The 57,671-nt window shown below is 51.4% G+C and carries 55 protein-coding genes, 1 tRNA gene, 1 pseudogene and 2 riboswitches (1 of these 59 running past the window's edge); of the genes and pseudogenes, 23 read left to right on the top strand and 34 right to left on the bottom strand.

All coding sequences use genetic code 11. From position 1 onward, the window contains the following. Window positions 1-527: 527 nt before the first annotated feature. Window positions 528-1,040, bottom strand: a complete 513-nt coding sequence (locus DFP94_RS16495; RefSeq protein WP_114497573.1) for a hypothetical protein — start codon at window positions 1,038-1,040, stop codon at window positions 528-530. Window positions 1,041-1,062: 22 nt separating this feature from the next. Then, a complete protein-coding gene (locus DFP94_RS26310) occupies window positions 1,063-1,194 on the bottom strand; it encodes a hypothetical protein (RefSeq protein ID WP_281269501.1) in 132 nt (43 codons plus the stop codon). Window positions 1,195-1,336: 142 nt separating this feature from the next. On the opposite strand from DFP94_RS26310, the gene DFP94_RS16500 reads away from it, so the two are divergent. Beyond that, window positions 1,337-2,380: an IS630 family transposase gene (locus tag DFP94_RS16500; RefSeq protein WP_114497574.1), complete on the top strand. Its 1,044-nt coding sequence runs from the start codon at window positions 1,337-1,339 to the stop codon at window positions 2,378-2,380. A gap of 557 nt (window positions 2,381-2,937) precedes the next feature. Here DFP94_RS16500 and DFP94_RS16505 read toward each other — a convergent pair. From DFP94_RS16505 to DFP94_RS16550, 9 genes are all read right to left on the bottom strand, one after another. Beyond that, window positions 2,938-3,915 (bottom strand): hypothetical protein, encoded by a 978-nt coding sequence (locus tag DFP94_RS16505; protein WP_114497575.1) that lies wholly within the window; start codon window positions 3,913-3,915, stop codon window positions 2,938-2,940. Window positions 3,916-5,084: 1,169 nt separating this feature from the next. Beyond that, window positions 5,085-5,315 carry a tyrosine-type recombinase/integrase gene (locus tag DFP94_RS16515; protein WP_114497577.1) on the bottom strand — a complete coding sequence of 77 codons (231 nt, stop codon included), beginning with the start codon at window positions 5,313-5,315 and terminating at the stop codon, window positions 5,085-5,087. A 21-nt stretch (window positions 5,316-5,336) separates the two neighbouring features. After that, window positions 5,337-5,681, bottom strand: a complete 345-nt coding sequence (locus tag DFP94_RS16520; protein WP_114497578.1) for a hypothetical protein — start codon at window positions 5,679-5,681, stop codon at window positions 5,337-5,339. A gap of 141 nt (window positions 5,682-5,822) precedes the next feature. Next, window positions 5,823-5,895: transfer RNA gene (locus DFP94_RS16525), tRNA-Thr, on the bottom strand. 118 nt (window positions 5,896-6,013) lie between these two features. Further along, window positions 6,014-6,319, bottom strand: coding sequence for an MTH1187 family thiamine-binding protein (locus DFP94_RS16530; protein ID WP_114497579.1), 306 nt, complete (start codon window positions 6,317-6,319; stop codon window positions 6,014-6,016). A 163-nt stretch (window positions 6,320-6,482) separates the two neighbouring features. After that, window positions 6,483-7,280 carry a PHP domain-containing protein gene (locus DFP94_RS16535; protein ID WP_114497580.1) on the bottom strand — a complete coding sequence of 266 codons (798 nt, stop codon included), beginning with the start codon at window positions 7,278-7,280 and terminating at the stop codon, window positions 6,483-6,485. A gap of 15 nt (window positions 7,281-7,295) precedes the next feature. Then, window positions 7,296-8,120, bottom strand: a complete 825-nt coding sequence (locus DFP94_RS16540) for an energy-coupling factor transporter transmembrane component T family protein (RefSeq protein ID WP_114497581.1) — start codon at window positions 8,118-8,120, stop codon at window positions 7,296-7,298. Further along, window positions 8,104-9,948 carry an ABC transporter ATP-binding protein gene (locus DFP94_RS16545; RefSeq protein ID WP_114497582.1) on the bottom strand — a complete coding sequence of 615 codons (1,845 nt, stop codon included), beginning with the start codon at window positions 9,946-9,948 and terminating at the stop codon, window positions 8,104-8,106. The genes DFP94_RS16540 and DFP94_RS16545 overlap by 17 nt, the downstream gene beginning before the upstream one ends. Further along, entirely contained in the window at window positions 9,948-10,829 is an 882-nt protein-coding gene (locus tag DFP94_RS16550) for a DUF8171 family membrane protein (protein WP_245954899.1), read from the bottom strand. Before DFP94_RS16550 ends, DFP94_RS16545 begins: the two co-directional genes overlap by 1 nt. A 266-nt stretch (window positions 10,830-11,095) precedes the next feature. Here DFP94_RS16550 and DFP94_RS16555 point away from each other — a divergent pair, with 266 nt between their 5' ends. The 6 genes from DFP94_RS16555 to DFP94_RS16575 all read left to right on the top strand — a co-directional run bounded on the left by DFP94_RS16555 (window position 11,096) and on the right by DFP94_RS16575 (window position 18,949). Beyond that, window positions 11,096-11,926, top strand: coding sequence for a MurR/RpiR family transcriptional regulator (locus DFP94_RS16555; RefSeq protein ID WP_114497583.1), 831 nt, complete (start codon window positions 11,096-11,098; stop codon window positions 11,924-11,926). 177 nt (window positions 11,927-12,103) lie between these two features. Continuing rightward, a riboswitch (cobalamin riboswitch) is annotated at window positions 12,104-12,335 on the top strand. A gap of 30 nt (window positions 12,336-12,365) precedes the next feature. Next, on the top strand, window positions 12,366-12,494 hold the full coding sequence (locus tag DFP94_RS26315) for a hypothetical protein (RefSeq protein WP_281269502.1): 129 nt from the start codon (window positions 12,366-12,368) through the stop codon (window positions 12,492-12,494). Window positions 12,495-12,525: 31 nt separating this feature from the next. Beyond that, a complete protein-coding gene (locus DFP94_RS16560; RefSeq protein ID WP_425459264.1) occupies window positions 12,526-14,502 on the top strand; it encodes an anaerobic ribonucleoside triphosphate reductase in 1,977 nt (658 codons plus the stop codon). Beyond that, entirely contained in the window at window positions 14,499-15,020 is a 522-nt protein-coding gene (gene nrdG, locus DFP94_RS16565; RefSeq protein ID WP_114497585.1) for an anaerobic ribonucleoside-triphosphate reductase activating protein, read from the top strand. Before DFP94_RS16560 ends, nrdG begins: the two co-directional genes overlap by 4 nt. A gap of 217 nt (window positions 15,021-15,237) precedes the next feature. Continuing rightward, complete coding sequence (locus tag DFP94_RS16570; RefSeq protein WP_114497586.1) at window positions 15,238-17,571, top strand: ribonucleoside-diphosphate reductase subunit alpha; 2,334 nt, start codon at window positions 15,238-15,240, stop codon at window positions 17,569-17,571. Between the two features lie 346 nt (window positions 17,572-17,917). Then, a complete protein-coding gene (locus DFP94_RS16575) occupies window positions 17,918-18,949 on the top strand; it encodes a ribonucleotide-diphosphate reductase subunit beta (RefSeq protein ID WP_114497587.1) in 1,032 nt (343 codons plus the stop codon). A 64-nt stretch (window positions 18,950-19,013) separates the two neighbouring features. Here DFP94_RS16575 and DFP94_RS16580 read toward each other — a convergent pair whose 3' ends face one another. Both DFP94_RS16580 and DFP94_RS16585 read right to left on the bottom strand, forming a co-directional pair. Next, a complete protein-coding gene (locus DFP94_RS16580) occupies window positions 19,014-19,892 on the bottom strand; it encodes an AraC family transcriptional regulator (RefSeq protein WP_114497588.1) in 879 nt (292 codons plus the stop codon). A gap of 117 nt (window positions 19,893-20,009) precedes the next feature. Continuing rightward, entirely contained in the window at window positions 20,010-20,900 is an 891-nt protein-coding gene (locus tag DFP94_RS16585) for a LysR family transcriptional regulator (protein ID WP_114497589.1), read from the bottom strand. A 122-nt stretch (window positions 20,901-21,022) separates the two neighbouring features. Here DFP94_RS16585 and DFP94_RS16590 point away from each other — a divergent pair, with 122 nt between their 5' ends. After that, window positions 21,023-21,763 (top strand): SDR family NAD(P)-dependent oxidoreductase, encoded by a 741-nt coding sequence (locus tag DFP94_RS16590; protein WP_114497590.1) that lies wholly within the window; start codon window positions 21,023-21,025, stop codon window positions 21,761-21,763. 731 nt (window positions 21,764-22,494) lie between these two features. On the opposite strand, the gene DFP94_RS16595 is transcribed toward DFP94_RS16590, so the two are convergent. From DFP94_RS16595 to DFP94_RS16615, 5 genes are all read right to left on the bottom strand, one after another. Continuing rightward, entirely contained in the window at window positions 22,495-23,670 is a 1,176-nt protein-coding gene (locus tag DFP94_RS16595; RefSeq protein WP_114497591.1) for a DUF4272 domain-containing protein, read from the bottom strand. A gap of 47 nt (window positions 23,671-23,717) precedes the next feature. Continuing rightward, entirely contained in the window at window positions 23,718-24,080 is a 363-nt protein-coding gene (locus DFP94_RS16600; protein WP_114497592.1) for a class I SAM-dependent methyltransferase, read from the bottom strand. A gap of 263 nt (window positions 24,081-24,343) precedes the next feature. Continuing rightward, window positions 24,344-25,063, bottom strand: a complete 720-nt coding sequence (locus tag DFP94_RS16605) for an AAA family ATPase (RefSeq protein WP_114497745.1) — start codon at window positions 25,061-25,063, stop codon at window positions 24,344-24,346. 40 nt (window positions 25,064-25,103) lie between these two features. Continuing rightward, a complete protein-coding gene (locus DFP94_RS16610; protein WP_114497593.1) occupies window positions 25,104-26,957 on the bottom strand; it encodes an ABC transporter ATP-binding protein in 1,854 nt (617 codons plus the stop codon). After that, window positions 26,950-28,713, bottom strand: coding sequence for an ABC transporter ATP-binding protein (locus tag DFP94_RS16615; RefSeq protein ID WP_114497594.1), 1,764 nt, complete (start codon window positions 28,711-28,713; stop codon window positions 26,950-26,952). Before DFP94_RS16615 ends, DFP94_RS16610 begins: the two co-directional genes overlap by 8 nt. Window positions 28,714-28,978: 265 nt before the next feature. Here DFP94_RS16615 and DFP94_RS16620 point away from each other — a divergent pair, with 265 nt between their 5' ends. The 5 genes and pseudogenes from DFP94_RS16620 (at window position 28,979) to DFP94_RS16635 (ending at window position 32,434) form a co-directional block, all read left to right on the top strand. Then, the gene (locus DFP94_RS16620) at window positions 28,979-29,200 is read left to right on the top strand and encodes a heavy-metal-associated domain-containing protein (RefSeq protein WP_114497595.1); all 222 of its coding nucleotides are present in this window, start codon (window positions 28,979-28,981) and stop codon (window positions 29,198-29,200) included. Window positions 29,201-29,219: 19 nt separating this feature from the next. Continuing rightward, on the top strand, window positions 29,220-31,127 hold the full coding sequence (locus DFP94_RS16625; protein ID WP_114497596.1) for a heavy metal translocating P-type ATPase: 1,908 nt from the start codon (window positions 29,220-29,222) through the stop codon (window positions 31,125-31,127). A gap of 167 nt (window positions 31,128-31,294) precedes the next feature. Beyond that, a pseudogene (locus DFP94_RS26085) lies at window positions 31,295-31,474 on the top strand (cyclic nucleotide-binding domain-containing protein); the annotation flags it as partial. A 280-nt stretch (window positions 31,475-31,754) separates the two neighbouring features. Continuing rightward, window positions 31,755-31,844, top strand: coding sequence for a hypothetical protein (locus DFP94_RS26090; RefSeq protein ID WP_245954930.1), 90 nt, complete (start codon window positions 31,755-31,757; stop codon window positions 31,842-31,844). Window positions 31,845-31,954: 110 nt separating this feature from the next. Next, window positions 31,955-32,434 (top strand): DUF2798 domain-containing protein, encoded by a 480-nt coding sequence (locus tag DFP94_RS16635; RefSeq protein WP_114497597.1) that lies wholly within the window; start codon window positions 31,955-31,957, stop codon window positions 32,432-32,434. Between the two features lie 81 nt (window positions 32,435-32,515). On the opposite strand, the gene DFP94_RS16640 is transcribed toward DFP94_RS16635, so the two are convergent. Beyond that, window positions 32,516-33,106 carry a P-loop nucleotide/nucleoside kinase family protein gene (locus DFP94_RS16640; RefSeq protein ID WP_114497598.1) on the bottom strand — a complete coding sequence of 197 codons (591 nt, stop codon included), beginning with the start codon at window positions 33,104-33,106 and terminating at the stop codon, window positions 32,516-32,518. A gap of 147 nt (window positions 33,107-33,253) precedes the next feature. Continuing rightward, window positions 33,254-33,811 carry an NADPH-dependent FMN reductase gene (gene ssuE / locus DFP94_RS16645; protein WP_114497599.1) on the bottom strand — a complete coding sequence of 186 codons (558 nt, stop codon included), beginning with the start codon at window positions 33,809-33,811 and terminating at the stop codon, window positions 33,254-33,256. Window positions 33,812-34,024: 213 nt separating this feature from the next. On the opposite strand from ssuE, the gene DFP94_RS16650 reads away from it, so the two are divergent. Continuing rightward, window positions 34,025-34,924, top strand: a complete 900-nt coding sequence (locus DFP94_RS16650; protein ID WP_114497600.1) for an SDR family oxidoreductase — start codon at window positions 34,025-34,027, stop codon at window positions 34,922-34,924. A 751-nt stretch (window positions 34,925-35,675) separates the two neighbouring features. Here the strand turns inward: DFP94_RS16650 and DFP94_RS16655 are convergent. From DFP94_RS16655 to DFP94_RS16665, 3 genes are all read right to left on the bottom strand, one after another. Continuing rightward, window positions 35,676-37,340, bottom strand: coding sequence for an NAD(P)H-hydrate dehydratase (locus tag DFP94_RS16655; protein WP_114497601.1), 1,665 nt, complete (start codon window positions 37,338-37,340; stop codon window positions 35,676-35,678). Between the two features lie 187 nt (window positions 37,341-37,527). Continuing rightward, complete coding sequence (locus tag DFP94_RS16660) at window positions 37,528-38,166, bottom strand: NAD(P)-dependent oxidoreductase (protein ID WP_114497602.1); 639 nt, start codon at window positions 38,164-38,166, stop codon at window positions 37,528-37,530. A 187-nt stretch (window positions 38,167-38,353) separates the two neighbouring features. After that, window positions 38,354-39,061 carry a DUF421 domain-containing protein gene (locus DFP94_RS16665; protein ID WP_114497603.1) on the bottom strand — a complete coding sequence of 236 codons (708 nt, stop codon included), beginning with the start codon at window positions 39,059-39,061 and terminating at the stop codon, window positions 38,354-38,356. 225 nt (window positions 39,062-39,286) lie between these two features. Between DFP94_RS16665 and DFP94_RS16670 the strand changes: the two genes are divergently transcribed. Next, on the top strand, window positions 39,287-40,219 hold the full coding sequence (locus DFP94_RS16670) for a hypothetical protein (protein ID WP_114497604.1): 933 nt from the start codon (window positions 39,287-39,289) through the stop codon (window positions 40,217-40,219). Between the two features lie 108 nt (window positions 40,220-40,327). Here DFP94_RS16670 and DFP94_RS16675 read toward each other — a convergent pair whose 3' ends face one another. The 5 genes from DFP94_RS16675 to DFP94_RS16695 form a co-directional block, all read right to left on the bottom strand. Next, window positions 40,328-40,552 (bottom strand): YezD family protein, encoded by a 225-nt coding sequence (locus DFP94_RS16675; protein WP_114497605.1) that lies wholly within the window; start codon window positions 40,550-40,552, stop codon window positions 40,328-40,330. 59 nt (window positions 40,553-40,611) lie between these two features. Then, the gene (cysW, locus tag DFP94_RS16680; protein ID WP_114497606.1) at window positions 40,612-41,478 is read right to left on the bottom strand and encodes a sulfate ABC transporter permease subunit CysW; all 867 of its coding nucleotides are present in this window, start codon (window positions 41,476-41,478) and stop codon (window positions 40,612-40,614) included. Between the two features lie 66 nt (window positions 41,479-41,544). Further along, window positions 41,545-42,375: a sulfate ABC transporter permease subunit CysT gene (gene cysT / locus DFP94_RS16685; protein WP_114497607.1), complete on the bottom strand. Its 831-nt coding sequence runs from the start codon at window positions 42,373-42,375 to the stop codon at window positions 41,545-41,547. 80 nt (window positions 42,376-42,455) lie between these two features. Beyond that, window positions 42,456-43,511, bottom strand: coding sequence for a sulfate ABC transporter substrate-binding protein (locus DFP94_RS16690; RefSeq protein ID WP_114497608.1), 1,056 nt, complete (start codon window positions 43,509-43,511; stop codon window positions 42,456-42,458). 630 nt (window positions 43,512-44,141) lie between these two features. After that, window positions 44,142-45,656 (bottom strand): beta-propeller fold lactonase family protein, encoded by a 1,515-nt coding sequence (locus tag DFP94_RS16695; RefSeq protein ID WP_114497609.1) that lies wholly within the window; start codon window positions 45,654-45,656, stop codon window positions 44,142-44,144. Between the two features lie 137 nt (window positions 45,657-45,793). Here DFP94_RS16695 and DFP94_RS16700 point away from each other — a divergent pair, with 137 nt between their 5' ends. Next, window positions 45,794-46,297 carry a CcdC family protein gene (locus DFP94_RS16700; protein WP_114497610.1) on the top strand — a complete coding sequence of 168 codons (504 nt, stop codon included), beginning with the start codon at window positions 45,794-45,796 and terminating at the stop codon, window positions 46,295-46,297. On the opposite strand, the gene DFP94_RS16705 is transcribed toward DFP94_RS16700, so the two are convergent. The 3 genes from DFP94_RS16705 to DFP94_RS16715 all read right to left on the bottom strand — a co-directional run bounded on the left by DFP94_RS16705 (window position 46,272) and on the right by DFP94_RS16715 (window position 48,472). Beyond that, entirely contained in the window at window positions 46,272-47,753 is a 1,482-nt protein-coding gene (locus DFP94_RS16705; protein WP_181873186.1) for a sensor domain-containing diguanylate cyclase, read from the bottom strand. The two genes, DFP94_RS16700 and DFP94_RS16705, sit on opposite strands and share 26 nt — an antisense overlap. 211 nt (window positions 47,754-47,964) lie before the next feature. Beyond that, on the bottom strand, window positions 47,965-48,174 hold the full coding sequence (locus DFP94_RS16710) for a cold-shock protein (RefSeq protein WP_114497612.1): 210 nt from the start codon (window positions 48,172-48,174) through the stop codon (window positions 47,965-47,967). Between the two features lie 97 nt (window positions 48,175-48,271). Next, a complete protein-coding gene (locus tag DFP94_RS16715; RefSeq protein WP_009223993.1) occupies window positions 48,272-48,472 on the bottom strand; it encodes a cold-shock protein in 201 nt (66 codons plus the stop codon). Window positions 48,473-48,704: 232 nt separating this feature from the next. Beyond that, a riboswitch (TPP riboswitch) is annotated at window positions 48,705-48,816 on the top strand. A 154-nt stretch (window positions 48,817-48,970) separates the two neighbouring features. On the opposite strand from DFP94_RS16715, the gene DFP94_RS16720 reads away from it, so the two are divergent. Genes DFP94_RS16720 through DFP94_RS16735 form a run of 4 tightly spaced genes read left to right on the top strand, consistent with a single transcriptional unit; the run spans window position 48,971 to window position 51,942 of the window. After that, window positions 48,971-50,011, top strand: coding sequence for an ABC transporter substrate-binding protein (locus tag DFP94_RS16720; protein ID WP_245954903.1), 1,041 nt, complete (start codon window positions 48,971-48,973; stop codon window positions 50,009-50,011). Window positions 50,012-50,059: 48 nt separating this feature from the next. Beyond that, complete coding sequence (locus DFP94_RS16725) at window positions 50,060-50,353, top strand: MTH1187 family thiamine-binding protein (protein ID WP_114497614.1); 294 nt, start codon at window positions 50,060-50,062, stop codon at window positions 50,351-50,353. Continuing rightward, on the top strand, window positions 50,350-51,120 hold the full coding sequence (locus tag DFP94_RS16730; RefSeq protein WP_114497615.1) for an ABC transporter permease: 771 nt from the start codon (window positions 50,350-50,352) through the stop codon (window positions 51,118-51,120). The genes DFP94_RS16725 and DFP94_RS16730 overlap by 4 nt, the downstream gene beginning before the upstream one ends. Window positions 51,121-51,138: 18 nt before the next feature. Next, window positions 51,139-51,942 carry an ABC transporter ATP-binding protein gene (locus DFP94_RS16735; RefSeq protein ID WP_114497616.1) on the top strand — a complete coding sequence of 268 codons (804 nt, stop codon included), beginning with the start codon at window positions 51,139-51,141 and terminating at the stop codon, window positions 51,940-51,942. 52 nt (window positions 51,943-51,994) lie between these two features. Here DFP94_RS16735 and DFP94_RS16740 read toward each other — a convergent pair whose 3' ends face one another. Beyond that, complete coding sequence (locus DFP94_RS16740) at window positions 51,995-52,609, bottom strand: HD-GYP domain-containing protein (protein ID WP_245954920.1); 615 nt, start codon at window positions 52,607-52,609, stop codon at window positions 51,995-51,997. A 187-nt stretch (window positions 52,610-52,796) separates the two neighbouring features. On the opposite strand from DFP94_RS16740, the gene DFP94_RS16745 reads away from it, so the two are divergent. Both DFP94_RS16745 and DFP94_RS16750 read left to right on the top strand, forming a co-directional pair. Then, on the top strand, window positions 52,797-53,618 hold the full coding sequence (locus DFP94_RS16745; protein WP_114497617.1) for a TatD family hydrolase: 822 nt from the start codon (window positions 52,797-52,799) through the stop codon (window positions 53,616-53,618). A 575-nt stretch (window positions 53,619-54,193) separates the two neighbouring features. Further along, a complete protein-coding gene (locus DFP94_RS16750) occupies window positions 54,194-54,787 on the top strand; it encodes a DUF2087 domain-containing protein (RefSeq protein WP_114497618.1) in 594 nt (197 codons plus the stop codon). 229 nt (window positions 54,788-55,016) lie between these two features. On the opposite strand, the gene DFP94_RS16755 is transcribed toward DFP94_RS16750, so the two are convergent. Continuing rightward, window positions 55,017-55,775, bottom strand: a complete 759-nt coding sequence (locus tag DFP94_RS16755; protein WP_245954932.1) for a carbohydrate-binding protein — start codon at window positions 55,773-55,775, stop codon at window positions 55,017-55,019. A 262-nt stretch (window positions 55,776-56,037) separates the two neighbouring features. Between DFP94_RS16755 and DFP94_RS16760 the strand changes: the two genes are divergently transcribed. Continuing rightward, a complete protein-coding gene (locus tag DFP94_RS16760; RefSeq protein ID WP_147273863.1) occupies window positions 56,038-56,295 on the top strand; it encodes a hypothetical protein in 258 nt (85 codons plus the stop codon). An 18-nt stretch (window positions 56,296-56,313) separates the two neighbouring features. Here DFP94_RS16760 and DFP94_RS16765 read toward each other — a convergent pair whose 3' ends face one another. Beyond that, window positions 56,314-57,671, bottom strand: the 3' portion of a protein-coding gene (locus tag DFP94_RS16765) for an amidohydrolase (protein ID WP_245954921.1). It continues 199 nt past the right edge of the window; the window shows 1,358 of its 1,557 coding nt (coding positions 200-1,557); its start codon lies off the right edge, out of view; its stop codon occupies window positions 56,314-56,316.

The following is a 57,671-nucleotide window of genomic DNA, read 5'->3' on the forward strand; positions in this document are numbered from 1 at the left end:
TGGTCTTAGTGGTCAAACCCTAGGTCCCTCCACCCGCATAGCGGGTGGTTTTTTGTTTCGCACGCTTTCGCGTACTCAACTGACTAAAGTCAAAACCAAACAAGCCACCCTGATTTTGGGCGACTTGTCATTTGATCAATAATTCTCTCTATAACACAAAAACTTCTTGCTTCAAAATTATAATTTTTCAATTTTTAAAAAACGTCTTTACACCATCATACATAATTATTAAACCAATAACCACCGCAAGAGTCCTGGTGACCATTTCAGCACTCAAAAGACTTCCCATTACTTGATTAACATTATAATATGATCCAGTAATAAAAACTGGCGAGAACATAATTAATATTCCAATAATGATGCTCGTTATAAGAACTAGGATTTTACCACTACTATTCAAGTTACCGCCTCCATTTGCCTTTTTGTATATAAAGGTAACTGTAAATTACTCTTACTCTCTTAGTTCAAAAACAAGAATTACCATGAAGGATAAAAAAATCCCTCATGATAATTAGTATTCTACTCACTTAATACCAATCACAGTCATCTTCTTCATAAATAGTTGCGTACCAGTTACTCGAGTAGGAAACACCAAATGTAATTTCAAATGATTCACCAATATTTGCCTTTCCTCCACCCGAAATCGTCGTTGTCCCATTGTCATAAAAATCCCCACTAACAATGTAGTGAATTCTATTAGCGTGTTCTAAATTAGTGTAGACCGTTCCGGAGAATTGCTTAGCTGTACCTTGATAAACTCTGTTCATAGTAGTACTCAGGACCGTTAAAATACCATGAAAATAATCACCTTCAGTTGTCTCACAATAGAATTTTAGAGACGGCTTATAGTTACTCATGGCGTTTAGTTGAGCAGTAAAAGTTCTATATGTGGCTAATTTGGGACTAATTGTCGAACTTTTCGTTCTTCCAGAATTAAAGTTAGAAAGGAGAGTCTTTCTGGCTTGTTCTATAGAAATTCCACTATCATTAGCATAGGTAGAGACCAATTCATCAAAAGTCAAAACATCACTCATTTTCATTTTAGAAACTTCTTGTTGAATGTTATATAGAAGCTTTAACGTTATCAACCGGATTCCTTGATGCAACAAAAGTATCCGCTGCAACAAGGGGTATACACAATGCAAAAGACAGAATACCAGCAACAATAGTTGATGTAAATGTTTTCTTTTTCAAAACAAAACTACCTCCTTATGAAATATTTTCTAGTTAATTCTAACTCTAGCGTAGGTAATAATCAATGTAGATAGATTGAACTCATAAATTTAAGAACCGTCTTAATCGGGTAAAAGATAGTAAAGAACCGAAAGGGACGGGGATTAAAATGAATCATGAACATAAGATTGAACAACTGACAACGGCAATGAAAGACACAGAAAATACGCGCATGTACGAAAGATATTTAGCAGTCCGTTTGCATTTAGAAGGTCGGACGTTAACCGAAATTGCAGATATTTTAGGAAGATCCTTTCCTACAATTAGCGGGTACTGGAACGATTACTGCAAGCACGGACTTTCAGGCCTGGAATTTGGCGAATGTCCCGGAGGAATCCGAAAACTTTCCGACGAACAAGAAGAACGACTGAAAAAAGCGATTGCAAACCAAAGACCTGTAGATGTTGGATTCGAAGCAAAGTACACTTGGACCTTAAAAATCATCCGCGCTTGGATTCTTCGCGAATTTGGGGAAAAGTATACGCTAAAAGGAATCTCTAAAATGCTGAATCGGCTTGGTTTTAGTTATACGAAGGCCACGTATACCCTGGTACGTGCTAACAAAGAGGAGCGGAAACATTTCCGCGAAGTCACTTTGCCGGAGCTCAAAGAGGAGCTTAACCACGGGAAGATTAGCCACCTTTTATTTGAGGATGAATCCATGATCCGGGCGTATTTGGCTTTGCAGTATAACTGGTTTCCCAAAGGGCAGCAACGTAAAATTGCGACTTACGGCGAACATAAAGGGGCTAAACTGTTTGCGGCCATCGACTACGAAACAGGCCAAGTGACCCACAGAGAGGAAGAGAATTTTGATACAAAAGCCTTCCAGCGTTTTTTGGTAGATATTCTGCATGCGTATCCCAAAGGTAAACTCGTTATGATATTAGACAATGCCCGCGCTCATCATGCCGATGAAATCCAAAAGTTCCTACGGGAGCATTCAAGGCTCCAGCTTGTTTTTTTACCCAAGTACAGTCCTGAACTTAATCCCGTCGAGGGGTTATGGAAATGGCTGAAACAAGATGTCGTCAATAATGTCTTTTTTCACAAGTTTTACATCATTCGCTCTCATGTCGCGGCCTTCATGAAACGGGTCAATCAACACCCTCTTGAAGCGATCGATCGACTGCTGGTTCGAATATGAAGTTTTTCAGTTCAATCTATATAGCTTGAAATATATTATTCATTTTTCACGTTCTTAATCAGGCCATTCCTATTGCTGTCGTTTAAGTAATACGCTATTCTCTGTTACAATCGTAGAGCATAGCGTAACTTTAGAGATCCTTTCAGTCAATATTAATAATTTCAGCTCCTCCTCAATATCATCACAGATCAACATTTGAGGAGTCCCCTTCATATAATAACGAGTAAAGAAAAATTACTTCATGTCCTGTCCAAGAATCCCAAATCAACCATCGCATTTGTTTATCTGTAACTGATCATTAATAGTAGCTCAATGTAGCATATTACATTAATAGACCTGTCATCGCTTACCACGATTCATTGGTATTTTTAATGTGTTCCTAAAAAGCTATTAATTGATTTCAAATCTACTCTCCTAGCAACATAAGGAAAGCCGCTCCGCAATGGAGCGACTCGGGATTATTATTTGTTAACCGATTTAAAACAAAGTAACATTAGGAATGATAATTTTTTTGAGCATTCGTTCATAAAGCCGCCAATTAGGGTTAAACTTTTTTATTAGTAAGCCTTACCAATAGTAAAATAATTATCCCAATCCCATTTATCTCCTATTCCTCCAAAATCAACACCAATTGGACCAAAAGTTACCGAAATAGGTACAGGAGTCCAAGAATGTCCATACCCACTTACAAATATTCCCGAATTTCCATCTTCACTGACTGGAAGATTTACGTTAACCATTAAATACCCATAAGAATTATAAGTAGGAGCTTGCGTTGTACCTTCGACCCCATAAACAGATGAGTTAGAGATATTCATCCCTATATCGTTAGATGAATTTCCATATAGATAATGGTGGCCCGTTGATCCTGTTCTTGTGGCCATTGTTTCGTATGCAACTGCAACCTTATCATAATTCCAAGCAGTCGGGCCAGTACTCCAGTTGAAATTTGTTACAAAACTATATTTATATTCTTGGTTATTGCTAGTTTTTCCATTAAAAATTAGGGTACCGTATCCTGAAAATATTCCCTCAGAATGACCACCCATTTCCAATGTACCTATTAAATTTGAACCTAGACCTAATTTTACTGCATCTGCTGCTTTTACTTTATCCACTAATTCCTTAGTTTCATCCGTCACAATATAATCCATACCATCAAGCGAAGTATATATATGCTTATAATTTTTTTGTTCAAGCTGAACTTTAACGCCGCCCTCTGATATAATCTCATTTATAAGGGTTGACGGGAGTTTCTCTATCTCTTCTGTAGTGAATTTCATTTGTTTCAAAATCTCTTTTTTCTGTAATTCATTAAGACTCTTAGCATTTTCAATTCCTTTTACACGACCATCACTGAATTTTTCTATTGTTAACCCATTCCCAACTTTTAACTTCGATGTGGTGTTTTCTGGATTATTCACAGAATTAAGTTCATCTGCACTCACAACAGTAGAAAATAAAAGAATGAACATTAAAGACATCAATAAAATTTTTAAAACAGGATTTTTTTCATTTTTTTCCTCCCTAGTCATTTTTTTGAGATATCTCTCCCTAAATATACCATAAATGTTATAATATTATCAAGAGAAGGAGGGGAATCTGTTGAAAAATAGGAGAATATGGATTTTTAGAATGGTTTTAATTTTTCTTATAATTGGCCTTTTTTATCTCCAAAGTACGGGAAAAACTACAGAACTCGTCAAAATTATGGAAATTAATGAGAACAGCATGCTTGTTCATAATATGGGAGGGCGAGTAACCAGAGTCTATTTTGATACAAAATTAAATAATATACTTGATTCGGAGGATTCTTATTATCTAATTTCCTATAAATACAGTATCATCGAACGTCCAAAACTCATAAAAATAACATTCTTTAAATAATATACGAGATCAAAAAATGTAAAGCTCCGGTCATAATATCGCATTATGCAGTCGTGAGTGGGTACAACTTGCTTTGTCCTTACACTCCATACTTGCACGAAAAAAAGCCATCATGCCATGCACATCTTTTGGCAAAGTTATGTTCAGATTGTGGCCATAATAGAGTCAATAACTTCATTAGTAACGACTTCTAAATCTTCAATAATGAAAGTACTAAGTATCTGGATTCCCAAATGCAGTTTATCTGTATGCGGAGAATCCGGAATTCAACGAGTTGCCCATTCTCTCCGTTCCCTTGCAGATCTTCAGGCGAACTCTATTTTTTCTCGTATTGCGCCCGAAAAGAGACGGTTTTTTTTGGGGGGATGGAATCCCTCGAATACAGCGGTATTCAACCGTCTTCTTTCTTCCGGGTCCTCAATCAATTCTCAAGCTTTCCGGCTGGGACCGATTCGAAGACGAAAATCTCTCTCTGCTGAGAAAATGGTAGAAAATAACGCAAAAAGTAAAAACACGAAATTCTCATTTTAAAGAATACAAGAACGTTTGTTTGCATTATATGCAACAAATGCTCTTTATACAACACAGAAATAACTACCTGAATACAAAACTGGATTCGACAGAGATTCTGCGAAGTCCATTAGTGGATCGCCATACACCGCGACGAATACGTAATCCGTCTCAAAAAATGCTTGTGTCTCTTCGATTAACCGGTTTAATTCTCGGATGATCGCGGCCGACAATGGGACAATGCGGGTTTTCGGTTCTAGTTCATTTCGCCGGGCAACCGAATACACCTTGCCGCGAAATCCAAATGTTAAGTCCGCAGCCGCAACGCCTCATTTATGCGAAGACCGGTGTCCACGAGCAGCATCATCAGTGTTTTATTGCGGAAGCCGACATATGTGCTTGTATCCGGCGCGTCAAGAATGGCCACAAACTGCTCGTCCGTGATTAGCGTCTTATCCTCCGTATCCATCCGCGGCGGTTTAATTTTCTCCGTCGGGTCCTTATCAATAAAGTTTTCACCTTTCCAAAATCCGCACATCGTTTGCAGAGCCCGAAGCCGCTACTTAATCGTTGCCGGCGATAGCTTACTGTCGTCCTTCTTTCGGTATTTATCGTTTCCATAGCGCATATGGTCAAACGACATATACTCGACATACTCGCGGATGATGGACGCGGATAACGAAACAACCTCGGTTATTTCCGGATGTGCTCCGGCCAACCATTCGCGGAAATAGCGCCAGTAGCTTTTATAATCCGCGAGAGTCCGAGGCCGGACCTTCTCCGCCCTTTTCGCGCTATAAAAGACGTCGAACGCCAAGTCAAGCGTCACCGTCTTCGCCTCTTGCGTTGAGTGAGCGCGATTCATATCGATTCTTTTCTTACCTTTGCGTGGATCAATCGACATAACAAAAACCCCCTACTTTTTATCGTAGAGGGCCTCGTATGAGTACCGACGTATATCCGTTTCGCGTCCGGAATGCGTAGCCCTTGCGGCTGCCTTACCGTGACATTCAACGCTTGATATTGCGGAGTTTATGCGGAATGATGCTGATGAAGGGATTCGAACCCCCGACCTACGCATTACGAATGCGTTGCTCTACCAGCTGAGCTACATCAGCAGATTCACTTTTAAAGTGAAACAAAAATTATTATACTCCGTTTTGGAAATAATGCAAGGGCTAAACTTTGGAAAATCGGTCAGCAACCATCTACTGCGACCTTCTTCCGGATTTGCCGTTACAAGCCCAGCTTATCCTGCACCGACCGGAGCTTCTGCTCGGACGAGCCAACTTTGTCCCGGCGGTCATCGATTTTGATCGATGTGGATACCCGCTTGGCATCGGACTGAAACGGGGCCTCGTGGATCGCCCGGATCGCGGCAAAAATATCATCCAGCGGCCCTTCAATAATGGTACTCATCGAGGTGAGCGTATACTTGATTCCTTTTTGATGTTCAAGTACTCTCTGCAACTCGGCAACATAGGAACTGAGACTGGTGGAGCCTGTTCCGATGGGGATAACCGTTACTTCCGCAATCGCCATAATTAAGCGCCTCCCTGATCATATCTCATGTCTTGCCTTCACTTATTGTAACAAGATTCGCTCCGGAATCAAACCATAGAAACGAACCGTATGATCAGGGGCGTCATGGATGTACGCTGCGCTAGCGAGAGCCTGTTTCCGAATCGGTCTCTTTCCCAAGCCTTTAAGCCGACTGGTCTCCAAGCTCCTCCAAATCGTCGTCCACCGGAAGCAAGAGGCTCTTCTTCAGCAGTCCCTTGATGATGTTGGCGGACTTTACCTTGATATCCAAGGCTGGTGAAACTTCAATACAATAGGCCCCCTCACGAATCAATGCTTTCAGCTCACCCACGGTTTCAAAATTCCGGTCGAACTCATTCAGCACGCTTCCGTACTGCATGAACTGGTGCGTGTCGCTTCCGGCGACCACGGGGCGGCCGAGTCGTTTTGCGAACTCTCCGATTTTGGCGCGGTAAGCTTCGAGTCCCTGGGCATAAACGTCTTTGCCGTTCAGGTCAAAGGCATCCAGACGCTTCAACAACTCGTCGGACAAATGATGAAGCGGCGTCCCCTCCCGGAACGGATGCGCTCCGATCCTCAAGAACCCTCCCTCTTCGCTCCAGTCGAGCAAGGTACGGAAGTCGATGAACCGGCCTTTTTCCGTATGCGGTTCCAAACGGCTTCTAAGCTCAAGCACGTTTTCCCGCCGGCCGATGATCAGAATGTGTCCCGTCTCTTTAATGTCGACCTCGATGCCCGGAAACACCTTGATTCCCTCAGCCAGATAATAGCCGTTTTCATAAGGATAATTACGGTCCAGCATCTCGTAAATATCCTCATAGCGCAAAGTATTGAAATGCTCCGTCATCGCGATGGCGTCCAGGCCGTTCCCTCTCGCTTCAGCCATCATCTCCTTGAAATAAGCTGGACTGAATTCACTTTTCTTGGAAAGTTTCACATGGGTGTGCAGATCGATTTTCATAAGTGTTCTCCTTTATTAGAGGTTAAATTGTACGGCCAGAATATACAGTGCAGCCATATAGATCGCTGAGACGGCCAGGAATAAGGCGTCGCGGAGCGTGAATTTCATATACGACAACTTGATCCGTTTGACCCGGGGCGACTGGTAGGCATAAGAGAAACCTTTGGTCTCCAGGGCTTCCACTGTAGTGCGCGTTCTTTTGGCGATGCTTAATATTAATGGGTAAAAAGAGAGTACCGCGATCTTCAGGAAATAAATGATGCTCCGCAAATAAAGAAAGCCATGGCGTTGTGGTGCCACCCCGCGCAGCCGGAACGACAGGAAAATGTGATGGTACTCCTCCAGCAAGCTGGGAAGCATCCGGTAACCGTAAGCAATGCCGAATGAAACCTGCTTCGGCACCCCGATGCTAAGCAGACCGTCGCTCAGCTTCTCGGGGTCCATCGAACAGAACACGGTAATGCTGGCCAGCGAAATGACGGACAATTTCAGCGTCAGCTTCAGCAGCGGCAGGATGGTTTCCCCGCCTCCCCCGAACAGCCAGGATACGATCAGCAGATACCCGGCCTGGCTCAACAGCCCGAGGCACAGGATTCCAATAATAAGCGGACTCACCCGTGACATCATCGTTGTTAAGCCCATGAGGAAAAACAAGCCGAATAACAAAATCACGTCATGGATGAACCACGGGGCAATCCCGAAATACAAATACCACAGGAACAGGGTCCGCGGGTCCAGCTTGGCGAGAAAAGTATCGCCGTTGCCGTAGGCCGTATTGAGCAATTCAATTTTAACGCCCTCGACCGATACCCGGTCCATAAGCTTACGTACATACTCCATGAACCAGCGCCTCCCTTCTTCCGGCAGCCTTCCAGCGCTGCGCGAATTCATCCACCGTGTAGCAAAGCTGCGGCATTCCCAGGGACCGGCTCAGCTCCAAAATTTGCGGCGCGGTCAGCCCGGCCAGATCCAGCAGATCGGCATCGGCGAACACCGACTCCCGGGTGCCGTTTCTAATCATCCGTCCCTGATGCATGACAATGACGCGGTTAGCCCACTCCGCAACGAGCTGCATATCATGGGTTGCTACGATCACCGTTTCCACGTGGCGGTTCAATTGCTGCAGCAAGCGCGTAATATCCTTGCGGGTGGCAATATCGAGATTGGCCGTCGGCTCATCCAGCAAAATAACCAACGGATTCATGGCTACCCCGATCGCCAGCGAGGCGCGACGCTGCTGCCCGCCGCTAAGCAGACGTCCGTCGCGGTGCTGAAGCTCCGTTAGCCCGAAGCTGTCCAGAATGTCATCCACCTTCTGTTCGTAGCCGATCACGCGGCGGGCCTTCAGGAAGAACTCCACATCCTTGCGAATCGAATCTTCAATGAACATTTCTTCGGGATTTTGATAAATGTAAGTCACCATATCCGCCAGTTGCTCCGGCGGCGTTCGCAGCGTGTCTACGCCTTTCACCCGGACGTGACCAGCCTCAGGCTTCGTCACCCCGGTGATCAGCTTCAGGAAGGAAGACTTTCCGGCGCCATTATTCCCTACCAGGGCAACCAGGTCGCCCGGGTTGAACGTTACGCTGACATCGTCCAGCACAACCTTTCGTTCCCTCGTGACCGTTCGGTAGGAGAAACGGGCATGCTTGACCTCGATGATTGGATTCACGGCGTTTGAGGAGTTTGAGGCGTTGACTGCGCCGCCAAGCCCCGCCGCCGAATCGTCCGCCCCCATAGAACCAAGGGGATCAACAACAACATTCTCTTCACGCTGCTCCCCCTGCAAACGGCCAAAATACTTCACCGCTTCCTCCAAGGTAACCGGGTACCGGTGCGACTCTACCCCTGCTTCTTCCCCAGTCCCTCCGACGCCAAAGTCGTAACCGGACTCGGCAACTTTTGCAGCGGCCTGCGTGACCTGGGGCGGGTAAATATGACTCACCTCCAGTTGGTTCAGCTCTCGCAGCGCTTCCTTTACCGGCCTGGACCAGAGAACCCGTCCCGCATCCATAAGCACTACCGTCTTGCAATATTCGGCGATAAACTCGGTATGATGTTCGATCACGATAATGGTTTTTCTATGGCACTCGTTCAAATTCCGCAGCAGATCGTAAATCTTCCCGGCATGGCTTGGGTCTAGCTGAGCCACCGGCTCATCGATAATCAGGATATCGGGATCCAGCGAGATTGCACCGGCCAAGGCGAGCTGATGCTTCTGTCCGCCGCTGAGCTGCCAGATGAACTCCTTCGGATCGCACTGCAGATCAACCAGCCGTAGAGCCCGGCGCCCGCGCTCCATGTAATCCTCGAAGCCATAGTTCAGCGGGGCGAACCCGGCATCATCCAATACCGTCGGACGGATCAGTTGATTTTCGAAGTCCTGGTATACGTAACCAACATGGCGTGACAGCTGCGCAACGTTATGCTTCAGCGTATCGAGTCCGTTCACTTGAACGCTGCCTTCGTAATCGCCGACATAATAGTGCGGTATCAATCCATTCAGCGTTTTGCACAGCGTGGATTTGCCGCTGCCGTTCCCTCCGATTACGGCGACGAAATCACCGCGCTTGATCTCCAGGGAAACTCCGTTCAACACCGATTGCTCGGCACCCGGATATGTAAATGTGACCCCTTCCATGACAACGATATTGTTTTCATCACGCATTAAGCCTGACCGCTCCTATCCATTTGCTGTGGTGTTCTTTTGCCTTTGCGGATCAGCAGCAGAATCGTAATCAACGCCACGATGGCAGCCGCACCGATACTAACCCAGATGAACCACCCGCCTATGCTCTCCAGGAAATCCGCATCCCAGTCGATCAGCGCCATATCCGACTCCGCCAGAAACTCTGCGCCGAACGCTGCAAAAGCCAAAACTATGGAAATAACGATCAATCGCGGAGCGATGATTTCACCCAATGAATATTTCATCCGGTTATCGCGCGGTTTCATGCCGAGCAACGGCTCGATCTTGCCGTACAAACGAGGGACCAGATACAAGGTCGGCAACAAAGCGAACAAAATACCGGAGAACAAGACGTCATTCAGAAAAGAGACCCCTTCTACGACCACTACGCTTTGCGCCAAGCCCGGAACGGCTTCGAATTCCTCTACCCCCACCCATACCTTGGCAATATCCACCGCACTGCTGATAAACTGGTGGATAGCAACGCCGGTAATCGCGGCAATCCCGACCTGTCTGCGGTTTCGCGGATCGTTGACGAGACTCCCGGCAATGAACATAGCTAGAGAAAATCCGATAAATTTCTCCAGCTCTCCGAGACCGCCGAACTGGCCCAGCATAATCTCGCCGAAAATCACTTCGCCCAGCGCCGCGCCAACGGCGGCATAAAATGGATGGAACAGGATGCATAGCGTCAACGGAATAAAAGCGAAGTACTCCACCGAAAATTCCACCGGACCAAGCCGCAGGGATGGAATCAGCTCCGTAATCATGTTGGACAAGCCGTACAAGGACATAGACAAAATAAACACCATCATTTTTTGCGATTGCGTAAGCACATATCTTTTTTGGGATTGAATCACTTGCTTTCCCTCCTTTAATTAGGTTGTTCAAACGTCCTTTCTTCAAGCTAATCCCAATATAGAGTCCAATTATTAAATTCGATGTCCAGGAACGTTAAAATCATGTAAATAAAATTACATAAATATAATTTATGAAAAAATACACATCATTACCAGTCCGTCCTTTGCTTCTCGGATTGGATATGAATCGCTTTTGCCCATAATAAAGCCGGTATGTTAATCTATTTCTATCAAAGCACCAGACGAAGAAAGTGAGGCCATCTCTCGTGAAGCTGAACTGGAACACCGAGGCCCTGTCGCCGGGTCAGTTTAAAATCGCGGATTACATCCAAAAAAACTCGCAAACCGTCCTGTTCTCCACCGAACAGGAAATCGCCGACGCACTGGGGCTGAGCATTGCTTCGGTCTCGCGGTTTTGGCGCACGGTCGGTTTCAAAAATATTAAAGACTTCAAAACCAAGCTGCGGAGCCAACTCGATGTGACGCCTGCGGCAAAAATGAAAAATATTATGGACAAAGCGGACGCCAGTCCGCTTCCCCAGCAGTTTCTCGCAACAAGCATGAGACATCTCGAAGAAACGCTGACCCATTACTCCGCCGATTCCTTCGAAGCCGCCGTCACCGCCCTGACCTCGGCAAGGCGTATCTACATCTACGGTCCGGGCCCTTCGGCCGGGCTCACGGAGCTGCTTCATTACAGGCTCGGCCGATTCGGACTCTCTCTTCATCGACTGGACCGCGGCGGGAGCGAGTTGTTTGAAGATCTTCTTCACCTCACCGGGGAAGATCTCGTAGTCCTGTTCGGGTTCGTCCGGCTGCTCCCGGAAGCAAAGGTGATCGTCGATCATGCCAAAGAGACCGGCTACCGGACTTTGCTCATTACGGACCGGCTCGTTGCCGACTTTTCCGATCAATGCGATATCACGCTGTTTGCCAGCCGGGGAGAAACCTGGGAATTCCACTCCATGATTGCCCCTACGTTTATAGTGGAAAATTTGATTGTCGCGGTAGGAATGAGGAATCAGGAGGATCATCTGCACAAGTTAAATGAGTTGAATCAGCTACGAAAGAAATACGCCCAGGAGCTTCCAAGATGATCGATGGACTAAACCTGGTTTCGGAATTTTCGGGTTAAAAATTTCAAAAAAATTTTTCATCCCCGCTGGACCGCACCGCGGTTGCTTTCAGGGGATTTTTCATTTTTTTCAACCGTCCAAATTAAGATAGGCCCATTTACAAACACAATATATGGGGTTAATATATTAACAGGACAACAAAATATAGTGTGAACGGGTGGTCCGGCGCCCTAGACGCCGGGTCTTAAAAGGGAAGGCGGTGCAAATCCGCTGCGGTCCCGCCACTGTAATCGGAGCGCCTGGGAATCTCTTGTGATCTTCCCAAGGCAATTCGCCGGCATAATGCCACTAAGGGAGTTTTAGATCTCCCCCGGGAAGGCGCCGGTGCATGACCGAAAGCCAGGAGACCTGCCCGTTTGGAAGACACCGCGCTAACCTGCGAGGAACAGGGAGGTGTCCGATGCAGCTCTTACATAGCTTTGATTTTGACTTCACGGTTACGCCTTCCTACAGCTATCATTCTGGAGACCTTCGGGCATTTTCGGCCTTGCCGGGTTGGAAATGCTTTTTATACGGGATTATTACCTAGTTATCGGGGAGGAAAACTTTAGATGGCACTAATGAATCGGATCGTTACGGAAACAAACCGGGAGCAAATGATGGAAGAGGTTATCCGCCTTGGCGAAGAAATCGTCGAGAGCTCGAATTTGGAGGTCCTACGCGAAAACGCCAACTTGAACGGAGAAAGCTTCTCCGGCAAAATGAGCAAATTCGGCAGCGAGTACTCGAAATGGTACGCAAACCATTTTGTCATGCCGCCGCGGGTCGTTCAGGCGATCAAGGACAATGTAGTCTATGTGCATGACCTCGATCAATACGCGATCGGCACGACGAATTGCATTTTCATTCCGTTTGCCAAGCTGCTGCGCGAAGGTTTCAACACCGGCAACGGCAGCGTCCGGCCGCCGAACTCGATCATGACCGCGATGGCGCTCGTGGCGATTATATTCCAATCCCAGCAGAACTCCCAATACGGCGGCGTATCGGCCAACATGCTTGACTACGACCTTGAGCCTTACGTGGCGAAATCCTTCGCCAAATACTTCCGCAAAGGGCTGGAGTATTTTGAGGAAGGTGCCGGCGAGGCCGACTTTGGCGGTGAAATCAACATGAGCCGCAGCGATCTTCAAGCACAATATCCGAAATCTTTTAAATATGCGTTAAAAGAAACCGAAAGCGAGACGCTGCAAGGCGCGGAGAGTCTGATTCATAACCTGAATACGATGTCCAGCCGCGCAGGGGGACAAATTCCGTTCACCAGCATCAACTACGGCACCTGCACGTCGCCGGAAGGCCAGCTCGTCATCAGTTCCCTGTTGACGGCCACGATGCGCGGACTCGGCAGCGGAGAAACGCCGATTTTCCCGATTCAGATTTTCAAATGCAAGCAAGGCGTCAACCAAAACCCGGGCGAGCCGAACTATCATCTCTTCCTGAAGTCGGCGGAATGCTCGGCCAAGCGGCTGTATCCGAACTTCGCTAACCTGGATGCCCCATTGAATCTCATGCACTACGATCCGGCCGATCCGGATACCGAGTTCGCTACGATGGGCTGCCGCACGCGGGTGCTGAGCGACCGCTTCGGACGCAATCGCCTGTCCGGGAAAGGCAATCTTTCCTTTAATACGCTAAACCTCGTCAAGCTCGGACTTGAGCACGGGATTGCGTTGGGACGGAGAACCGTTGCGGATGAGCGCGGCTTCTACCATGAACTCGACCATTACCTGGACATCGCGCTGGAAGGCCTGCTTCACCGATTCCAAATCCAGGCCGCGCAAAAAGCGAAGGCTTCCGATTTTATGATGCGCGAGGGCGTTTGGGAAGGCGGAGAAAATCTGGACCCTGAGGAAAACGTCGGCGAACTGATTAAACACGGTTCCTTGTCCATCGGATTCATCGGGCTGGCGGAATGCATGAAGGCCATGTACGGCAAACATCATGGCGAAGATGAGCAGGTTTACCAAAAAGCTTACGACCTGATTGCTTACTTACGCGACTACTGCGACAGACAAGGCGAGCTTCACAACCTGAACATCACGTTGTTCGCCACGCCTGCGGAAGGGCTGTCCGGCAAATTCACCAAGCGTGACCGGGCCTTCTACGGCACCGTGCCGGGCGTCGTCGACCGGGAGTATTACACAAATTCTTTCCACATCCCGGTGTACTACAAGATTAGCGCCGCGAAAAAGATTCGGCTGGAAGCCGCGTTCCACGGACTGTGCAATGCGGGAGCCATCTCTTATATCGAGTTGAACGGAAACGCCCGCAGCAACCCGGCGGCATTCCTGCAAATCGTTCAATACGCGCTGTCACAGCAAGTCAGCTACTTTAGCATCAACCATCCGATCGACCGTTGCTCCGCGTGCGGGTTTGAGGGCATTATCGGGGCCACCTGCCCTTCCTGCAATAGCCACGAGAAGGACGTTTATATCCGTCGGCTGCGCCGCGTGACCGGTTATCTGACCGGGGACTATCAGACCCGTTTCAATGCAGCGAAGCAGGCCGAGGTCCGCGACCGGGTGAAGCACGACGCATGAACATATGCGGCTACTACCCGGAATCCATCAATGAAGGCGAAGGCCTTCGTGCCGCCATCTTCATCAGCGGCTGCCGACATTACTGCAAAGGCTGCTTCAGTGCAGCCACCTGGAATTTCAATTACGGCGAGCTGCTGACGCCGGAGCGGGAACTTGAAATCATCACCGACATTAAAAATAACCCCCTGCTCAGCGGGGTCAGCATTCTGGGCGGGGATCCATTTTTCTCCGCCGCCGAGGTCGGCGCCTTTGTCGATCACCTACGCCTTGAAGCCGGGCGACCCGTGCCGATTTGGATTTACAGCGGATATACGTACGAAGAATTGACCGAGCACCGGGAGTCGCCGGAGTTTCGATTGCTGGAACGCTGCCAAGTGCTGGTAGACGGACGTTTCGTCGAAGAACTGCGTGATCCCTCCCTGCTCTACAGGGGCAGCTCCAATCAGCGTCTCATCGATATTGAGTCCAGCCTGTCTCAAGGTCAGCCAGCCCTGTGGGAGCCAACTTTCTCTTTCTAGCTTTCTGACTTTCTAGTATAATTGATAATCTGTGATGCTTTTCATAGCGAAAAGAAAAATCACTGTCGGCGTCTATTGCGAAGACGCCCCTTTTTCCGTGATTATTCTCAATTTGAGAATTGAAAATTCATAGATTATTCCGGAATTTGAGCCATTCCATTCAATCCGGTCCATCACATCACATTACATCCCATGCCATGAAAGCGAGGAATTCTACATGCCACAACTCGTCACCAAGCCCAATAACCGTCAACTTGCGTTCGATAACGAACGCCTCGGCGTTTACGCCGATCGCATTCTGGACGGATTACATACACTGGACAAGGAGCGCCTGCTGCGCGGCGTAAACGCCAAGCTCAAACGCGACGAAGTAACCGGAGAAGAAATCAGCAGCGCATTCACGATGTCGGCGCTGGAACTCGTCACGAAAGAAGAGCCGGACTGGAAGTTTGCGGCGGCCCGTTCTCTGCTGACCTCCCTGTACAAAAAAGCGGCGGTCAACCGCCGCTACAAAGCCTATCCCGAAGAACCCTACGGTTCGTTCTATCATCTGATCACCGACTTATGCAAAATCGGCATCTACCGCGAGGAATTACTGGAGTACTATACCAAGGAGCAAATTGAAGAATTGGGCCAATGCATCTATCCTTCCCGCGATCTGCTGTTTGATTACATCGGCCTTCTGACGTTGACCGAGCGCTATTTGGCAACCGACTTTGAAGGACGGATCATGGAGCTCCCGCAGGAACGTTATATGGTCATCGCCATGTACCTCATGCACCGGGAGCCTGCGGAAACTCGTCTTGAGCTCGTTAAGGAAGCTTACTGGGCGATGAGCAACATTTACATGACTGCCGCGACCCCAACGATGTCCAATGCGGGTAAGAAAGTCGCCGGCCAGCTCTCCAGCTGCTTCATCGATACGGTGGACGACTCGCTGGAAGGTATTTTCGACTCCAACACCGACGTGGCCCGGCTCAGCAAAATGGGCGGCGGGATCGGCGTTTACCTCGGCAAAGTGCGTGCACGCGGATCCGATATCCGCGGCCACAAAAACACCAGCTCCGGCGTCATCCCATGGATTCGCCAGCTGAACAACACGGCCGTCAGCGTCGACCAGCTCGGCACGCGCAAAGGCGCGATCGCCGTTTACCTGGACGTGTTTCACAAAGACATTCTCGCCTTCCTCGACCTCAAGCTGAATAACGGCGACGAGCGGATGCGCGCACATGACGTGTTCCACGGTGTTTGCCTGCCGGACCTGTTCATGGAAGCCGTCGAAGCGCGCGGCGAATGGAACCTGTTCTGCCCGCACGAAGTGAAGAAAACGATGGGCTGGAAAGATGCGAACGGCCGGCCGCTCGGCCTGGAAGATTTTTACGATAACGAGTTCGGCCAAGGCCAGTTCCGCGAAAAATACGCGGAGGCGGTCAATCACCCGACCTTGTCCCGCATCACGATGCCGGCGATCGATATTATGAAACGGATCATGAAATCGCAGCTGGAGACGGGAACGCCGTACATGTTCTACCGCGATACGGTCAACCGCGCCAACCCGAACCGGGAGCACGGCATGATCTACTCGTCCAATCTGTGCACGGAAATCATGCAGAACCAATCCCCGACCGTGGTCGAGCAAGAAGAGCTCGTGACGAAGGACGGACAAACCCGGATCGTCGTCTCGAAAATCCCGGGCGATTTCGTGGTCTGCAACCTGAACTCGATCCATCTGGCCCGGGCCGTGCCGGCCGGCGTGCTCGACAGGCTGGTACCGATCCAGACACGGATGCTCGACAACGTCATCGACATCAACAATATCGAAGTCCTGCAGGCGCAGTATACGAACAGCCAGTACCGGGCCATCGGTCTGGGCACATTCGGCTTGCATCACCTGCTCGCGCTCGAAGGCATCCGCTGGGAATCCGACGAAGCCGTTGCCTATAATGATGCGCTTTACGAGAAAATCAACTACCTGCTTGTCAAATCCAGCATGGAGCTGGCCGTCGAAAAGGGCCGGTATCCGAAGTTCGCCGGCTCCGACTGGGAGAACGGGCAGTACTTCACGTATCGCGGATACACGGACGGCTCCCGCGAGGGCAAATTTGTAACGACCGAACAATGGAAAGAACTTGCCGAGCAAGTCAGCAAAAACGGCGTGCGCAACGCCTGGATGTTCGCGATCGCGCCGAACGGCTCGACTTCGATCATCGCCGGATCTACCGCGAGCATCGACCCGCTCTATGAGTTGCTCTCTTATGAAGAGAAAACAACGTATAAGATCGCTAATCCGGCGCCTGATCTGTCCGAGAAAACGATCTGGTACTACAAGACGGCGTTCCTGATCGACCAGCACGCGTCCATCAACATGGCGTCCGCCCGTCAACGCCACGTAGACCAAGGGCAAAGCTTCAACTTCTACGTGCGCCCGGACATCAAAGCGAGCGAGTTCCTGGAACTCCATCTACACGCCTGGAAGGCCGGCCTGAAATCCACCTATTATGTTCGCAGTCGGGCATTGACCATTGAAGAGTGCGAATCCTGCGCTTCATAAATAGCAGCTCGTCCGAATGATTAGTTTTTGCCTACCGGAATAGCGGACAAATTGGCCGTTATCCTCCTCACTTAAGCGTTTTTGAAATGAATAGCGGACTTTTAGGACGCTATTCTACTCGCAAGAGTCCATATGACGCGACATCTAGCCATTGACCGGAAATAGCGTCCAGAAAGTCTGCTATTTCCATGGAATTCGCCGAAAACGGTCAGATAAGACCGAAAAAGTCCGCTATTATTCTTACAGCGAGCGAACCATAGGAGGTTCGCTCGTCCCAACTCATAGGACAATCGAATGTTTTGGACGTACCGATCACAACGATTGAATAATCAAGGAGATGAAATCCATGCAACTGCAAACGATTTTTAACACGGAGGCACCGAATAAATCTACGCGGATCATTGGCGGCGAGTGCTCGGGGATTCTGAACTGGAACGACATCCGCATGCCGCATATGTATAAGCTGTACAAAGTACTGCTTCTCAACCACTGGATCGCCGACGAAATTCCGATGAACAAGGATGCCCAGCAGTTCGTCCAGCTTGATTCCGAGGAACAGCGCACCTTTAAAATCAACATCTCGTTGCTCGCGGTGCTGGATTCGATGCAGACGATGTTCGTCGGGGACGTGAAGCGGTATTTTACCGACTCCTCGCTGGAGGCCATTTCGGCGATTATCGGGCAGCAAGAAGTCGTGCACAACCAGTCGTATTCCTACGTGCTCTCCTCCATCGTTTCCGATCAAGAGCAAAAAGAGATTTTCGAATACTGGAAACATGACCCGGTACTGCTGGAACGCAACAAGTTCATTTCCGACATCTATCAAAACTTCCGCGACGATGCTACTCCGCAATCCTTTTTCGAGGCGCTCGTGGCCGATCTCATCCTGGAAGGCATTTTCTTCTACAGTACATTTGCTTTCTTCTACAACCTGGCCCGCGACCAAAAAATGATGGGCACGAGCCAAATGATCTCCTACATTCAACGCGACGAGAACCAGCACTGCTACTTCTTCGCCGAAGTGTTCAAGCAGTTGCTGATCGACTATCCGGAACTGAACACCAAAGAGAACATCGACTATGTCTACCGCACCATCGACCGTGCCGTTGAACTCGAAACGAACTGGGCCCATTATACGCTGAAAGAAGTCCGCGGCATCGACCTGAACGAGCTGTCCGACTACATCAAATACATCGCTAATAAACGCCTGACCTTGATGGGGCTGGAAAAAGGTTACCAAGGCGTCGACGTCAACTGCATGCCGTGGATCAAACCCTTCTCCGACGAAGCGCTCAATGCAACGAAGACCGACTTCTTCGAAGCCAAGTCGCGCAACTACGGCAAAGTCGGCGACGACAACGGGTTCGACGATTTGTAAAATAAAAATATCGCTATTCTCCGGTGTTTTTATCACCACGGAGATAGCGATTTTTTTATAAATATTAGCCTTTTCTTCTGATCGGAATCCAGACCTCGCTCTTGGAATCCACTTGCTGTTCATCCAGCCAATTGTATTTTTCAATGCACGGTCCCTCTACCTGCTCAAAATGGGCCGAAGGAAACCATTCGGCATAAATTCGCCTCCATACGTCCAAAATCCCAGTTCCGATTTCAATATCTTCCGTGATCGCCTCGTAACCTTCAAAGACCGCATACGTTTGCTGCGGCAGCTCCAAAACGGTAAGGCCGTAGGGAACCTCACGATCCCCGGCTAGCTCGCAGCCCATTAAGTAACGTTTGCCTCCGTCTTCGCCGAAATCGTAATGATAGCCGAAAAGCAGCGAACCCGCTTCCCTGCCGGCAGCCTCATTGATCGCGTCATGCGTGCCGTCCCTCCAAATTTGTTCCACAAACCGCGGTACTTCGTCCTGTGGATCGCTGTGGACGATAACCTCTTTACCGATGACGGTACAGCCCTTTTCCTCCGCAATGCGATAGTTCATTTCCCTTACCCCTCTAATTTGAATTTGAAAAGAGAGCGGCGGAAACGACTTCAGCTTCACGTCTTTTTTTCGGGCAGCGGACGGCGACACGCCATGCAGCCGGGTAAATGCTTTGGTGAACACCTCCGGGCTGTCGTAACCATATTTCAGCGCGGTATCGATGACCTTGCAGCAGCCCGACAGCTCCTCCGCAGCCAGCGTCAGCCGACGATTCCGAATGTACTCGGTTACGGTAAAGCCGGTCAAGGCATGGAACATGCGTTGAAAATGATATTTCGAGGACAGGGCCGCCTTGGCCACATCGTCAATCACGACTTCCGTTTGCAAATGCGCCTCAATATAATTGATGGCGTCGCGCAGCAACCTCAGCGTTTCCATCCGCCTCATCTCCTTTCAAATCCAGTGTACCGGGGACTAAACATTCCTTCCTGTCCGCGGATGCGCGATGTTGTCCGAAAATGCATTATAGAAAACTGCGCAGCCAAGTGTCCCTGTCTAGCGGTGCCCGATACCGCCCAGCTCTTGCCTCAAACATTGATAGACTTTGCTGGCGGTCACGGTCAATGGAGATTCCGGCCCCCTGCTTAAAAGGCCGATGCTCATATCGATCGGCACATCCATGGGTCGTGCCACGGTTCCGGCAGGAACCGGGCTCAGACCGTTTTCCGGCACGAGCGCGATGCCGAGTCCCGCTTCCACATAATACTGAAGCGCCGTCATACCGCCGATTTCCATCGTATCCAGCGGAGTAACCGCCGCTTCCTTTAGCGCCATTTCCAGCTTTCTGCGGTACGGACAAGTAGCCGATGTGATGAGCAGACGATGACCTTGAAAATCAGCCGGAGCCAGGGTCGATTTGCCGGTCAGAACATGGTTCTCAGGCAGGAGGACGACGAACTTTTCATCAAACAGCGGCTCGAAATATAGCCCGGTTGTCAGATCAGGGGCTGAACAAAGCGCAAAATCCAATTCCCCTTTAAGGATCTGCTCGCTCATATTCACGCTGCTTCCCATGTCCACGGACAGTTTTATTTTCGGAAACATAGATTGGAACCGGCCTATTAATTTCGGCAAGCGGTGGCTTGCCGTCGGCTCCGTCACGCCGAGGCGAACATGCCCCGCTTCGCCCGACTGAATATCCGCCAGATTACTTTGCAACTGCTCCAGCCTGTTCACGATTTGCAAACTTTGCTCGTAAAACAGTCGCCCCGCCTCCGTTAGCGCGATGGTTTTGCCTCGTTCGAGCAGTTCCACGCCCAGTTCGGATTCAAGCCTCTGCATCTGCATCGTGACCGTAGATTGCGCATAGTTCATCTCTTCGGCAGCCCGTATAAAGCTTCCGTATTTTACGATCAAGTGAAACGTCTTCAAGTTTTTCATATCCATACTTGTTCACCGGATTTCGAATTCAATATTTTTGAATGATATAATCATTTAATTCAATTATACAAATACCCACAAGAAAGATAAAATACGTTGTATCACACAGATCACGGGGAGGTTTATCCATGAACCTAAACAATAAAGTAGCTCTCGTCACCGGGGGCGGAACGGGAATCGGCCGGGCGATTAGTTTGGCGTTAACTGAACGCGGCGCTATCGTAGGGGTCAATTATTCCCGCTCCAAGGACGAGGCGGAAGCCACGGTTCAAGAAATTACTAGCCAGGGAGGCCGCGCCGTCGCCATCCAAGCTAATGTCGCCAACGAGGCGGAAGTCCGGAATATTGCCGATCAATTGGCCGCACAATTCGGGTCGATTGATTTGCTGGTGAACAACGCCGGAATCACGAAGCATATTCCACTGAACGATCTGGAGGGTGCAAATGAGGCCGTATGGGATGAGTTGTACGCTGTGAATGTAAAGGGGATGTTTTTCTGCGCCCGGGCGGTGGCTCCCTGGATGAAGAAAAACAAGACCGGAGCCATCGTCAACCTTGGCAGCATAGCGGGCCTAACCGGATCGGGCTCCTCGCTACCCTATGCCGTATCCAAAGCCGCGGTTCATGGCTTGACGAAATCGCTAGCCCGGGCTTTGGCCCCGGATATCACGGTCAACTGCATCGTGCCCGGAGCGGTGGCCACCCGCTGGTGGGATGGCAAAGAAGATCAAATGCGGAAGCTTGCCCCGAACCTGCTCCTACAGCGCATCGCCGCACCCGAAGATATCGCCCGCATGGTGTGCGCCGCCCTGGAGCAAGAGGCGATGACCGGCCAAATCATCACCGTGGACAGTGGACAAACCTTGTAGGCGGTGATGATCGCTAACCTATACCCCCTTGTGAGAGCAAGGCTGACTAATGCCGATTAAAGTGGAATTAAGGGGCTACTGCGGGATATGATAGACATGGGGGCAAGGAGGACGGGGGCTACTGCAAACATTACGGACTATTGCAACTACTGCGAACTACTGCAACTACTGCAACTACTGCAACTACTGCAACTACTGCAACTACTGCGACTACTGCGAACCATTGCGGACTTGCGTGGTATTGCGGAACACTGCGAACTTTTGCAAACTATTACGAACCACTCCGAACTACTGCGGATTAAATTAACTGGATTTCCTCCAGTTAATTCGCCGCTTTCCTGCATCTTTCCGAAATTAGCTGGAAAACCTCCAGCTATTCAGACGAATTTCGGCCCATAAGCCCCATTAATCGCTGAATTAACTGGAGGTTTTCCATTTAAATATGAGTTCTAGCTAAATGTACGAAAATTACCTGTAGGTTTTCCAGTTAAGTTCACGCGTTCCCACCGCAACGTCTTCTTGGTTAGCCCTTCGTGCCACGTGCTTGTTGGTTTTATCGATGTGCCTGTGCTACAGCTACATGCCTGCTTGGTGTGTCGATGTGCCTGTGCTACAGCTACATGCCTGCTGGGCGTGTCCGATGCGTGCCTGTGCTACGGCTATGTGACCGTTGATGTGTTATTGCGTGAGATTATGTCACGCCGCTGCACCTCCACCGCTGCGCCCTTTTCCTACGTGTCCATGCTGATGTCATTCCAGGCTTCATCCCGGTAGCCGATCATCCAGAACAGTGCCCGGCGGCGTTCAAGCACAACACTTTCGTTCAAGCCGGCCGGGGCTTCTTTGCCCTGAATCCGCGCATTGACGCACGCCCAGTGCAGGCGGTAGATTTTATCCGCTTCATCCAAAATGTCCTCCGAGCGCCGCATTGCCGTTTTATCCAAAAACTCGTCGAAGGAATCGCAACCGGACACCACGTTAATCGCATATTCGCAGTCACACGTGTCATCGGGAAAATCTAGCTCTTCCAGCAGGCCAAGACCCCAGAGGAGGCCCCAATAAGCCTCATATTGCCAGACCAGATTGACGGCGTCCCGACGATCCGGCTCCGATTGCCCTAACAGGTCCCGCTCAAATTCGGTCAACTCTTCCGTGACTCCGAATTTATCCAGCATGCGCGTGACGAACACCTTCGATTCCCGCAAATCTTCTCCCTGGTTCACATCGCAGGCATATTGAATGACTATCAGCAGGGCAACCGCCCTGCGGGCAAGCTGCTCCCGCGATTTTACCGCCAGTTCTTCCAGAGGAGGAAGCTCCGGCAAAGTTTCAAGAAACGGAACCTCCCGTTCCTTCAAGTATTCCATACTCCTCTGCTTTCTTTGCCCGCCTTCGGCAGAGAATTTGTCTTCCCCCCTGATTTTTTTCGTGCAGGCATGGGGTCTGAAATCGGAAGGACCCGATTTGCCGTCGGCCGTTACGATCACCTTGCCCTCCCCGTCCAAAAGCATGCCGTCAGGAAGAAAGCAGATGCCATTTAACTTTCCGGCCAGTTCAACGAACAATTTCAGGTAATCGTTACCGTATTCCTTCTCCGTCTCGATCGCAAGCATCGTATTGATAACGGAGATCTGCGTCAGAACCCGGTATTGCAAATCTTCGTCCTCGAACGGAATACGCTGGTAAAACCCCATCATACCCGGAATATTGTTCTCAAAATAATCCGGATCGCTGTCCTCGGAGGCTACCCGGATTGTTATTTTGTTTTTACTGAACCAACCTTTCGGTTGAATCACCATTTCATGGGACGATCCGCCCACCTTGAATCCATCCCGGAAAACCTCATGAATAAGAGCCTCAATATCTCTAGTGTCGTTTCGCGATGCAAATATCGTGAAGTATGGCATACATTTCCTCCTCAATAAAGCAGATATAATTTCATTACATCGATCATTTACGCGCTAAAATAAAAAAGCGATGCTCCCGGCTTGCAACAAATCCATCCCGATTCAAGTTTTGTGCAGCTTGCAAAGCTGTTCGAAACAATGATCCATTGAAAAATCCGGCAGACTTCCTCCACCGCGAACGCCTCGTGCCTGTTGATTACAAGGTCGAACATACCGCTTTCAAACGGCAAATCATTGTCATCCTCAATCAGCTTGACATCTATGCCGGAAAGCGTCAGCTTGTCGCTGCATAGCTCATAGTTGGGAAGATAGGCTTCCGTCGCATACGTCCTGCCACCCGGGGGCGGCAGGGATAACAGAAACTCACCGCCGCCTGTACCCATATCGAGCATGACGGTATGTTCATTCATGGATTTGTGCCCCTCTCACTTTTGTTTGCAAAAAGATAGAGTAGGTGCAGCCGCCCGATAACGCCAACCTTTAAGCCCGGTACATTCGGTTATCGGTGGAATGCAACTGCACCGGGCAGATACCGTGTTTAAAAACCATCAACATACGCATTAACATCATCACCTCATAGTCGGGATACGGTTCGTGCAGCATTAGAGTCGTCAACTCCGGCATTCTTGTTTTCAACGATTTCCGGTTCATTTTTCCTGACTACCGCTCTTCCTCATTCCAACAGTTCCCGCAGCATTTTGTCGCGGTTATTCATAAATTCCTTCATGATCACGAAATGGTCTGTTTCCTCAATGTCTACCGTGCGGACGCCTTCAGGCGTCAACTGATAAATCAGGCTGTCAGGGTAAGCCATCAGGATTGGGGAATGTGTCGATATGATAAATTGGGAGCGTTGGCCTACCAGTTCATGGATTCGCGCCAGCATCGCCATTTGTCTGAACGGGGAGAGCGCCGCCTCCGGCTCGTCCAGAATATACAATCCTCTTCCACCGAAACGGTTCATAAACGTGGCAAAAAAGGATTCCCCATGCGACATCGTATGCAGGGATTTGCCGCCGTAAGAGTCGATGATCGGTGGCCTGAAGCTGAGTTGCCGATCCAACTCATCGATCTCCGTCGCCAGATTGTAATAGCTCTCCGCGCGGAAAAAGAATCCGTCCCTGGGCCTCTGCGGCCCCCGGATCGGCCGGAGATAACGGTAAAGCTCCGAGTGCGTGGACGCGGTGGAGAAGTTAAAGTTCAGCGTGCCACCTTCCGGGTTAAACCCGAGGGCCACGGCGACCGCTTCCAGCAGCGTCGATTTGCCCATCCCGTTTTCACCGACGATATATGTCACCTTGGGGTGGAAATCGAGCCGATCCATGGAGGCCACCGCCGGCAATTCAAACGGATACCGCTTAAAGGAGGGGACCTCCTCCCTAAGCAAGGCCATGCTTCGCAAGTAAGCTTGCACACCGAATACATCCAATTGCTTACCTCCCCTGTCCGGTTTCCGAATCCTCGAAATGTCCTTGATACAACTCGCTATAAAAACCGCCCTGCCTCAGCAGCGAGTCATGGTCTCCCTGCTCGATCAGCCGCCCTTCCCGAAGCACCAAGATCTTGTCGGCCTGCCGGATCGTATTCAGCCGATGGGCAATTACAAAGCTCGTTCGTCCTTGCATCAGCCGCTGCAGCCCCTCCTGGATCTTGATCTCGGTCACCGTGTCGATGCTGCTGGTCGCCTCGTCGAGCACCAGAATGGACGGATCCGCCAATATCGCCCGCGCAATCGCCAGCAATTGCTTCTGGCCCTGACTGATCCCTTCGCCTCCCACGCCAAGCCTTTTGTCGTAGCCGTCCGCAAGACGGTCGATGAAAGAATGGGCATTGGCGAGCTTGGCGGCCTCCTCCACTTCGGCATCGGTCGCATCCAGTCTGCCGAAGCGGATATTTTCCCGGATCGTCCCCTGGAACAGGAACGAATCCTGGAGCACGAAGGCCATGTGACTGCGCAGACTGTCCCGGGTAATGGCGGTGATATCGCGGCCGTCAAGCGTAATCACTCCCTTGTCCGGATCGTAGAACCGGGAAAGCAACTGAATCAGCGTCGTTTTCCCCGCTCCCGTCGGTCCCACGAGCGCAACCATTTCACCCGGTTTGGCCTTAAACGTGATATCCTCCAGCGTATCGCCTGCGTCTTCTTCATCATAGGAAAACGTGACGCCCTCAAAAGCTACTTCACCCTTAACCCGCTCCAAGGTCACGGCCTCGCGTTCGTCTCCGGATTCCTCCTCCTCATCGAGCACTTCAAATACGCGCTCCGCCCCGGCAATCGCCGAAAGCAGCGTATTCCACTGGTTTGCGAGATCGTTCAGCGGCCGCGTAAACTGCCTGGCGTACTCGACGAACACGATGATAACCCCGATGGTTACCGTGCCCCGGATAGCCAACACGCCGCCGATGCCGGCGACTAGAGCGAAGCTGAGGTTGTTGAGCGCATTCATCAGCTTCGGAATGAAGCCGGAGATGGTTTGCGCCCAGAAGCCGGACTGCCGGATCGCGTCATTGCGCTCCCTGAATTCGCGGATGACCCTCTCCTCCTGGGAAAACGCTTTGATGATACGCTGCCCGGACAGCGTCTCTTCAATATAGCCGTTCAGGTGGCCGAGATCGCGCTGCCGCTGCTTGTACAACGGCCCCGTCCGCCGGGTGATCCAGCGCATGCCGAGCGCCATCAGCGGAACGACGAGAAACGTCAGCAGCGTCAGCAGCGGGCTGAGCAGCAGCATCACGGTCACCGTGCCCGCCAGCGTCAAAACGCTGGAGAAAATCTGGATCGCCGAGCTATTCAAGGTTGAGCTGACGTTCTCGATGTCATTCGTCACCCGGCTCATGATTTCGCCCTGCTGCCGTTTTCCGTAGAAAGGAATCGGCAAGCGGTGAAGCTTGGAAAACAGGTCGCCCCGCAAGCGGTAAACCGTCTCCTGGGCAATTTCGATCATCCAGATATTTTGCAGCCAGCTGATCAGCGAAGAACCGGCATATACGAGGCCAAGGCCGGTCAAAAAGAGCACCCAGGGGCGTCCGCCGCCGCCCTCCAGATAATCGTCGACGGCCACGCCCAGCAGATAAGGTCCCAATAGCGCTAAACCCGAGCTGAACACAACCATCAGAAGCACCAGCGCAAGCTTGGCTTTGCGCTTGGCGAGATACTGCCAGAGCCGGCCCAGCGTGCCGGACCAGTTCTTGGCTTTTGCTTTCGGCTTACGCCCTCCCCCGCCCCCTTGATCGATCACGGAACGGGGATAGGGATGCCGGAAAGGCTCAAGCAGCGCCTTAAGCATGTTTCTCCACCTCCCTCTGCTGAGACTCGACGATGCGCCGGTACAGCGGGGAATCCGCCAGCAGCTCGGTATGCTTGCCGGAGGCGATCAGCACCCCGTCATCCAGCAGCAGCACCAGGTCTGCCGAAGCCGTGGCGCTGATCTTTTGCGTGATCAGAAAGGTGGTGCACGACAGGGTGTCCAGCGTTTGGAGCAGAGCGGCCTCGGTCCGCGTATCAAGCGCGCTCGTACTGTCGTCCAGAATGAGGATGGACGGCTTCCTTACAAGAGCCCGGGCGATCGAGAGCCGCTGCTTCTGGCCGCCGGACAAATTGACGCCGCGCTGGCCCAGCATCGTATCGTAACCGTGCGGCAGCGACTTCACCGTCTCATGGATTTGCGCCTGCCGGGCTGCTTCACGGATCTCCTCCGGCGTCGCATCCTCCCGTCCCCAGGCGATATTGTCCCGCACCGTGCCGGAGAACAGAATCACCTCTTGCGGCACATAGCCGACGGATTCCCGAAGCCGGGAGCTCTCCAGCTCGGAGATGTCTTTTCCGTCGATCAAGATTCTTCCCGCCGTCGGTTCCTGCAAACGGAGAAGGAGCTGAACCAGCGACGATTTCCCGGAACCCGTCGATCCCAAAATCGCCACCCGTTGCCCTGCCTGAACGGCAAAGGAAATATCCCGCAATACCGCCAAATCGCTGTCGGGATAACGGAATCCGACCTTGGAAAATTCAACCTGGCCCGTCAGCCTGGTGCTGGTGCTGGTGTTGGTAAGCGTACTCGTGTTGCCGTCCGGGTCATTCACGCTCAAGGTTCCGGCCGCGGCGTCTACGGTGCTCATCACTTCCCCGACCCGCTGCGCCGAAGCGGAAGCGCGGGAATAAGAGGTCATGATCCAGGAGAGTGCCGATAATGCGCCTATCGTCCGCAGCGAATAGTTCGCCACCGCGACTACCTCCCCCACCGATGCGCTGCCTGCGGCGATGTCGATCCGGCCGAACCAGAGAACGGCCAGAATGCCGACATTCATAAGTAACAAAGCGAACGGCATCGTCGTTTCGGCCAGCCGAAGCGCCGAAACCGTTCCGTTCATCAGTTCCTTGCTTCGCTCTTCGAAGCGCCCCGTCTCATGATTCCGGCGCACGAACACGCGGATCAGCCGCATGCCCGTCAAGTTCTCCTGGATGACGCCGTTAAGCTTGTCCAGCCGCCCCTGAACGGATCGAAACCCCTTCGAGGTTACCCTAATCATCCAAAACACGAATATCAACAGAACCGGGACAAGCACGGTCAGCATCAGCCCCAGCCTCACATGGACCACCAGCGCCATAATGATGCTGCCGAGTACGACAAGCGGCACGCGGGTGGCAAACCGCAAGCTCATGAACACCATATCCTGCAACTGGGTAATATCACCCGTCAGCCGCGTAATCAATGAAGACGTGGCGAAACGGGTGAATACGGGATAAGAGAATTTCTCCACCTTCTCGTACAGCTTGTCCCGCAAGTCATACCCGAACCCCTGGCTGGCATGGGACGCAAAAAACGAGCTTGTAATCCCCGCCGCGAATGCCAGAATCGCGCTCGCCAACAATACGCCGCCCCATATCCAGGCGACCGAAAGCTGAGACTGCCGGATGCCGTCGTCAATGATTTTGGAAATGATCATCGGTTGCGTCAATTCCACCGCAAGCTCGATCAGCATCATGCAGAATGCCGAAATGGCGGCAACCCGGTATTTTTTTAAATATGTAAAAATGATAGCCATGAACATCCCTCCTGCTGCGCTGGCCCATGTCCGGCGTTCATTGCCGATCCGTCAGGGCCTTATGTCATAGATGGCAGTTTCACAACGACCCTGTAAACGTTTGGAAAACTCTATAATTTTATTATAGAACAGATGCCAGAAATTGTGTAAAGGTTTGGAAGCTTTCTTAAACTTGAGCGAGATCAAGGTATTCGGAATGAATCTGCCTTATGCTTTAAACAATTAAGAAAGCTAACCCAATAATCCAAACTGGAGGATGAGAATAATGAAAAAATTGGTGCTTGGCCTGGAGCCGCTCTCTTGCCCGTCATGCATTAAAAAAATCGACACTGCCCTAAATAATACGGCCGGAGTGGACGAAGCAAAGGTTTTGTTTCATGCCGGCAAAGTTCGCATCAAGTACCATGAGGAAAAGGTACAGCCGGAAGCGTTGAGAAAAGTAATCTCCGAACTCGGATATCCCGTCATTTCGCAAAACGTATCTTGAATGAATTGAGGTGTTAAGCATGAATGCCAAACAGACGTCCTTTATTACTGCCGCCGCTGGACTGTTGCTCCTTGCCGCCTCCGTTCTTCATCTCTCGGGTTTACCGGGATGGAGACAGTCCGCGCTGCTGACCGCAACGGTCATTGCCGGTTTTCCGATTGCGCTCAAAGCTTTCCAAGCCTTGCGCATGCGGTCATTCAGCATTGAACTTCTGGTTATCGTTGCTGTGATCGGAGCCCTATACCTTGGAGAATATGTAGAATCCTCCGCAGTCACCTTTTTATTCCTGTTCGGAGCCTTTCTGGAATCCCGTACCCTGGAAAAGACGACTTCGGCGCTGAAATCGCTGATAGACATGGCTCCTCTTGAAGCTACGATCCTAATGGAAGGCGAACAAATAACTATTCCGGTTCAGAAACTTACCGAGGACGACCGCGTCATCATCCGCTCCGGGGAGCGGGTGGCCGTTGACGGCGTCATTGCGGCGGGCAGAGCCGCCATAAACGAAGCCGCGATAACCGGAGAGTCCATCCCGGCAACCAAGTCGGTTGGCGACCCTGTATTTTGCGGTACAATCGTAGACAACGGCTTCATTGAAGTCATTGCGGAAAAGGTCGGAGAAGCGACGGCGTTTGCCCGGATGATCGAACTTGTGGAAGAAGCCCAGGAATCCAAGTCAAAGACCCAGAAATTCCTTGACCGCTTCGCCCGTGTCTATACCCCCTCGACCGTGGTGTTATCCATTCTAGTATTCTTCTTCACCGGCAAACTGGAGATGGCGATTACCTTTCTGGTCATCGCCTGCCCCGGCGCACTGGTGATCGGTGCCCCCGTGTCCATCATATCCGGCATCGGGAACGGCGCAAGGCACGGCGTACTGATCAAGGGCGGAGAAGCGATGGAATCCCTTGCGAAAATCGACGTCGTCGTCTTCGACAAAACGGGGACATTAACGCGGGGCCGGCCGGAGATTACGGATATCCGCGCTCTTTCCGGAGATGCCGACGAATTGCTCCGCCTGGCCGCCGAGGTGGAGACCGCTTCCGAGCATCCTCTGGGGCATACCATCGTGAAGGAAGCGCAAAAGAGAAATCTCCGCCTTGAGGCTCAACCGGAACAGACCACTGTCACAAAGGGGAGAGGAATCCGGGCGGTGAACCGCGGGCATATCGTCGCCATCGGGAACCGGAAAGAGATGGAATCCGAAGGGGCCTTTATTTCCAATGAAAATGAAGCCTATGCGGCTAACCGCGAAAAACTGGGAAATACCGTCATCTATATCGGGGTTGACGGGAAGCTGGCCGGAATGATCTCCATTGCCGATCTAATCCGTCCGGAAGCGGAGCGAGCGATCAAGCAATTGCGTAACGCGGGCGTGCAAAAGGTAATTATGCTTACCGGGGATAACCGCTATGCCGCGGAATTGGTGAGACGCCAGCTTGAACTTGACGAGGCGCACGCCGAAATGCTTCCGGAAGACAAGGCCGCCTTCGTTCAAGGATTGAAAAGCGTCGGCCATCGCGTAGCCATGGCCGGCGACGGCATCAACGATGCGCCAGCGATTGCCACAGCGGACATCGGCCTGGCGATGGGCGAAGGCGGCACGGACATCTCCATGGAAACGGCCGACGTTGTGCTGATGGCCGATCGTCTTGACCAGTTTTCGCACGCGTACTCCCTTGCCAAATCCACCGTACGCAACATGAAACAAAACACATTCTTGGCAGTAGGTACCGTAGCTCTTCTTCTTTCCGGCGTTCTGTTCGGCAAAGTATTTCTTGCTTCCGGCATGCTCATCCATGAACTAAGCGTGCTGCTCGTCGTCCTCAATGCCATTCGGCTCAACCGGTTTCACACGGCAAACAGCGCGGTACAGCAACGAGATGCACAACCGGCACCTGCATCTGTAACGGGACAAATAGGTTAAACAATTTCAAGGAAAGGGTGAGGTTCGTGAGTGAGGAACAAACCTGTAATCACCATGGCTCGAATAAATACTGCATTTCGATCGTCCCGCTGTTCAATCATCTGAGTGCCGCCGAACTGGAAGAAATCGTCCAGGCCGCACACTCGGTCTCTTACCCGCGCGGCCAAATGATCTACCGGTCCGGCGAGCCTTCGGAGGGATTATATATCGTGCATAAAGGGAGCATGAAAATCTACCGCCTGTCCGGCAACGGCAAAGAGCAGCTCGTCCGGATTCTCGGGCCGGGGGAATTTACCGGGGAGTTGTCCCTGTTCGTCGAATCGCTTCATGAAGCCTACGCCGAAGCCCTTGAGCCACTGGAGTTATGTGTGATGGGCCGTGAATCCCTGCAAAGCTTCTTACTGAAATATCCGCAAATCGCGCTTAAAATGCTTGCAGAATTCTCTGCCCGTTTGGCAACCAGCGAGAAGCAGGCGGCACGAATCGCCACCGAAACCGTGGAATCCCGAATTGCCATGTATCTCTCCGGTCAGGCAGAAGCCCAAAAGCAGACCACGATCCAACTGCCGATGAGCCGCAAAGACCTCGCTTCATCTGGGTACAACCCCGGAAACGATCAGCCGCAAGCTGGGCGACTTTCAAACCGCGGGCTGGATCCTGCAGCAGGGTCAACGTGAGATCGTAATCATGGATTTGGATGCTCTGCTGCTTGTTTGAGTCTCCCTTGAGCCTCGTTGAAGAATTCATCATTCACAAAATGTTCACTTACACAAACTTTATTGTTTTCGCATAATGATCACATCTCAAAATTGAAAGGTTGAACACAGATGCCGACAACAAAGAAAGAAAGTTTTTATTTTGGAATGATGATGTGCTTTTTCATGGTAACGATGATGACGATCTATAATCTGCTCCTTAACGGATTGATCGGGAGAATAGGATGGAGTACGATAACTGTTGAGTTTCTGATCGGTTTTATGATTGCACTCGCCTTGGATTTATTCATTGTAGGACCGGCCGCAAAAAAAGTTGCTTTTAAACTCCCGATCAATAAATCAAAAAAACTGCATGTCATTCTTGCAATTTCAACGTGCATGGTGCTGGTCATGGCCTTCTTTATGTCTTTTTACGGACTGGCCACCTCGATCTTGGGGCACGGTCATTTGGAGGATCCCATAATCAAAAGTTACATCCTCATTTTCTTGAAAAATTTTGCCGTGGCCTATCCCCTGCAAGTGTTATTGGCAGGTCCGGTAGTTCGCAGCTTATTTACAACATGGCAGAACAAACAGGCGAATTCATATTAAGAGGCAAGGCTCATCCCTTCGACAAAAAGAAAAAGAGCATTCCGAAACGGAACGCTCTTTTGGAATACTCAAATCTTGGCGTTACTCCCCGGATACGAACCGGAACAAGCTCTCGGCCTTTTCCCCGGTCAGCTCGCCGCTATTGTCGAACACGAGGATGGAAGATTGAGGAATATCCCAGTTGATCTCCGGCACAAACTGGACGCGGTGTTTAAAATCGTCCCAGTGCTCCAGCTTCCAGGTGTCGCGCTCGGTTTGTCTGTCAATGATGCGCTCCTTTTGCGTTTCCATGTCTTTCAGGGCCACCACGATCACCTTGACGTCCACTTCCAATATGGACTTGCCGGCTGACGCCAATACTTCATCGATCCAGGCTTTGTTTTTCAATTCCGCCGTAAACGGAGAGATCATGAACACGTTCTGGCCCGCCGCCAGATTTTCGATGCAAATGTCTTTCGTCGTGTCGTACTCCAGGTCGCGCAGGTGCTTCTTATAAAAATCGGAGTCACGGTCGTTCACGTCGAGTCCGTTCATCTCCAATATTTTTTCTACAAAACGTCCTCCGACCGTATCCCGGTCCAAAAAAGCGGCCTGCATACGTTCTGCCAGTTTGCGGGCTACCGTCGTTTTTCCGGTCCCGGCGACTCCTACAAAAAACACTAATTTTTGCATATTTTTCGTGAATCCCCCTTTTGTTTTTTTGTTAGCTTTCCTCATTGTACTATCGGCATCGCTCCATTCCAACCGTCAACAAAGAAAAAGCAGGCTTTCGGAACATGGGTTTGTCCCGGACAGCCCGCCTCGGCATCGACAAAAATTCTATTGAGCAAGCTCAGCGGAGGCAATCCGTCGCGAGGTCTCCTCGGCTAATTCCTTCAGATTGTCTTCCAATCTTCCTTTCAACTCTTCGGCGATGTCGAATCCGCCTTGATCCGTCCGGGCCACTTGGGAATCCACCGTATACACGCCGCCCAAAATATGGCGCGCACCGAGCGCGGACAATACCGGTTTCAGAGAATAGTCGATCGACAACAGATGCGCCAGACTCCCTCCGATAAAGAGCGGGAGAATAATCTTGCCGGCCAGCCCCTTTTGCGGAATCAAATCCAAAAATGTTTTGAGCACGCCTGTATAAGAAGCTTTGTAGACCGGACTCGCAACAATAACGGCGTCAGCTTCGGCTACCAGCGCATTAGCCTTGACGATGGCCTCACTCTCGAATTTGGTATGTATCAGATCCTCAGGCGGGAGCTCCCCGACATTTACGTGCTGCACTTCAAAGCCTTCCTTAACAAGCAATTCTTCCGCCAACGAAATGACTGCCGTCAACCGCGAACCGGGCGTCGGAGTTCCGTTAATGATCGTAACTTTTGCCAAACGGGTCACTCTCCTTATCTCTATGAATTAATCCCGATTAAATCAGTGTGTTTTAAATTGATGCTATCAATATTTTAACGAAAAGTCAATTAAAGTATACCGGATATCCCGGTGATTCCCATCCCGTTAGATCACCTTCCTCTAGGCGATCGCATAGTGATAAGTCATGAGTTATTTAGCGGACCACGTCCAGGAAGGAGCTTATAAAATCAAATGATCCCCGTATACCCTTATTTCGGGCAAGAAGCGGTGTGTACCGAGCAGCCTATTGCATTCCCGCCGCAGCATCAACCTGTTCAACCTGGTTTGGAAAGTCTGATGCATCCAAGGCCAATTTCGGAAAATCCGGAGTACCACGGCAGCGGAAAATTAAAAGACAAAGTCGCCATCATTACCGGCGGCGACAGCGGTATCGGACGCGCGACGGCCATCGCTTTTGCCAAGGAGGGAGCCGATCTCGTCATTCCCTATCTCTGGGAGACTTCCGACGCTCTTGCCACCAAACAGCGGATCGAGGAATTGGGCCAGCGCTGCCTGCTTATGAAAATAGACCTCCGATGGAAGCAAAATTGTCAATGCGTCGTTCAGGAGACCATCCGCTGCTTCGGCCGACTCGACGTCCTGGTAAACAATCATGGAGTCCAATATCCGCAAAAGAGCATCGCGGACATCACCGAAGCCCAGCTGTATCAGACGTTCCAAACCAATATCTTTCCGTTTTTCTTCATGGTCCAGGCGGCCCTGCCCCATTTAAAATGCGGCAGCACAATCATCAACACCGCCTCGATCACCGCCTATCAAGGACATAAAACGCTCATCGACTATTCGTCGACCAAAGGGGCGATCGTGTCTTTCACCCGTTCCCTGGCGCTCTCCCTGATCGACTGCGGCATTCGCGTCAACGCGGTAGCCCCGGGATCTGTATGGACGCCGCTGATCCCGTCCAGCTTTTCCGCGGAGGAAGTGGCCGTCTTCGGCACGGATGCGCCCATCAAACGCGCCGGCCAGCCCTTCGAGCTCGCCCCTGCTTACGTCTACCTTGCAAGCGACGACTCCTCCTTTGCTACGGGCGAAGTACTGCATGTGAACGGCGGAGCTATGGTCACTACGTAACAGCGTTTGTCCCCCGGCCGCGGAAAAGTACAGTCCGCCTCGATGCGGGATGTGCAATCGACTAACAGCGTTTCGGCGGGACCCGACTGGGCTGGGGTTGTGTTGGGGTTGGTTGGGGTAACTCCAACCAAATGCCCTCCCAAAGCCCGCTCCGGTAGGCTTCACTGGATAAACTCCAATTATTTCTCGCTATAAATACGCTTTTCGGCCAGCAGAACGCCGTTTCATTGGATTTCGTCCAACCGCCAACCCTTAAAGTAATCCAACTAGTGCTTTCATTGGAGATATTCCAACCAAGCTACAGGGGCCCGAACAAAACCTTTCAACCTCAGAAGTTACTCTGCTCAGCCAATAGTTACTTTCCCCAACCGCTAGTTACTCACTTAACTAATTTCAATTAGACCATGTTACTCCACCCAAACTTCAACTTATATCTATGCATCCAACCGTTTGCTTTTGAAGACTTGAGTCGCCGAGAGAATGAAAACCAGGATGAATCATTAACTGGAAAACTTCCAGTTAATGACCGGAAATTAAGCTTTTTAGGGAAATCAACTGGAAAACCTCCAGTTATTTTTCTTAATTATCCTGTATCAACCCGAAAAGGCCGAAAATAGATGGAGGTTTTCCAGTTAATGCGAGGGAATCCCGGTAAACAGCATAATTAGCTGGATAAAATCCATCTAATTGATCGCTAAGGGTGCACCCCTCCGCCCTGGCCGTGCTGCCGAGTCGCACTTTTGCCGCAAGCTTAGAGCGCCTCAATAATGTCACCGGCCAGCAGCGAGGCCGGATTGGCGCGGCGGGCGGCGGCTTGCTCGCCGGCCAAGCCGTGCAGGTACACGCCGAGCACGGCCGCCTGAATCTCGTCCAGGCCCTGCGCCAGCAGCCCGGCGATGAGGCCGGTCAGGACGTCGCCGGACCCGCCCGTCGCCATGCCGGGATGGCCGGTGACGTTCACGAAGACGCGGCCGTCCGAGGCCGCGATTACGGTACGCGCGCCTTTGAGGACGAGCGTCACTCCATGTTCGGCGGCGAAGCGGCGGGCGACGCCGATCCGGTCGCGCTGGACCTCGGCCGTTTCCAGGCCGGTCAAGCGGGCCATCTCGCCGGGATGCGGCGTCAGCACCGTCGCTGCATCCCGGCGCCGCCACGCCGCGGGGCCTCCGGCCGCGGCGAGGATGTTCAGGGCGTCCGCGTCCACGACCAGGGGACGCGGAGCGCCTTCCCATAAGGCGCGCAAGAACGCCGCTTCGCCCGGAAACCGGCCCACCCCCGGGCCGACGGCGAGCACATCGCGCGCCTCCAGCAGCCGCAGCATTTCGCCTGCTGCGGCTTCGTTCCAGGCGCCGGCCCCGCCGTCCTCGGCCGGCGCCAACATCAGCTCGGGCACCGCCCCGAGCATCCGCGGCAGCAGCGCCGCCGGCAGCGCCCACGTGGCGAGGCCGCAGCCGGCGCGAAGCGCGGCCTTTGCGGCCAGCAGGCCGGCGCAGCTCATGGGCAGGCTGCCTGCGGCGAGCAGCACGTGCCCGTACGTGCCCTTGTGGCCGTCACCCTCGCGCGGCCGGCTAACCTCGACGCCGAGCTCCGCCCGCAGCGTCTCCTCCGTCACTACCTGGCCTGCCGCCTCCAAGCCCGGCGGCAGCGTACGGGGGATGCCGATATAGCGCACGATGACTTCCCCTGCCGCCTTAACGCCCGGATACTGCGTCAGCCCTGCCTTCAAGAAGGCGAGGCTCACCGTCATCCAAGCCTGGATGCAGGGATCATGAACTGCGCCCGTATCGGCATCCAGCCCGCTTGGAATGTCTGCCGAGATGACCGGCAGACCGCTATCGTTCGCTTCCCGGATCAGGAACGCATATGCGCCGCGCGGCGCCCCTTTGCTTCCGGTGCCGAGCAGCGCATCCACGAGACCCGTTACCCTCCGCTCCCGTCCCCCGCTCTCCCCGAGCCCGGAAATCCCCGCTTCAGGGTCGTACACCACACCCGGCAGCCCGAGTGCTTTCGCGATCTCATACTGAACCAAAGCATCGCCGCAGAAGTTCTCCGGCGGCTCCGCATAGACCAGGGTCACCGCGACGCCCGCATCCGCCAAGTGTCGGGCGCAAACCAGACCATCGCCGCCGTTATTTCCTTTGCCGACAAGAATGAGCCAATGCTCCCCGGATAACCCGGCATCGCCTCCAGGTTCCACTATGTACAGTTCTCCCGGCTTACGTCCCGGCAGTAATCCAGCCTGTCGCGGCCCGGTCGCCAATCCACCGCCTGCGGAACTTCGGGACAAGCAAAACCGCCGCACCTCGTCCGCGATACTCCGTCCCGCATTTTCCATCAACGACATCGCCGGCAGGCCCAACTTCTCAATCGTATACCGGTCGACTTCCCTCATTTGCTCCGACGTCAAAAATTTCATCCATTCCCCTCCTCTTGCCGACGCTAGTAACATATTAAGGTATTCCATGGCATTCATTATAAATAACCCCACCAAAAGTAGTGGGGCCTTGCTGCAATGTCTCGATGTCTACTCCAGATAGTTAACTTATTCTTCCGCACTCGCTAATCTAATACTGACAAACAGTTTCTTTGACTAAATATTCCGCTTAATACGCCACCGTAAAACGGGCTTGAATAAATTGCGGATCTTCGACTTCGTCCAGCATCGCCACTGCGTAATCCTCCACCGAAATCCGGCTTTGCTCCCGTTCGTCAGTAATGAGCTGATTCATCCCGATCCTGAACATGCCGGTCCGCTTACCCGGTTCGATCACGACGGCGGGACTCAGCACTGTCCAGACGATATCCGAGTCCCGGTAAACGTTATACGCATCCTCATGAGCCCCGGCCAGCGGAAGGACCTCTTCCGGAAACTCAGGCGTTTCCATCAGCCGAATGCCCGGCGCCACTTCCAGGCCTCCGGCGCCCCCAACGGCGATCAACCGCCGGACTCCGCCCTGGCGTACGCCTTCGATCAGGGAGCGGGTCGCCTCGGACAGTTCATTCTCCGCACCGAAGCGCGGTCCATAGGCGCTAATCACGACCTCGCAGCCTTCGACCGAACCCGCTACAGTAGCCGGCATCAAAATATCTCCGGTAACCACCCGGAGCTTTTCCCTGCCGGCTACGTCACTCAGTTTATTAGTGTCGCGCACGACGGCCGTAACCTCGTGTCCCCTCCGCAGCGCTTCCTCCATAACGGCTTTTCCGATAGTTCCCGTACTTCCGAATATCGCTATTTTCATGTATAAAACTCCTTCCGATTCGGGATGAAATTCCATTCAAATAGTATGCGCCAATATAAAGTTACTCTTGCGTCCGGTCTCGCCAAAACCGATCAGCTCCGGGCAACTCTTTTATCTGGAGATCTCCTTTACTTCTATTACCCTGCCAAAGCCGGTCCTCCCCGGTTCATTTATTCCAAAATATCCCTTATTTTGAGTGTAGTTTCCGGAAAGAGCCCTGCTTATATTTTAAAATATAGAGTCCCTCCCCTTCCTTCCATTCCGCATAAGCCACATCCTCCACCCGGTTGCAAGCTTGCTGCTTCAATTTCTCCCGCAACCAGGTTTCGTTTTTTTCGATCAGTTCCAGACCTTCTGGATGTATCTCCCCATCCTCTATCAAGCAATAAGACAGATGGGCCGCCTTGGCATGAATGCCGAGATCCCGCCGCGTTACCGTTTCTTCGGCCGGCTTCTTCATCACGCTGAGCGATCCGTTAGCTTCAAATATAGCATAAGCGACCTCACGAATAAAAAACACGTCATGCTGCCTAAGCAGCATCCGCAGCTGGTCGAAATCAAGGCTGTTCTTCTTCAGTTCCTTCAGATCCACTTCTCCGTCTCTTATCAGAATGGAAGGCTTACCGTCAAGCACTCCCCTTGACCGCCGCGCATGCTGCGTTACTTTTTCGAACAAATAAGATAGCGCTCCCCATAAAAATAACGCAAACAGAAGAGGGATAAACTTGACCTCCTTCTGATACACCGTGTTCCCCACCAGTTCGCTTAGCATCAGCGAGGAAACAAAATCAAAAGGAGTCAGTTGGGAGATCTCTTTTTTACCAAGTAGACGGGTCAGCAGCCACAATCCGATAAATCCGATGACGAGCTTCAACGTAATTTGGCCAATATCCATGTCAATCCCTCCTGCTATGTAGTGACATGCCAACTATTTACCCATTTTTCATGAAGGTTGATTCCCCCCGAAAAATAGGGCGAGCTTATCCCTGATAATAACTTCGTGCTTTACTAAAGAGTCTATATTCCAATCCTTTTTATGTGAAAAAGAGAGCGTATTCCTCCAAAACGCTTGAAATGCGTCATGTACGTATGCAATAGTGGAGGGAGGAATATCGAAAGGGTGATATCGGTGTCACTGTCGGAATGGATAATCTGGCTGCAACAGCACGATTCCGTCTCCTTAACCGCCTTTCTGGCGCTTGTGCTTTTCCTTTGCTTATACGGGGGAACCGAATGGTCCAGGCTGCGTAAAGAACGCTCCCGGCTTCACCGGATCAGCACCAGCCTGGAACTATTCGCTGCCGCGGAAAGCCCGCTGATTCAAGCGGACGGACAGAGTGAACTTTCCCGGGCGGAAGAACAGTTAATGATGGACCGGCTGTTAGCCTGCCGGGCAGCGCCTTACATTAGCGCAGACGGGCTCGCACAGATTTCCGCCTATGCCGGAGACCGGGACGCCGCCCGCCTGCCGCTGCTGCTTAAAACGCTGGAACGCGAAACTGAACGTTTATGCGAAGAACGGGACAAGCTGCTTCGGCGGACAGAAAGTCCTGGATGGGGATATACGTTATGGAAACAAATACGCCCCGCCCTGCCTTTTTTGTTTGCGGCGGCGCTGCTCTATGAGATCGGCTGGCTGATGCGTCTGCTGGGCGGAGAAATACCGGTCGCGGAAGGCAGTTTCGAGGAATATTTGAATATCTGGACTCAATTTGCTTCGGCGATTTTCTCGCTGTCGCTCCTGTATCCGGCCATCTTGGGCGGGTACCGCCTTGGTACGGGATATGCGCTGCAACGGCTTTGGTCCGCGTTCATTGCGGCCCTTTTTCTTCTTCAATTGCTGGACCCCGCATTCGCCCCCTACATTCTGGCGATTCAGGTTTTGCTGTTCCTTGCCGGCTTTCGCTTCACCGGTAGCAAGCCCCGCAAATCGCGTCCGTATGTCGGACACTTCGGCAACGATCAAGACGGTCCCGGGGAAGCCGTTGACGAATGGTCCGGGCTCGCCGGGAACTCTCCCGAGCAGCCCCCGAACAGTCCGGAAGGTAAATAACCGATAGTGGCTTCACTCCGTAAGTTGAAGTCACAAGCAAAACCGCCGCCTTCCAGCATTAAAAAGAAGCCTCCGTCCCATTCATACTCGGGCGGAGGCTTCCTAAATTTATCGGGATTCGGTTTTTCGCAGAGGTTTGGCTGCATGGCGGGAGACACTGGCCGATTTTGCCGGACTTGCGGCACCCAGTTCATACCGTTTTCGTTCGGTCCGCTCAACTTGGACGATCTGCCCCTCGTGAACAACAATGTTCAACGATCCGAACTCCATTTCATTCAACAGCCCCGCAATTCGTTCCAACCAGACACCATCTACCTTCAACGGTTTTGCCATGGATGCAGCCCTCCTATTCTTATTCCTGATTCATCTTAATTCTTACCCAGGTTATTTAGTCAGCTTTGATGCTGACTCTTGCGCGTAAACCAGCTTTTCAACAACAAAGTTACAAGCGCTAGCAGAAGCAACAAGGAGGCTACTGCGAACGATGCGGAAAACTGATACTCGTTATACAGAATTTCCACATGCAGCGGCAGCGTATTGGTCTCTCCCCGGATGTGCCCGGATACGACGGAAACCGCACCGAACTCTCCCATAGCTCTGGCATTACACAAAATAATTCCGTATAGCAATCCCCATTTAATATTCGGTAGCGTCACTTTCCAGAAAATCCGGAAGCCCCGCGCCCCAAGCGTCACAGCTGCTTCTTCCTCCTGTTGCCCTTGATCCTCCATCAACGGAATCAGTTCCCGCGCAACGAACGGAAAGGTCACGAACAAGGTAGCAAGAATAATCCCCGGCAGAGCGAATATGACTTTCAGATCATGTTCCTGAAGCCAGGGGCCGAACCAGCCGTGAGCGCCATATACAAGCACGTAGATAAGGCCTCCTATGACGGGCGATACGGCAAAAGGCAAATCAATCAGCGTCACCAAAACCTGCTTGCCGCGGAAATTGAACTTCGTAATGGCCCAAGCTGCGGCAACCCCGAATATTGTATTTAACGGCACCGTGACGACGGCCACCAGCAAAGTCAGTTTCAAAGCGGACATAGCGTCGGGATCGCGAATCGCTTCTACGTAAACGCCGAGCCCTTTTTTCAGAGATTCGATAATAACAACAGCCAGCGGCAAAACGATCAGCCAAATCAATACAAGTAAAGCAGCGCCGATCAAAATCCATTTGACGGCTCCGGTCGACCGCGTCGACCGGTTTCTGGGCGTTGAAGTTTTAGTGGATGCCAATGGTACGGAACCGGCCATTTGCTAATGCCCCCTCTCTCCGGTATTCTTTCTCGTTCGGATTTCGTACAAAGCGAATCCCGTGCATTAACGCGCCGCTTTGCGAACCCTGCGCTGCAGCGAATTAATGAGCAGCATCAGAATGAACGAAATCAGCAGCAGCAGCAAGGCGACCGCCGTAGCTCCGGCGTAGTCGAACTGCTCCAGCTTCGACATGATGAGGAGCGGAGCGATCTCCGTCTTCATCGGCATGTTGCCGGAAATAAAGACGACCGATCCGTACTCTCCGATGCCGCGGGAGAAAGCAAGCGCGAAACCCGTCAACAGGGGCGGCAGCAGTTCCGGAAGGACCACGGAGCGGAACGTGCGGAACCGGCTTGCTCCCAACGTAGCCGCCGCTTCTTCCACCTCCGCATCCAGGTCTTGCAGCACCGGCTGCACCGTTCTGACGACGAACGGAATACCGATAAACATAAGGGCAAGCGTAATACCGATTGGTGAAAATGCCAGGCGGATACCAAGCGGTTCAAACAGCGAGCCAATCCAGCCGTTTTGGGAATAAATTGCCGTCAGTGACACCCCGGCTACCGCAGTGGGAAGCGCAAACGGCAGGTCGATTATGGCATCAAACAGCCTTTTTCCGGGAAAATCATATCTGACCAGAACCCAGGCCAGCAACAATCCAAGCACCGTATCAATGAGCCCGGCCGCCGCTGCGGTCAAGAAACTGATTTTGTAAGAAGCCAACACCCGAGGATCGGTGGCCACGTCCCAAAATTTCTCCCAGGTCAGTCCCGTCGAGTTCAGCAGCAGCGCGGATAACGGAATCAGCACTACAAGACTGAGGTAAAGTACACTGTAGCCCATGGTGAGCCCGAAGCCGGGCAGCACCCCGCGCTTTGAAGCGCTAGTTTGCATGAAGCCTCATCCTTTCTTCCCGCGTTCCGGCACGGGCAAGCTTTACTGTGCCGGAACGCGCCTCCGTTGGTTACGGTCGGTCATTTAGGCGTGTAAATCTGGCTAAAGATTCCTCCGTCGTTAAAATGCTTCGGCTGCGCTTCGTCCCAGCCTCCGAATACTTCGTCAATCGTGAACAATTTGATTTCCGGGAATTGATCGGCAAATTTGGTCTTTACGCTCTCCAGCGTCGGACGGTAATAATTCTCTGCCGCGATCGTTTGGCCTTCCTCGGAATACAAATACTCCAGGTAAGCTTCCGCGACTTCGCGCGTCCCGTGTTTGTCGACATTTTTATCGACAACGGCTACAGGCGGCTCCGCCAGGATACTTTCGGACGGATAGATAATATCGAATTTGTCCGGCCCTAGTTCTTTTACGGATAACCAGGCTTCGTTTTCCCATGCCAGCAGCACATCGCCGAGTCCCCGTTCTACGAACGTCGTCGTCGCTCCACGGGCCCCGCTGTCCAATACGGGCACATGCTGGAACAGCTCTTTGACAAACTCTTGCGCCTTAGCTTCATCGTTGTTGTTTTGATGCAAGGCATAGCCCCATGCCGCCAGGTAATTCCACCGGGCGCCGCCCGACGTTTGCGGATTTGGCGTAATGACTTCCACGCCGTCCTTGATCAGATCGTTCCAGTCTTTAATTCCTTTCGGATTCCCTTTCCGCACCAGAAACACGATCGTCGATGTATACGGCGAGCTGTTCAGCTCATATTTCTGCTGCCAGTCCTCCGCGATCAGTCCGGTTTCCTTAATGGCGTCGATGTCGTAACCCAGCGCCAGCGTGACCACATCGGCTTCCAAACCGTCGATGACCGCGCGCCCTTGCTTGCCGGAGCCGCCATGCGACTGTTTGATCGTCACCTTTTGACCTTTTTCCTTTTCCCAATATGCTGCGAACGCCTCATTGTATTTTTCGTATAATTCCCGTGTCGGATCGTAGGATACGTTCAGCAACTCTACGCTTTTCTTGCCCCCGTCGTTCTTCGCCCCATTCTTTGCTTCGGTGTCCGACCCGCAAGCCGCGAGCACCGCCGCCATGGTCAGAGCCAACCCGATCAGAACCCCTTTTTTCAATCTTTTGCTCATCCGTATCACTCCTATCTCTCCTCTTTTTTCATGCCGGTCAGGCTTGCTCTAACCATAAAAAAACGGAGAAACGCCCCTGCACCGGTCGGTCAGACCGAGCCGCTACCCGTGTCTGCCTTGGCAAGTAGAGCGTTCCTCCGTCCGTACGGCTAGAACTATTTTGGATTATTCCTACCTGTTTAGTATGTTATGGTGTTATTTTAAATGCCTACGGTGTGGTTGTCAAACCTTTTTGAAAAATAAATTTGTCCCCTACGTACCTCAATAAGCTCGTCCCCACCCGTAAAAATCCTTAACAGCAGCTCCAATGGATAGATCCAGTGAACTATCGGATTTAAGCCGATCAGGAGAGGTTCGTTGAATTTATCCAATAAAGCCCAAGCCCTAAACCTTAAGATACCTAAGCGGTCCCCTCTCAGCTTGGATCGACACCCTTCATTGGAAAAAGTCCAACAAGACGGCCGCCATTCGTCCATTTCGGCCTGATACCTTGGGTTTGGGTTGGATTTTATCCAGCGAGCGAACAAGGGACTAACAGAATAAGGAGCACAGGCATGGAATTAAAAACGGACAACAAAAAAAACGCGGAGCCCAAGGCCCCGCGGTAATGTCCTGCTAAAAAATTCCGATTTACTTCGCAATCCGCACCGGTTCTACACAGGACGGCTGCTTGACGGTCAGCTCCTGGCCGGTTTCCGTCAGGCTCCCGTTAGCGTCATCCCTGCGGAAAACAACCACATTGTCGCTATTCTGATTGGCAACGATCACGTAGTCTTCCAAGACGGCGAAATTTCGCGGCCAACTCCCGCCGGTCCCCGTCCATTCCGGCTCGCTAAGCGTTCCGGCAGCGGTATCGACCGCAAACCGGACAATGCTGTCATGTCCGCGGTTGGAACCGTACAAGCAGCGGCCATCCGCAGAAAGATGTATATCCGCAGGATAGCTCTCCCCTGTAAAATCTTCAGGGATCGTCGCAATATGCTGCAGGATTTCCAGATGGCCCTGTACAGGATTATAAGAATAAACCGTAATTGTGTTGTTCAATTCGTTAATCCCATATGCGTGATATCCGCCCGGGTGAAAAACGAAATGTCGCGGTCCGGCCCCCGGCGGCAGTTTAACTTCACCTTGAGTCGTCAGTTTGCCTTCTTCCACCCGGTAATAGACGATCTGGTCGAGCCCGAGATCGGACACATAAACATAATCCCCGGCCTCGTTTGGAACTACGCTGTGCGCATGCGCGGCTTCCTGCCGGTCCTGGCGGAATCCCTGCCCGACATGCTGCACGAGGGCGGTCAATTCGCCGAGCGCCCCTTGTTCGTCGAGCGCAAAGCGGTCCACATGGCCGCTGGAATAATTGGCGGCGAGCAGGCTCCCATCGCGGGAGATCGACAGATGGCAGGGATCGGCGCCTTTGGTCGGAACGGCATTCAGCTTCGTTAGCCCCCCGTTGCCGGAGTCCACCGCAAAACTGGCGACCGCCCCTCGCTCCTGTTCGCTCACCGCGTACAGCCGGGAGGCGTCGCCATTCAAAACGAGGAAGGACGGATTTTGGATACCCTGTGTACTATCGACCAAGCGAAGTTCCCCCGTCTCGCGGTTCAACCCGCAGAGGTGAATCCCGGCCTCCTCCTCCGATGCATAGGTGCCTACATAAAACAGCATTTCATCTTTAGCGCTCAATACACTCATTTCCTGCTCCTCCCCATCCGTCCGGCCGTCTTCCGAATCGCATTTCCGGAGCAGACGATGCACGGCGGATAATGTAATTTCATTGAAATAAGATTCAAGCCGCTCTTCACCGCCGTTAAAAATAAGCTCCATCACGGGATGGATATTGGATGAAACCAGGCAGGACGATTGCTCGCTGCCCGAGCACCATCCGCGGTGCAGCGAACCGCGGGCAAAAAGCCGGTACAGATCTCCCAAAGTAACCTCATCCATCTGAACGTTCAAGTGGTAACCGCCGCCTACGCCTTCTTTTGTCGCCACATAGCCCTGCTTGCGAAGCAGGCTGAGCACCTTTCGGACGCGCGCCGGGTGGGTCGATACACTGCAGGCGATTTGTTCGCTGTTTGCCGTCTTTTCCTCGCGGGTGTACAGGAACAGCAGGCAGTGTGTGGCGATGTTAAAGTCGCTATTCATTTACTTTCCCCCTTGAGTGGCGTAATTGAAACAGCCTACTGTACAGAAGCCTTGAATTTTTGGCAAACATAAGGATATGGTATAATATTGTCGCTCGTCTTTTAGATATATTGAGCAATGAAAGGATATCCCTTATTATGAATAATCTGATTAACTCTTCTTATATCCAATGGGTCGTAACTATCGGTGCCGCCCTGATGGCGGTCTCCGTGCTCATTATCCGGTTGAAGGCCAGCCGCAAGCCCGTAACGATCAAGAAAATCATCATCCCGCCGCTAGGCATGTCCACGGGATTCGCCATGTTCTTTGCACCGGAAATGCACATTCCCCTTAGCTGGGCACTGATTGCTTTCGTGGTGGGGGCGCTGTTGTTCTCCTATCCGTTAATCCGGACCACGCATTTCGAAATCGTCGGCGACGAAGTGTTTGCCAAGCGTTCCCCCGGCTTCGCCTACATCCTGATCGGGCTTCTGGTTATTCGGCTGGCACTTCACGAAGTGGTGGAGCAATACATTTCCGTCCTGCAAACGGGCTCGGTGTTCTTCCTGCTTGCCTTCGGCATGATCCTCCGCTGGAGAATGTATATGCTAAAAGAATACCGCGCGATCACCGGCCTTACCGATCCGCCGGCTCAAGCCTAAGCTCCGGCTGCTGGTGCTCACGGGTCCATCCTTTTACGACGCAACGGTTGCGCCCCCCGTTTTTCGCTTCATACAGGCACTTATCGGCCAAAGAGATAAATCCGTCTTCGTTGATCTTGTGAAATGGCGGGACACAAAACCCGCCGATACTCACGGTCACTTCCCGAGTGGCCGATGAACCGGCATGGGGGATCCTTAAGTTTTCCACCGCCAACCTGATCCCTTCCGCTACGTCATAGGTGCCGCGGGCATCCAGCCCGGTCAGCAGAACGGCAAACTCTTCTCCCCCGTACCTTGCCGCAAAACCAAAAAACGGCTTAACTTCCGCAGAAATGGTTTTAGCAATCGTTTTTAACACCTGATCGCCGCCCAAATGCCCATAATAATCGTTATATGCTTTAAAGGAGTCCACATCCAGAATCAATAGCGAGAGCGGAGTCTGCCTCTCTTCCGGAGCAACCAATTCCCAGCTCATGATTTCGTTCAGCCGTCTGCGGTTCGGGATCTCTGTCAGCCCGTCAAGGCTGGACAAGCGGACAAGTTCCTCATTAGCCCTTTCAAGCTGTTTGCCGGATTCCAGGAGTTGTTTATGCTGGTCCGAGAGCCGGATAAACAGCCGGTTCACCTCGTTAACCACCGAGCATAGCACCACCGTTGCGGCGATGACCGAATTGATTCTGGCCAGATACCAGCCCAGACTGTAACGATTTCCCGCAAACAGCGTGAGGAGAATATCGAACAACAAGGCAAGCAAGGCAATGGAAATCCAAAGATGAAGTACGCCGCGGGCCCGGAAGCGAACCGCAACTATCAGAAGCGCGATCAGATTAATGACCCCTACGGCTGGGCCGGCACCGGAAACCAACACATTCCAGTACCCTTCCGATTCGACGAGCACCGGAAAAAAATGGCTCCACGAAGTTGACAATTTGAACAATAAAAATACGACCATAAAAGTAAGTACTAAGCTCAATGCCGCGTACACTGAAATTTCGTTTTTGGATGAAAACGGTTTCGGGAACCGTTTCCCTACGTATAAATATAACAAAATTCCGGCGGGAAATCCCCCATGCCAATAAATCCATAGCCAGGCCGCCGTCTGATTGTCGGCCCCAAGCATTCCTTCCTCCGAGAATACCCCCGGAAAAGACAGGATATGCAATACGGTAATTAATCCCGTAAACAAATAAGTGCAGGACATCACAAGGAGTGACGGAACCCCGGAAGCACGAAATTGGTTAAACAAAATAAAGGCGGTCAACAGATCGCCAAAAATAAACCAGGAGATGAAGATCGGCAGAAAAGGCCCGAAGGCAGGAAGGGTTTTCATTCCGAACGGAATCGCCGCCACGGATATCAGTACTATAAGCAGGGCGAGCAGCAGAGCAAATCTCCTCTGGCTCTTGCTGGAGGGGATTTCGAGAATCTGGGATCCCACCTTGAAGTTACTATGCATGGGGATCACCCTCCTGATTGTTTGCGGTAGCATCGTTGTCCATAATATTTCAAAGATATTAGATTTCACATTTTGATGCAATCCTTTTCTCCAAGTTAATTCAAGACGTCCTGAGCAACATACACTTTTCGAAATCAAAAAAAGCTGCCCGAAGTGCTGAATGCAGCACAAAGGCAGCTTTACTATTTATTCCAAGACCGGGCCGGATCGGTTAGCGATCCGCTTTCATGGAGTTGGTGTTTATGAGTTGCGGAAGCATCTTTGTTTCCTTTACCATTTCAGAGGAACACAGCGGACATACCGGAACGTAATCAAACGCAAAGTTATCCCTCATCCATCCGTTGCAATCCTCGCTCATGCAAGACCATACCGGCGTGTTCTCCTCAGGAATTTCTTCTATCGTTTTTTTGCGGTAGTTCATGATTACCTCCTATAGTGTTCTTTTGCTCAGGCAAACCGTATTCATAAAAAAACAAAAACTGCCCTTAACGCACGCGTTAAGAGCAGTTATGCCTGCATTACAGTTTTACGACGTTCTCGGCTTGCGGTCCGCGGTTGCCTTGAACAACGTTGAATTGTACACGTTGGCCTTCGTCAAGCGTTTTGAAGCCTTCGCCTGTGATTGCGCTGAAATGAACGAATACGTCATTTCCGCCTTCAACTTCGATAAAGCCGAAGCCTTTCTCAGCGTTGAACCATTTTACTGTTCCTGTTTCCATGAAAGATTACCTCCTGTTTAAAGATTAACATGATCCTTTTTTACATAAAAAAATTCACATATTGAAAAAAGTTCATTTTTAGAAATTGACACTCTTTTCAATATCTGAATATCACTTCTTAAAACTTCAATTGTTTTCATTATACTCTGCTGGGAAATAAAAAGCAAATCAAAACCGACGCTTGCTGGACAGAAACTTAATGCCGCACTATAATGACTAGTGTAATCCGCAGTTTATAGTTCAGGGGAGCTGGAAATCGGCCGGCTGAGATTGTGTCCCGCAAGACACTGACCCTTTAACCTGATCTGGGTAATGCCAGCGTAGGAAGAATGTTTAGCATGGACATATTTTTTCAATGCCATGAACCTACGCGTCCCGATCCGGGGCGCTTTTTTTGTATCCTCATCCCCCGGGACGCTGTCACCATTCAGAATCACTCCAGGACATGAACGAACAAGAAACTGCGGAAATTCACCATCCGAAAAGGAGAGAATTACTGTGAAGCAACCAAAATGGACACTGCTCTTGTTGTGCGGACTGCTCTTGACGACCCTCACGGCCTGCGGCCAAAACGACAACAAAGCAAACAACTCGGCCGGGAACAAATCCGCAGCCTCCGGCAAAGAAACGACCGCCGCTTTAAAGGACGTAAAAGTCGTCCTTGACTGGAGTCCCAACACAAACCACACCGGACTTTATGCGGCCAAGGAGCAGGGGTTCTACAAAGAGGAAGGCCTGAATGTCGATATCGTCCTCCCGGGATCCGGCGGTGCGGACGCCATGGTCGCCTCGGGTGAAGTTCCTTTCGGTGTCAGCTATCAGGAGAGCGTGACCCAAGGCCGAACCCAGGGCGTTCCGCTCGTATCGATTGCCGCAGTGATCCAGCATAACACGTCCGGCTTTGCGGCTCCGGTAGACCGGAGCATCAAATCCCCTAAGGATTATGAGGGCAAAACTTACGGCGGCTGGGGCTCACCTGTGGAGGAAGCAATCCTGAAGTCGGTGATGGACCTGTCCGGAGCCGATGTAAGCAAAGTGAAATTCATTAACATGGGTGAAGCCGACTATTTCACGGCGGTTAAACGGGATATCGATTTCGCCTGGATTTTTTACGCCTGGACGGGTATTGAAGCTGAATTGCGCGGCGAACCGCTGGACATGCAATATGTTAAAGATTATTCGGACAAACTGGATTATTATACCCCGGTCCTTGTGACGAATGAAAAAACGATCGAAAGCGACCCTGAGCTGGTTAAAGCCTTTTTGCGTGCCACGTCGAAAGGTTATCAGTATGCCATTGACCATCCGGAAGAATCGGCGGATATCCTGCTGAAGGCCGTTCCCGAGCTGGACAAGGAATTGGTCGTGGCCAGCCAAAAATGGCTGAGCCCGAAATATCAGGACGATGCCGCACGCTGGGGCGAGCAAAAACGCGAAGTCTGGCAAAATTATTCGGATTGGATGCATGAACGCAAGCTGATCGAGTCACCGCTCGACACCGACAGAGCCTTTACGAATGATTTTTTGCCTGAGCAATAAGGAAGCCGTGCCACTTCAAATCAAAATTTGAGAGGATGAACTACGATCATGCCAAACGCACTCTTGAGCATTCAGATTATTCCGAAAACGCCGAACGGCGAAGACGTAATCCCTTATGTCGACCGTGCCATCGAGGTTATTCAGGCATCCGGGGTCAAGTACCAGGTCAATCCGCTGGAAACGACGATGGAAGGCGATCTGGAGGAACTGCTGGCCATCGTCAAACAGATGAACGAAGCGGTGATGGAATTCGGCAGCACGGGGATCATCTCGCAAATCAAAATTTCGTACAATCCAAAGGGCGTCAGCATGGACAAGCTGATCGAGAAATATCGTCCATGAAACTCCGCCAGCTTTGGAACAGCATATGGCCGCCCTTAGTGGCGGTCATCCTGTTTCTGATCCTTTGGCAAGCAGCGACCTCGCTTTTTCATATTGAAAAGTGGATCCTCCCCAGCCCCGCCGATATCGCCAAAGAAGCATCGACCGGCGCCGCCGGTCTTTGGAGACACACCCTGGCAACACTGCGGCTCTTACTGCTGGGATTCGCTATCGGCACGGCGGTCGGCCTGCTCATGGCCTTTGCGCTGCATGTTGTCCCGTTCCTGAAATCATCGCTCTATCCTTTAATTATTCTTAGCCAAAACGTGCCTACGATCGCGCTCGCTCCCTTGCTCATGATCTGGTTTGGGTTCGGCATTCTTCCGAAGATCATCGTGATCACGCTCGTCTGCTTTTTCCCGGTAGCCGTCGCGGCGATGGACGGGCTAAGCCGGGCCGACCGCGTCATGCTGGATTACATGAGAATGGCCGGGGCCTCCAAGGGCCAGATCTTCACCAAGTTGGAGATTCCGCACGCCCTTCCCTCCATTCTGTCGGGGATCAAAATTGCGGCCACCTATAGCGTCATGGGTGCAGTCATCGCCGAATGGATCGGGGCCGACAAAGGCATCGGCTACTACATGATGCTGCAGAAGTCGTCTTTTCGCACGGACAAAATCTTTCTCGCCATTGCCATCATCGTCGCCATTAGCCTGGCTATGTTCGGACTAATCGCCTTGCTGGAAAAATGGCTGATTCGTTACAAACCGGCGAAGGACGACAAATAGAAGGGAGGCATCGCCATCATGCTTACGGAAAAATCTCATCTCGCCTCCCCAGAGGCATTGGAAATTCGGGATATTAGCTTGACCTTCCGTGAACGACGCCAGCATCTACCGGTGCTGAACGACATTTCGTTATCGCTCCCCGCCGGTAAATTCATTTCTATTATCGGCCCTTCCGGCTGCGGCAAAAGCACGCTTTTCCACGTCATCGGAGGTCTGTTGAAGCCGGATCGGGGAAACATCCTTATGGGAGGACAGAACGTAACCGGACAGCGCGGGCTCATCAGCTACGTACCGCAAAAGCCGGCCCTGTTCCCCTGGCGGAATACGCTGGACAATGTGCTCCTTGCCCGTGAACTAACAGGCGGAGCAAACGAGGCTGCGCACGAAGAAGCGCGCGCATGGATGAATCGTGCCGGGCTGGGCGGCTTTGAAAAAGCTTACCCGCACATGCTGTCTGGAGGCATGCAACAACGGGCCTCCTTCCTCCGCGGACTTCTCGCCCCGCAGGAAGTGATCTGTCTCGATGAACCGTTCAGCTCTCTGGACGAATTGACGCGAAGCGACATGCAGCGCTGGCTGCTCGATCTTTGGGAAGACAGCCGCCGTTCGGTGATCCTCATTACGCACAGTGTCGATGAAGCGCTGATTCTGTCCGATACGATCTATTTGTTATCGGGCCGCCCGGCTGCCGTGCTGCACCGGGTGGATGTGCCGTTTACCCGTCCCCGGCGGGAAGACCTGACGGAGGATCCCGGCTTCTTGGAACTTAAACGTGAAATCGGAGCACGTATGAAAGAAGAACAACGTAAAAAGCCAATCTGACAGGCGGCTCTTCCGCCTGTCAGATTGGCTTCTTAACTAAGGCTCGCGTTATTTACAATGAATAAATATCCAGCGTCTGTTCCGGCAGTATCATCATGGCATGAACGATTTCGGGATCAAACTGAGTGCCTGCATGCCGGATCAGTTCCAGCCTGGCCTCGTACAATTTGATTCTCCGGCGGTAAATTTTGTTCGACGTCATCGAGTCAAAGGCATCGATGACAGCACAAATACGGGCTCCCAACGGAATTTTCTCCTCGCTTAGCCCCTCCGGATATCCCCTGCCGTCCCACCGCTCATGATGATATCTTACAATATCGACAATTTCCTGTCCGAATCCCGGATTGCTCTCCGCCATCCGGGCTCCGATGACCGCATGGTGCTTGAGCTCCTCCCATTGGTCATTCGTCAAAGGATTACGCTGAGTGATAAGCTCCCGCGGAATAAGTGTTTTGCCGATATCATGCAAAAAACAGCCCCTGACCAATTGCTCGGTTTGCTGCTCCGGCAATCCCAGCGGTATCGCTATCTTCTCGGCCAGCATGGCTACTCTGGAACAGTGGTAATAAATTTCCGGATGTACTTCCCTCAACGCCAGAAGCCATTGCCCGGCATCCGGATCCTGGTCCAGTTTCAGTTGTCCTATTTCAATACTTGAAGCAACCACCGGTCCCGCCCCCTAGTGCCTATTTCTGTATATTTCGAAAAACGCAAAAAATGGTAGTTTTGTAATGGAACACTTTAACATTATAGGTCAAAAGTTATGAATATGCATAGGGATTTTTGACGAATTTTGGTGAATTTAAAGATATCTTTAAGGAAATATACCCAAGCAGAAGGAGTGAAACCGCCTTATGAATCACCATACCAACTCTGATTCGGATTCCGTTTTCCCTTTGATTGACGCTCATATCCATCTCGATCATTACGAGGAAGAAGACAGACGGCAGCTCCTGCAGGATGCAGCCGGATATGGATTAAAGGCATTGATCGGCGTATCGATGAATCTGGCTTCGTCTCAAATCAATCTGGCATTGGCCTCCCAGTATCCGGGTCTCGTTATTCCGGCATTCGGCTACCATCCCGAACAACCCGTGCCTTCTCAGGAGGAAACGCTCGCGCTGCTGGATTGGATGAAATTGCAAGCTTCCCGCATGGCTGCCGTAGGGGAAATCGGGCTGCCTTATTACACCCGGCTAGAGGCCGAGAATCAGGGCAGGCCCTTCGACCTTGAGCCTTACATCGCCCTGCTGGATCAGCTTCTGGAGCTTGCGAAGCACCTTGCCAAACCCGTTGTGCTTCATGCCGTCTATGAAGACGCAGATCTGGTTTGCGATCTCCTGGAACGCCATGGAATACGGCAGGCGCATTTCCACTGGTTCAAAGGTTCGGAACATACCGTGCGCCGTATGGCAGAGCGCGGTTACTACGTCTCCTTCACGCCGGACCTACTCTACGAGCCGGAAATCATGGAACTGGCGCGGAACTATCCCGCTGACCTCGTCATGGCAGAAACCGACGGCCCGTGGCCATTTGAAGGCCCATTTGCCGGACAGGCTACCCATCCGGCCATGGTTCGTGACGTCGCGGCGGCATGGTCCCGGCTGCACGGGGTAAGCCATGAGGAAGGATGCCATATCCTGTTTAACAACGCCCGGCGATTCTACGGCCTATAACGGGCGTGCGGCCCTGCTACAGGGGGGCAGCCTGCGGGTTTTGCGGCCGCAGTTCCTTTCCGGTTTTGCGGATTCGAGTCCCCGGTCACTGACTGCGAACTGCGGGTGCCCGCCGCTAGCCACGAACTGAACTTCGTAGTGCCGGTTGAGGCCAACCGAATTGCGGATGGCGGTTGCCGAATTTTCGCTACAAGTTAGACTATGGGCTACGGGCGGCGGGCCCCTCGCCGGTTCTAACGGACACAGCGGACCTTAACGGCTCAAAATCATGGAGAAAAATCGGCTAACGGACATGAGAGACGTTATTCATCGTACTGTGACATTATTATTCGGAATTCTGCCTAATTAAGGTCTCTGGTGTCTGTTAGCTTTTAAAAAAGCAAAATCGGGGGGGATTAACGCCTCCCATGTCCGTTAGAGCCCCGCGCATCGGGTCGTCTAGGGCGCTAATTTAGCAGTGAAGCCGGCTTGTCGCCTCGTTAACAGGCCCTATTGACAATGGACTTCTCAAATGTAATAATTTGATCATTATCTAATTAGCTTAACGTGAAATCATTTTGCCAGGAGGATGCTTCATGCAGCTAGACCGTATAGTCCAGTTTCATAAAACGATTGGCGACGTCACCCGCATCCGGATCATCGCTTTGCTGAAGAACGGGCCGCTTCATGGGCAAGCACTGGCCGGAAAATTGGGCGTCTCGCCTCCCACCATCACCCATCATATGACCAAATTGCGTGAAGCCGACCTGATTTTTGAACGCCGGGACAAGAACACGATCTATTTCTATTTAAATGAAAAAAGCCTTTCCCTACAGGCTCAGGCTATAATGAACATCGGAACGAACGGCGACTCCGAATCTGGGGGCGATAGTTATGCTGCAAATGAGAAGACCTTGGAGAAGATGGCTATCGTCCGCAACTTTTTCACCAAAGACGGGCTGCTGAAGCATTTGCCTGCGCAGCTCAAGAAAAAGCGGTTTGTCCTCGAGCATCTCGTGCAAGGTTTGGAGCCGCATAAGAAATACACCGAAAAAGAAATCAACGAGTACATTAAAAAATATCACGAAGACTTTGCTACGATCCGCCGGGAGTTTATTATGCATCATTATATGTACCGGGAAAACGGGATCTACGAACTGAATCCGCCGGAACTATGGGGGCGGTCTTGATCGCCCATGATGTGTTGACGTAAAGGAAACAGGGAATCCGGCATTAAGCCTGGTTCCCTCTTTTTTGGATACCATTTCCCATCCCGGGATGATGCCGTCATTTTTTTCTCAAGGTTGTCTTCATCATCTCGTTCATACTCCATATGTACTTTATTATTTACAACAAAAAGGATCACAGAGCCGGGTAGCAAGCTGTCTGTGATCCTCCTCCTGAATTTTTTAAAATAATTTAGTGTACCTCGTAATTATGGCCATAGTTATTATCCCAATATGTTTGCCCGCCAGTTGTATACGAAATTGCATATTTTACATTTGTAGCGCCCGGAACGTTGAAGCTGTAGTTCCAATTTTCAACACTATCGAAATTATTCAAGGAGCCGTTATAAGTGGCGTAACCCTCATGAGTCGTTGCCCAGTTGTCCGTGGTGTACAACACTTTTACAGTTTTGGCCGGATTCAGATTTTTCACGTAGATATTGCCGCTGAATGTACCATTGCTCAGAGTACTGTTGGCATTAAGCACATTTGGAGCCCCCAGAATCACGGATCGTAGTGGAACTGTACTACTCACTTCATTGTAATAATTCGCTAACCCGTTGTTATCCCAGTAGGTCTGGTTATTCACTTCGTATTTAATGGCGAAATTTACAAATTGCAGATTCTTCAACTCGGAATGATCTGTGGTAGAATCATTTGTGAAAATGCTAAAATGCCATCTCTCATGGCTCGCATCCGTCGCCCCTGCGTAAGACGCACTCGTATCATACCAAGTTACGTTATCTGTCGTGTAATGGACAGTCAAATTCTTCACGGGACCCAGATTAGCAACTTCAATATTGCCGCTGAATCCGACATATCCAGATTTATAAACAACGCTGATATCCGAGTCGATAAGCTTGACCTCATTACTGCTGGCAAATGCCGATCCGGCAAAAGACATACCAAAAATCAGAGTAAACAGCATCCATCCTGCAAATAGTTTTTTCATTGCTTTCACAGTTCTCTCTCCTCTAATTTAGATTTTTGCACCACGGTCAGCCGATAAAGAAGACATAGGTAGATAATTCCTACGCCTTTATTGTTCTTCTATCCTCCCATCCTTTAAAATTTGGAAAGTAGATGTAATTTCATGAATGTAAATCATTTCCTTATAATACAATAACTCTCTCTCAGTTTTAGGTAAATAGTCAAGAAGTAGCATTTTTTAATATTTATGTTAATTTTTACCGCAGAAAGTCTGGATGACGGTCGTGCCGGACTGGATACGGGGGCGGTTCATCGGGATGCTCGCCACCCTGCAAAATACGATCATGGGCACCGCAATGTTCCTGGGCGGAGTCTTGCTGGAGGCCTTTTCGCCCCGCATGTTAGGCCTCGCCGGCGGAGTATTGCTGACCGTGATGGGAGCGGGATTCGCTGCCGTTTACTTTTTATCCCGCCACCGATTTCATAATGTGGCCGATTGCGAAGACGACGATGCCGCAGCACAAACGGAGGCCACCCTCTAGGGCAGCCTCCGCTTTTGTTTATCCTTTATCATGGACAATGCGTCCATGTAATAACGTAAATATGACTTTGGCGTCCCGCCACTCCTCCTCCGGAGTTTGGAACAAATCCCGGTTGAGCACGGCGATATCCGCATATTTTCCCGGCTCCAGCGTACCCGTCTTATCCTCCAGGCCATTATGGTAAGCCCCTGAGATCGTCCATGCCTTCAGCACTTCAGCCATGGAAAGCCCGTTTTCCTTATGCCAGCCGCCTTCCGGCGAACCATCCGCAAACTTCCGGGCAGTTACCGCATACAGCGAGTCCGGCACGCTCGGATACATCAAGGGCAAGTCCGTCCCCATCGTCACAACAACGCCTTCGCGCCGCATCGTTCCGTAATTATAGAAATTCCCTTCCCGCTCTTCCCCCGCGAATTCACGCATATAAGCCGATTCCTCCGAATCGTTCATCAGCAAAATTTGCGAATATACCTCCGCAACGATGTCAGCTTGTCCCATTCGCTGCAAATCATCCGGATGAGTCAGCTCCAGATTAGCGATGGAATGGCGCAGCTTCGTTCCCGACTGCTCCCGGCATTCCTCCAGAATGCCGACCGCTTGCCGCACTGCGGCATCCCCTTCAGCATGGATGCACACCTTGAAGCTTCTCCGATCAGCTTCCAGCGCAGCCTGCCGCACCTTCCCGTAATCGACCGGCTTCCGGTTCGTCGTCGCTGCGTCGTTTGCGTACGGCTCCAACAGATCGCCGGTGAAATCGGCGATAATGCCGTCCGTCATCAGCTTATAGCCTTGGAAGCGGAGAAAGTCGCCCTGATAGTCGGCCGTGCATCGTTCCCCGAACGCAAAATCGATCGGCCGCGAATTCGGCTGCGAGCAGAAATTGACCCGAACGCCGAGCCGGCCTTCTTTTTCCAGTGATTCCAGGATATCCAGCATCCCCAAATAATCGTCAAAGGCGATATCTTTGATCGAGGTGACGCCGCGTTTCGCCAGCATGGCTCCGAAATCGGTGAATTTCCGCGCCATCTGCTCCTTGTCGCTCGCCAGCTCCCGCAGCAGTTCGGCGACCGCTTCGGGATGGCAGGCATCCGGAGTAAACCGATACTTCTCCATCGCTTTGGCATTCATCCAGCAGTAGCTGCGCTCTGCGTTGAATAGCGCGACGGCTCGTCCCGGAAAGACCTCATCCAGCGGCGCCTGCGGAGGCTCCTCCCCCCACGCTTCGCCCGGCCAGCCGTGTCCGTAAATATCGCTTCCCTCCGGAAGCCCGGCCGCATAGGTTTTCACCGATTCAAGGGCTTCTTCCCAAGACCCGCAGCCCGACAGATCCAAGCCTAGCGTAATCAACACGCTTCCCGTAAAAAAAGTGTGATTGT

The sequence above is a fragment of the Fontibacillus phaseoli genome (assembly GCF_003337355.1).
GTDB lineage: Bacteria > Bacillota > Bacilli > Paenibacillales > Paenibacillaceae > Fontibacillus > Fontibacillus phaseoli.

Bases quoted from the DNA above. Each gene is read 5' to 3' on its own strand.
- DFP94_RS16615 (WP_114497594.1), bottom strand. From the start codon at position 28,713: ATGGCTATCATTTTTACATATTTAAAAAAATACCGGGTTGCCGCCATT.
- DFP94_RS16580 (WP_114497588.1), bottom strand. From the start codon at position 19,892: ATGGAAACGCTGAGGTTGCTGCGCGACGCCATCAATTATATTGAGGCG.
- DFP94_RS16705 (WP_181873186.1), bottom strand. From the start codon at position 47,753: ATGCATAGTAACTTCAAGGTGGGATCCCAGATTCTCGAAATCCCCTCC.
- nrdG (WP_114497585.1), top strand. From the start codon at position 14,499: ATGAACATATGCGGCTACTACCCGGAATCCATCAATGAAGGCGAAGGC.
- DFP94_RS16530 (WP_114497579.1), bottom strand. From the start codon at position 6,319: ATGGCGATTGCGGAAGTAACGGTTATCCCCATCGGAACAGGCTCCACC.
- DFP94_RS16570 (WP_114497586.1), top strand. From the start codon at position 15,238: ATGCCACAACTCGTCACCAAGCCCAATAACCGTCAACTTGCGTTCGAT.
- DFP94_RS16660 (WP_114497602.1), bottom strand. From the start codon at position 38,166: ATGAAAATAGCGATATTCGGAAGTACGGGAACTATCGGAAAAGCCGTT.
- DFP94_RS16495 (WP_114497573.1), bottom strand. From the start codon at position 1,040: ATGAAAATGAGTGATGTTTTGACTTTTGATGAATTGGTCTCTACCTAT.
- DFP94_RS16515 (WP_114497577.1), bottom strand. From the start codon at position 5,315: ATGTGCGGATTTTGGAAAGGTGAAAACTTTATTGATAAGGACCCGACG.
- DFP94_RS16635 (WP_114497597.1), top strand. From the start codon at position 31,955: ATGCCGACAACAAAGAAAGAAAGTTTTTATTTTGGAATGATGATGTGC.
- DFP94_RS16650 (WP_114497600.1), top strand. From the start codon at position 34,025: ATGATCCCCGTATACCCTTATTTCGGGCAAGAAGCGGTGTGTACCGAG.
- DFP94_RS16545 (WP_114497582.1), bottom strand. From the start codon at position 9,948: ATGCGTGATGAAAACAATATCGTTGTCATGGAAGGGGTCACATTTACA.
- DFP94_RS16675 (WP_114497605.1), bottom strand. From the start codon at position 40,552: ATGGCAAAACCGTTGAAGGTAGATGGTGTCTGGTTGGAACGAATTGCG.
- DFP94_RS16520 (WP_114497578.1), bottom strand. From the start codon at position 5,681: ATGTCGATTGATCCACGCAAAGGTAAGAAAAGAATCGATATGAATCGC.
- cysW (WP_114497606.1), bottom strand. From the start codon at position 41,478: ATGGCCGGTTCCGTACCATTGGCATCCACTAAAACTTCAACGCCCAGA.
- DFP94_RS16640 (WP_114497598.1), bottom strand. From the start codon at position 33,106: ATGCAAAAATTAGTGTTTTTTGTAGGAGTCGCCGGGACCGGAAAAACG.
- DFP94_RS16695 (WP_114497609.1), bottom strand. From the start codon at position 45,656: ATGAATAGCGACTTTAACATCGCCACACACTGCCTGCTGTTCCTGTAC.
- DFP94_RS16540 (WP_114497581.1), bottom strand. From the start codon at position 8,120: ATGGAGTATGTACGTAAGCTTATGGACCGGGTATCGGTCGAGGGCGTT.
- DFP94_RS16690 (WP_114497608.1), bottom strand. From the start codon at position 43,511: ATGAGCAAAAGATTGAAAAAAGGGGTTCTGATCGGGTTGGCTCTGACC.
- DFP94_RS16590 (WP_114497590.1), top strand. From the start codon at position 21,023: ATGAACCTAAACAATAAAGTAGCTCTCGTCACCGGGGGCGGAACGGGA.
- DFP94_RS16725 (WP_114497614.1), top strand. From the start codon at position 50,060: ATGCCAAACGCACTCTTGAGCATTCAGATTATTCCGAAAACGCCGAAC.
- DFP94_RS16585 (WP_114497589.1), bottom strand. From the start codon at position 20,900: ATGGATATGAAAAACTTGAAGACGTTTCACTTGATCGTAAAATACGGA.
- DFP94_RS16575 (WP_114497587.1), top strand. From the start codon at position 17,918: ATGCAACTGCAAACGATTTTTAACACGGAGGCACCGAATAAATCTACG.
- DFP94_RS16745 (WP_114497617.1), top strand. From the start codon at position 52,797: ATGAATCACCATACCAACTCTGATTCGGATTCCGTTTTCCCTTTGATT.
- DFP94_RS16505 (WP_114497575.1), bottom strand. From the start codon at position 3,915: ATGACTAGGGAGGAAAAAAATGAAAAAAATCCTGTTTTAAAAATTTTA.
- DFP94_RS16750 (WP_114497618.1), top strand. From the start codon at position 54,194: ATGCAGCTAGACCGTATAGTCCAGTTTCATAAAACGATTGGCGACGTC.
- DFP94_RS16560 (WP_425459264.1), top strand. From the start codon at position 12,526: ATGAATCGGATCGTTACGGAAACAAACCGGGAGCAAATGATGGAAGAG.
- DFP94_RS16535 (WP_114497580.1), bottom strand. From the start codon at position 7,280: ATGAAAATCGATCTGCACACCCATGTGAAACTTTCCAAGAAAAGTGAA.
- DFP94_RS16600 (WP_114497592.1), bottom strand. From the start codon at position 24,080: ATGAATGAACATACCGTCATGCTCGATATGGGTACAGGCGGCGGTGAG.
- DFP94_RS16730 (WP_114497615.1), top strand. From the start codon at position 50,350: ATGAAACTCCGCCAGCTTTGGAACAGCATATGGCCGCCCTTAGTGGCG.
- DFP94_RS16700 (WP_114497610.1), top strand. From the start codon at position 45,794: ATGAATAATCTGATTAACTCTTCTTATATCCAATGGGTCGTAACTATC.
- DFP94_RS26315 (WP_281269502.1), top strand. From the start codon at position 12,366: ATGCAGCTCTTACATAGCTTTGATTTTGACTTCACGGTTACGCCTTCC.
- cysT (WP_114497607.1), bottom strand. From the start codon at position 42,375: ATGCAAACTAGCGCTTCAAAGCGCGGGGTGCTGCCCGGCTTCGGGCTC.
- DFP94_RS16625 (WP_114497596.1), top strand. From the start codon at position 29,220: ATGAATGCCAAACAGACGTCCTTTATTACTGCCGCCGCTGGACTGTTG.
- DFP94_RS16735 (WP_114497616.1), top strand. From the start codon at position 51,139: ATGCTTACGGAAAAATCTCATCTCGCCTCCCCAGAGGCATTGGAAATT.
- DFP94_RS16655 (WP_114497601.1), bottom strand. From the start codon at position 37,340: ATGAAATTTTTGACGTCGGAGCAAATGAGGGAAGTCGACCGGTATACG.
- DFP94_RS16715 (WP_009223993.1), bottom strand. From the start codon at position 48,472: ATGGAAACAGGAACAGTAAAATGGTTCAACGCTGAGAAAGGCTTCGGC.
- DFP94_RS16665 (WP_114497603.1), bottom strand. From the start codon at position 39,061: ATGGATATTGGCCAAATTACGTTGAAGCTCGTCATCGGATTTATCGGA.
- DFP94_RS16605 (WP_114497745.1), bottom strand. From the start codon at position 25,063: ATGGCCTTGCTTAGGGAGGAGGTCCCCTCCTTTAAGCGGTATCCGTTT.
- DFP94_RS16710 (WP_114497612.1), bottom strand. From the start codon at position 48,174: ATGAACTACCGCAAAAAAACGATAGAAGAAATTCCTGAGGAGAACACG.
- DFP94_RS16755 (WP_245954932.1), bottom strand. From the start codon at position 55,775: ATGAAAAAACTATTTGCAGGATGGATGCTGTTTACTCTGATTTTTGGT.
- DFP94_RS16595 (WP_114497591.1), bottom strand. From the start codon at position 23,670: ATGCCATACTTCACGATATTTGCATCGCGAAACGACACTAGAGATATT.
- DFP94_RS16620 (WP_114497595.1), top strand. From the start codon at position 28,979: ATGAAAAAATTGGTGCTTGGCCTGGAGCCGCTCTCTTGCCCGTCATGC.
- DFP94_RS16610 (WP_114497593.1), bottom strand. From the start codon at position 26,957: ATGCTTAAGGCGCTGCTTGAGCCTTTCCGGCATCCCTATCCCCGTTCC.